Annotated in this window: 50 protein-coding genes and 1 tRNA gene (1 of these 51 running past the window's edge); 41 read left to right on the top strand and 10 right to left on the bottom strand. The window is 40.6% G+C overall.

The annotated features are described in order from the left end of the window. From uvrA to RBATCC27255_RS10450, 4 genes are all read left to right on the top strand, one after another. A protein-coding gene (uvrA, locus tag RBATCC27255_RS05255) for an excinuclease ABC subunit UvrA (protein ID WP_101029046.1) crosses the window boundary here: on the top strand, positions 1-120 show its 3' end. The gene continues 2,700 nt to the left of window position 1, outside the view; the window shows 120 of its 2,820 coding nt (coding positions 2,701-2,820); its start codon lies off the left edge, out of view; the stop codon is at positions 118-120. 115 nt (positions 121-235) lie between these two features. Then, a complete protein-coding gene (locus RBATCC27255_RS05250; RefSeq protein ID WP_021883346.1) occupies positions 236-493 on the top strand; it encodes a hypothetical protein in 258 nt (85 codons plus the stop codon). Between the two features lie 4 nt (positions 494-497). After that, positions 498-734 (top strand): hypothetical protein, encoded by a 237-nt coding sequence (locus RBATCC27255_RS05245; protein WP_101029045.1) that lies wholly within the window; start codon positions 498-500, stop codon positions 732-734. Continuing rightward, positions 727-1,506 (top strand): N-acetylmuramoyl-L-alanine amidase, encoded by a 780-nt coding sequence (locus RBATCC27255_RS10450; RefSeq protein WP_101029044.1) that lies wholly within the window; start codon positions 727-729, stop codon positions 1,504-1,506. Before RBATCC27255_RS05245 ends, RBATCC27255_RS10450 begins: the two co-directional genes overlap by 8 nt. Before the next feature lie 414 nt (positions 1,507-1,920). Here the strand turns inward: RBATCC27255_RS10450 and RBATCC27255_RS05235 are convergent, their stop codons facing one another. Continuing rightward, on the bottom strand, positions 1,921-3,318 hold the full coding sequence (locus tag RBATCC27255_RS05235) for an MATE family efflux transporter (protein WP_169923264.1): 1,398 nt from the start codon (positions 3,316-3,318) through the stop codon (positions 1,921-1,923). Between the two features lie 363 nt (positions 3,319-3,681). On the opposite strand from RBATCC27255_RS05235, the gene RBATCC27255_RS05230 reads away from it, so the two are divergent. Together RBATCC27255_RS05230 and RBATCC27255_RS05225 are read left to right on the top strand one after the other, a co-directional pair. After that, on the top strand, positions 3,682-3,888 hold the full coding sequence (locus tag RBATCC27255_RS05230) for a hypothetical protein (protein WP_101029043.1): 207 nt from the start codon (positions 3,682-3,684) through the stop codon (positions 3,886-3,888). A gap of 4 nt (positions 3,889-3,892) precedes the next feature. Beyond that, a complete protein-coding gene (locus RBATCC27255_RS05225; RefSeq protein WP_101029042.1) occupies positions 3,893-4,189 on the top strand; it encodes a sigma-70 family RNA polymerase sigma factor in 297 nt (98 codons plus the stop codon). On the opposite strand, the gene RBATCC27255_RS05220 is transcribed toward RBATCC27255_RS05225, so the two are convergent. Then, positions 4,186-4,794 (bottom strand): hypothetical protein, encoded by a 609-nt coding sequence (locus tag RBATCC27255_RS05220; RefSeq protein WP_101029041.1) that lies wholly within the window; start codon positions 4,792-4,794, stop codon positions 4,186-4,188. The genes RBATCC27255_RS05225 and RBATCC27255_RS05220 overlap by 4 nt on opposite strands. Positions 4,795-5,028: 234 nt before the next feature. Here RBATCC27255_RS05220 and RBATCC27255_RS05215 point away from each other — a divergent pair, with 234 nt between their 5' ends. The 8 genes from RBATCC27255_RS05215 (at position 5,029) to RBATCC27255_RS05180 (ending at position 14,034) form a co-directional block, all read left to right on the top strand. After that, the gene (locus RBATCC27255_RS05215) at positions 5,029-6,498 is read left to right on the top strand and encodes a hypothetical protein (RefSeq protein ID WP_101029040.1); all 1,470 of its coding nucleotides are present in this window, start codon (positions 5,029-5,031) and stop codon (positions 6,496-6,498) included. 323 nt (positions 6,499-6,821) lie between these two features. Further along, on the top strand, positions 6,822-8,768 hold the full coding sequence (thrS, locus tag RBATCC27255_RS05210; RefSeq protein WP_101029039.1) for a threonine--tRNA ligase: 1,947 nt from the start codon (positions 6,822-6,824) through the stop codon (positions 8,766-8,768). Positions 8,769-8,796: 28 nt separating this feature from the next. Beyond that, a complete protein-coding gene (locus RBATCC27255_RS05205) occupies positions 8,797-9,606 on the top strand; it encodes a M15 family metallopeptidase (protein ID WP_169923263.1) in 810 nt (269 codons plus the stop codon). 73 nt (positions 9,607-9,679) lie between these two features. Next, a complete protein-coding gene (gene rpmE / locus RBATCC27255_RS05200; RefSeq protein WP_015523645.1) occupies positions 9,680-9,883 on the top strand; it encodes a 50S ribosomal protein L31 in 204 nt (67 codons plus the stop codon). A gap of 103 nt (positions 9,884-9,986) precedes the next feature. Further along, the gene (locus tag RBATCC27255_RS05195) at positions 9,987-10,616 is read left to right on the top strand and encodes a YigZ family protein (protein WP_101029037.1); all 630 of its coding nucleotides are present in this window, start codon (positions 9,987-9,989) and stop codon (positions 10,614-10,616) included. Positions 10,617-10,757: 141 nt separating this feature from the next. Next, positions 10,758-12,524, top strand: coding sequence for a DNA primase (gene dnaG / locus RBATCC27255_RS05190; protein WP_101029036.1), 1,767 nt, complete (start codon positions 10,758-10,760; stop codon positions 12,522-12,524). Between the two features lie 15 nt (positions 12,525-12,539). Then, positions 12,540-13,649 (top strand): RNA polymerase sigma factor RpoD, encoded by a 1,110-nt coding sequence (gene rpoD / locus RBATCC27255_RS05185; RefSeq protein ID WP_437127556.1) that lies wholly within the window; start codon positions 12,540-12,542, stop codon positions 13,647-13,649. A gap of 13 nt (positions 13,650-13,662) precedes the next feature. Next, positions 13,663-14,034, top strand: a complete 372-nt coding sequence (locus RBATCC27255_RS05180; RefSeq protein ID WP_101029034.1) for a metallopeptidase family protein — start codon at positions 13,663-13,665, stop codon at positions 14,032-14,034. A 51-nt stretch (positions 14,035-14,085) separates the two neighbouring features. Here RBATCC27255_RS05180 and RBATCC27255_RS05175 read toward each other — a convergent pair whose 3' ends face one another. Continuing rightward, positions 14,086-14,391: a LysM peptidoglycan-binding domain-containing protein gene (locus tag RBATCC27255_RS05175; RefSeq protein WP_101029033.1), complete on the bottom strand. Its 306-nt coding sequence runs from the start codon at positions 14,389-14,391 to the stop codon at positions 14,086-14,088. Positions 14,392-14,569: 178 nt separating this feature from the next. Here RBATCC27255_RS05175 and eno point away from each other — a divergent pair, with 178 nt between their 5' ends. From eno to pulA (RBATCC27255_RS05160), 3 genes are all read left to right on the top strand, one after another. Then, the gene (gene eno / locus RBATCC27255_RS05170) at positions 14,570-15,826 is read left to right on the top strand and encodes a phosphopyruvate hydratase (protein ID WP_101029032.1); all 1,257 of its coding nucleotides are present in this window, start codon (positions 14,570-14,572) and stop codon (positions 15,824-15,826) included. Positions 15,827-16,180: 354 nt separating this feature from the next. Beyond that, the gene (gene pulA / locus RBATCC27255_RS05165; RefSeq protein WP_147639965.1) at positions 16,181-19,042 is read left to right on the top strand and encodes a type I pullulanase; all 2,862 of its coding nucleotides are present in this window, start codon (positions 16,181-16,183) and stop codon (positions 19,040-19,042) included. Positions 19,043-19,108: 66 nt separating this feature from the next. Then, positions 19,109-22,288 (top strand): type I pullulanase, encoded by a 3,180-nt coding sequence (gene pulA, locus RBATCC27255_RS05160; protein ID WP_101029030.1) that lies wholly within the window; start codon positions 19,109-19,111, stop codon positions 22,286-22,288. Between the two features lie 139 nt (positions 22,289-22,427). On the opposite strand, the gene RBATCC27255_RS05155 is transcribed toward pulA (RBATCC27255_RS05160), so the two are convergent. The 3 genes from RBATCC27255_RS05155 to RBATCC27255_RS05145 are packed head-to-tail and all read right to left on the bottom strand — an operon-like array spanning position 22,428 to position 26,230. Beyond that, a complete protein-coding gene (locus RBATCC27255_RS05155) occupies positions 22,428-23,060 on the bottom strand; it encodes a redox-sensing transcriptional repressor Rex (protein ID WP_101029029.1) in 633 nt (210 codons plus the stop codon). Positions 23,061-23,088: 28 nt separating this feature from the next. Further along, positions 23,089-24,297 (bottom strand): NADP-dependent isocitrate dehydrogenase, encoded by a 1,209-nt coding sequence (locus tag RBATCC27255_RS05150; protein WP_021883331.1) that lies wholly within the window; start codon positions 24,295-24,297, stop codon positions 23,089-23,091. Position 24,298: 1 nt separating this feature from the next. Next, positions 24,299-26,230 carry an aconitate hydratase gene (locus RBATCC27255_RS05145; RefSeq protein WP_101029028.1) on the bottom strand — a complete coding sequence of 644 codons (1,932 nt, stop codon included), beginning with the start codon at positions 26,228-26,230 and terminating at the stop codon, positions 24,299-24,301. Positions 26,231-26,535: 305 nt separating this feature from the next. Between RBATCC27255_RS05145 and typA the strand changes: the two genes are divergently transcribed. The 4 genes from typA (at position 26,536) to RBATCC27255_RS05125 (ending at position 31,734) form a co-directional block, all read left to right on the top strand. After that, positions 26,536-28,356 carry a translational GTPase TypA gene (typA, locus tag RBATCC27255_RS05140; protein ID WP_101029027.1) on the top strand — a complete coding sequence of 607 codons (1,821 nt, stop codon included), beginning with the start codon at positions 26,536-26,538 and terminating at the stop codon, positions 28,354-28,356. Positions 28,357-28,364: 8 nt separating this feature from the next. After that, positions 28,365-29,255, top strand: coding sequence for a 3'-5' exonuclease (locus RBATCC27255_RS05135; protein ID WP_101029026.1), 891 nt, complete (start codon positions 28,365-28,367; stop codon positions 29,253-29,255). Positions 29,256-29,282: 27 nt separating this feature from the next. Continuing rightward, complete coding sequence (locus tag RBATCC27255_RS05130; protein ID WP_101029025.1) at positions 29,283-29,759, top strand: hypothetical protein; 477 nt, start codon at positions 29,283-29,285, stop codon at positions 29,757-29,759. A gap of 271 nt (positions 29,760-30,030) precedes the next feature. After that, the gene (locus RBATCC27255_RS05125; protein WP_101029024.1) at positions 30,031-31,734 is read left to right on the top strand and encodes a S1C family serine protease; all 1,704 of its coding nucleotides are present in this window, start codon (positions 30,031-30,033) and stop codon (positions 31,732-31,734) included. A gap of 113 nt (positions 31,735-31,847) precedes the next feature. On the opposite strand, the gene RBATCC27255_RS05120 is transcribed toward RBATCC27255_RS05125, so the two are convergent. Then, positions 31,848-32,564: a LytR/AlgR family response regulator transcription factor gene (locus RBATCC27255_RS05120; RefSeq protein ID WP_101029023.1), complete on the bottom strand. Its 717-nt coding sequence runs from the start codon at positions 32,562-32,564 to the stop codon at positions 31,848-31,850. Beyond that, positions 32,565-34,502: an ATP-binding protein gene (locus tag RBATCC27255_RS05115; protein WP_169923262.1), complete on the bottom strand. Its 1,938-nt coding sequence runs from the start codon at positions 34,500-34,502 to the stop codon at positions 32,565-32,567. A 210-nt stretch (positions 34,503-34,712) separates the two neighbouring features. Between RBATCC27255_RS05115 and RBATCC27255_RS05110 the strand changes: the two genes are divergently transcribed. Beyond that, positions 34,713-35,834, top strand: coding sequence for a hypothetical protein (locus RBATCC27255_RS05110; protein WP_101029021.1), 1,122 nt, complete (start codon positions 34,713-34,715; stop codon positions 35,832-35,834). A gap of 121 nt (positions 35,835-35,955) precedes the next feature. On the opposite strand, the gene murC is transcribed toward RBATCC27255_RS05110, so the two are convergent. Then, positions 35,956-37,356, bottom strand: a complete 1,401-nt coding sequence (gene murC, locus RBATCC27255_RS05105) for a UDP-N-acetylmuramate--L-alanine ligase (RefSeq protein WP_242958578.1) — start codon at positions 37,354-37,356, stop codon at positions 35,956-35,958. A gap of 285 nt (positions 37,357-37,641) precedes the next feature. Here murC and rlmD point away from each other — a divergent pair, with 285 nt between their 5' ends. The 11 genes from rlmD (at position 37,642) to RBATCC27255_RS05050 (ending at position 48,530) form a co-directional block, all read left to right on the top strand. Next, a complete protein-coding gene (gene rlmD / locus RBATCC27255_RS05100; protein WP_101029020.1) occupies positions 37,642-39,006 on the top strand; it encodes a 23S rRNA (uracil(1939)-C(5))-methyltransferase RlmD in 1,365 nt (454 codons plus the stop codon). 65 nt (positions 39,007-39,071) lie between these two features. Next, the gene (locus RBATCC27255_RS05095) at positions 39,072-39,683 is read left to right on the top strand and encodes a hypothetical protein (protein WP_169923261.1); all 612 of its coding nucleotides are present in this window, start codon (positions 39,072-39,074) and stop codon (positions 39,681-39,683) included. A 50-nt stretch (positions 39,684-39,733) separates the two neighbouring features. Further along, complete coding sequence (locus RBATCC27255_RS05090; RefSeq protein ID WP_101029018.1) at positions 39,734-40,378, top strand: class I SAM-dependent methyltransferase; 645 nt, start codon at positions 39,734-39,736, stop codon at positions 40,376-40,378. Continuing rightward, positions 40,378-41,145 carry an SDR family NAD(P)-dependent oxidoreductase gene (locus RBATCC27255_RS05085; RefSeq protein ID WP_101029017.1) on the top strand — a complete coding sequence of 256 codons (768 nt, stop codon included), beginning with the start codon at positions 40,378-40,380 and terminating at the stop codon, positions 41,143-41,145. Before RBATCC27255_RS05090 ends, RBATCC27255_RS05085 begins: the two co-directional genes overlap by 1 nt. A gap of 30 nt (positions 41,146-41,175) precedes the next feature. Further along, positions 41,176-42,141 (top strand): YihY/virulence factor BrkB family protein, encoded by a 966-nt coding sequence (locus RBATCC27255_RS05080; RefSeq protein WP_101029016.1) that lies wholly within the window; start codon positions 41,176-41,178, stop codon positions 42,139-42,141. Between the two features lie 52 nt (positions 42,142-42,193). After that, positions 42,194-42,919 (top strand): hypothetical protein, encoded by a 726-nt coding sequence (locus RBATCC27255_RS05075; RefSeq protein WP_101029015.1) that lies wholly within the window; start codon positions 42,194-42,196, stop codon positions 42,917-42,919. A gap of 223 nt (positions 42,920-43,142) precedes the next feature. Continuing rightward, entirely contained in the window at positions 43,143-43,625 is a 483-nt protein-coding gene (locus RBATCC27255_RS05070; RefSeq protein WP_015523669.1) for a MarR family winged helix-turn-helix transcriptional regulator, read from the top strand. Positions 43,626-43,642: 17 nt separating this feature from the next. After that, entirely contained in the window at positions 43,643-45,391 is a 1,749-nt protein-coding gene (locus tag RBATCC27255_RS05065) for an ABC transporter ATP-binding protein (RefSeq protein ID WP_101029014.1), read from the top strand. A gap of 2 nt (positions 45,392-45,393) precedes the next feature. Next, the gene (locus RBATCC27255_RS05060; protein WP_101029013.1) at positions 45,394-47,292 is read left to right on the top strand and encodes an ABC transporter ATP-binding protein; all 1,899 of its coding nucleotides are present in this window, start codon (positions 45,394-45,396) and stop codon (positions 47,290-47,292) included. Between the two features lie 93 nt (positions 47,293-47,385). Next, positions 47,386-48,309 (top strand): ComEC/Rec2 family competence protein, encoded by a 924-nt coding sequence (locus RBATCC27255_RS05055; RefSeq protein WP_169923260.1) that lies wholly within the window; start codon positions 47,386-47,388, stop codon positions 48,307-48,309. A gap of 2 nt (positions 48,310-48,311) precedes the next feature. Further along, positions 48,312-48,530, top strand: coding sequence for a DUF3006 domain-containing protein (locus RBATCC27255_RS05050; protein ID WP_021883312.1), 219 nt, complete (start codon positions 48,312-48,314; stop codon positions 48,528-48,530). Positions 48,531-48,602: 72 nt separating this feature from the next. Here the strand turns inward: RBATCC27255_RS05050 and RBATCC27255_RS05045 are convergent, their stop codons facing one another. Further along, positions 48,603-49,085: a DUF2798 domain-containing protein gene (locus RBATCC27255_RS05045; protein ID WP_101029010.1), complete on the bottom strand. Its 483-nt coding sequence runs from the start codon at positions 49,083-49,085 to the stop codon at positions 48,603-48,605. A 231-nt stretch (positions 49,086-49,316) separates the two neighbouring features. Between RBATCC27255_RS05045 and RBATCC27255_RS05040 the strand changes: the two genes are divergently transcribed. From RBATCC27255_RS05040 to RBATCC27255_RS05005, 8 genes are all read left to right on the top strand, one after another. Further along, complete coding sequence (locus RBATCC27255_RS05040; protein ID WP_242958577.1) at positions 49,317-50,105, top strand: response regulator transcription factor; 789 nt, start codon at positions 49,317-49,319, stop codon at positions 50,103-50,105. Beyond that, positions 50,102-51,436, top strand: coding sequence for a sensor histidine kinase (locus tag RBATCC27255_RS05035; RefSeq protein ID WP_101029009.1), 1,335 nt, complete (start codon positions 50,102-50,104; stop codon positions 51,434-51,436). The genes RBATCC27255_RS05040 and RBATCC27255_RS05035 overlap by 4 nt, the downstream gene beginning before the upstream one ends. A gap of 176 nt (positions 51,437-51,612) precedes the next feature. Next, on the top strand, positions 51,613-53,133 hold the full coding sequence (locus tag RBATCC27255_RS05030) for an amino acid adenylation domain-containing protein (RefSeq protein ID WP_101029008.1): 1,521 nt from the start codon (positions 51,613-51,615) through the stop codon (positions 53,131-53,133). Beyond that, positions 53,130-54,308: a diaminopimelate decarboxylase family protein gene (locus RBATCC27255_RS05025; protein WP_101029007.1), complete on the top strand. Its 1,179-nt coding sequence runs from the start codon at positions 53,130-53,132 to the stop codon at positions 54,306-54,308. Before RBATCC27255_RS05030 ends, RBATCC27255_RS05025 begins: the two co-directional genes overlap by 4 nt. 1 nt (position 54,309) lies before the next feature. After that, positions 54,310-54,540 (top strand): phosphopantetheine-binding protein, encoded by a 231-nt coding sequence (locus RBATCC27255_RS05020; RefSeq protein ID WP_015523676.1) that lies wholly within the window; start codon positions 54,310-54,312, stop codon positions 54,538-54,540. A gap of 1 nt (position 54,541) precedes the next feature. Then, entirely contained in the window at positions 54,542-56,176 is a 1,635-nt protein-coding gene (locus tag RBATCC27255_RS05015; protein ID WP_101029006.1) for an MBOAT family O-acyltransferase, read from the top strand. Positions 56,177-56,188: 12 nt separating this feature from the next. Then, positions 56,189-57,160 (top strand): hypothetical protein, encoded by a 972-nt coding sequence (locus RBATCC27255_RS05010; RefSeq protein WP_101029005.1) that lies wholly within the window; start codon positions 56,189-56,191, stop codon positions 57,158-57,160. Positions 57,161-57,312: 152 nt separating this feature from the next. Further along, positions 57,313-57,397: transfer RNA gene (locus tag RBATCC27255_RS05005), tRNA-Leu, on the top strand. Positions 57,398-57,671 lie beyond the last annotated feature (274 nt).

Here is a 57,671-nt window from a genome sequence, read left to right as displayed (position 1 = left end):
ATCGACCTCGGTCCCGAGGGCGGTGACGGCGGTGGTACAATCGTTGCCAAAGGCACTCCCGAACAGGTTGCAAAGGTTGAAAAATCATTTACGGGACAGTATCTTAAACCGTTGTTATAATTCTTATAGAGAAAAATAATCGTTTTAAAAAATAAATATAAAGAAATTTAGGAGAAATTGCATTGTTTAGTGCAATTTCTCCTTTTTTTGAGCCTGTAAGTGGGAGGTGATTTTTTTGACAGACCAAATTCTTATAGCGTTGATTTCATTTGCAGGAACTCTTGCAGGCTCTCTTGCGGGTATTTTCACAGCGTCAAGATTATCAAATTACCGCATTGAACAGCTCGAAAAAAAGGTTGACAAGCATAATAATCTTGTTGAGCGTGTATATCTTATTGAGCAGCACGAGGCAGTTAATGACAACAAAATCAAAACAGCGGAACACAGAATAGCGGATTTGGAAAACGAACAAAACAAGGAAAGGAAAATATAATATAATGAGTAAAATGAAAATATGCTTAAAAAAGCCGTGTTTAAAAAGAGCGTTCAGAACATTTATTCAGACTGCTCTCGGTTATGTTATTACCAATGTAACTCTCGCATTGGGAGGTCTTGATTTTAACGACGGTGATGTTGTAAAGAACGCTCTCATCGGTCTTGCTGTTGCGGCTGTTGCGGCAGGTGCATCGGCAGTAATGAATTTAAAAGAGGGAGAAGATAAAGACAATGAGTAAAAAAATATATCTCAGTCCATCAAACCAAAACGGCAACACCTATGCAACAGGTGGTACAAATGAAATGGCTCAGTGCGACAAAATTGCCGCCGCAGCAGCCAAAGCACTCAAGCGTTGCGGATTTAATGTTATGGTCGCAAAGTCGGGTACGCTTATGCAGACACGCTGTCCCGAGTCGGATAAGTTTGGAGCAGACATTCATATGCCGATCCACACTAATGCGTTTAACGGCAAATATACGGGCGGTACAAGAGTGTTTTGTCTGAACTCAAACGGCAGAAAGGCTGCCGAGGCGGTAAAGTCTGCCCTCGGAGCAATCTCGCCCGGCAAGGACGATTCAGTCAGCTACAAAACCGACCTCTACGAAATCAATGTGCCGAAGGCATTAACCGTGTATGTTGAATGCGAGTTTCACGACACCGTGACAGGCTCGGATTGGATACGCAAGAATACAGTTGCAATCGGAGAGGCAATCTGCAAGGGTATGTGCAATTATTTTGATGTGAAATACAAAACTGACTCTGCAGGCTCAGACAGTTCAAAAGCGGGTTCGGATAAAGCTTTCAGGCGTTATATCGTGAGAATAACCTCGTCAAACGGCGTGAATATCCGTAAAGGTCCGGGTACAAATTACGATGTGAACGGTGCTGTTCCAAAGGGCGGAGCGTACACGATAGTCGATGAAAAGTCGGGTGCAGGTGCAGCCAAGTGGGGCAAACTCAAAAGCGGTGCCGGTTGGATAGCACTTGATTATACTGAAAAAATAAGATAAAGCAAAAAAGGAGTCGTGATTTTTCACGGCTCTGATTTTTATGCAGAAATTATGTAATTATGAATTTTTCTCAAACGCAAAAAAGACCGTCAAATGACAGTCTTTTTCGCGATTGTGTGTTTTATGAAAATGAATGTTTCAATAAAGAAGCAAACATTTTTGCCGAATATTAAGTGAACTTTTTCTCCGCTCACTGCTATATATTATACAGATTTTTAGGGGTAAATTCAAGGCGAGAGGGTGCAATTCTAATATTCATACAGTCGAAAAGACAAACTGTACAAAAAATCAAGAAGATGTTTGTGCAGTATTTTTTTTAGAATCTTAAATTACCCGACAAAAATGATGATTTGAAAAATTGGCTCTATACAAAATAAACAAAAAGTAAATCAATAAGAAATATTGTTTTTACTGTTAAACACCATTTTTAATTGGATTAATCTTTTTTCTGCGGATATTTGCCATAAAAATAAGTGCAACGATAAAGGCTACAGCTTCGCCGATCGGGAATGCAATCCAGATTATTGAAGATGCAAAATCAAAGCATGAAAAGATGTATGCAAGGGGCAGAGGAACAACAATAAGTCGTACAAGCGAAAGTATCAGCGAATGCACACCGTTGCCGAGTGCCTGAAAAATTCCCTGATACGCAATGTTAGCACCGACAAATATAAATCCGGGTGTGATGATTCTAATTGCAAGCATTGCAAGTTCGGTTGTCGATTCTGTAAGCGAGAATATTCCGAGTATCTGTTTTGCAAAAATTTGAAGAATTATAATTCCTGCACAAAGAATTGATACCGTGTAAATAAGTCCGTATTTAATGCTGTCGTTTACTCGCTTTTTATCCTGTTTGCCGTAGTTGAACGCTATAATCGGAATCATCGCATTGTTCATGCCGAATGCGGCAAAAAATACAAACTGCTGAATTTTGTAGTAAATACCGTAAGCCGTAACCGCGTCCGTTGAAACTCTTACAAAAATAACATTAATGCTGTATGTCAAAATCGACATAAGTGCCTGCATAATAATAGCGGGGATACCAACCTGATAAATCTGCCTGATAATCCTGCCTTCGGGTTTCATATATTTTAATGATGTGTTGAAATGCTTTGAATTGCATCTGAAATAGAAATATGCGTCAATAAAGAATGAAATGAACTGACCTATAACCGTTGCGATAGCCGCACCGTCAATACCGAGCTTCGGGCAACCGCACCAACCGAAAATCATAATCGGATCGAGTATCATGTTCACAACCGCACCGACAATCTGCGCAACTGTTGTCTGCATTGTATATCCCGTTGCCTGTAACAGCTTTTCAAAAATCATGTACATACTAACGCCCAGTGAACTGTAGGTGCAGATTTTCAGATATGAAACAGCCATTGATGTGATAATCGGATCGCTTGTTTGTGAGGCTATGTATGCGTCAACTCCGAAAATTCCGAAAAGAACAAATACAACACAGGTGCAAAGTGCAAGAAAAATTGAGTTGCCCGAAATTTTACTGCACTTTTCTTTGTTACCCTCACCAAGACTTCTTGACAAAATCGAGTTGATGCCGACTCCCGTACCGACTCCGACCGCAACCATAAGCATCTGAACAGGAAATGCCAACGTGAGTGCATTTACCGCATAATCACCGAGTGCGGGTATATTCGGATCTTTCATACAGCTTACAAAGTAGCTGTCAACGATATTGTACACAGCCTGTACAACCATTGAAATTATCATCGGAACACCCATAGTAAGCAAAAGCCTGCTTATTTTTTCAGTTCCCATTTTATTCATTTTTTGCGTTTTTTCCATTATATAACCTCCGATGTTTTTGACACAAAAAATGCGCAGCATTGAAAATCCGGACTTATGCCATTCAATGCTGCACGATTACTCTTATTATACACTTTTTATTATGCTTTTGTAATTGATTTACACACCAAAATTTTAGTGAAAACGCAAAATCTTTTTGTTGATTATCCGAATTATATGTCATAAACGAAGAAATTTTGGAAAAACAGAGCATAGTCCGTACAAAGGGACAGTGAATGTATGTCACTTAACATATCGAACAAATGTTCTTGAATTTGTTCGATATGTTCTATATAATGAAATTAGAAGGTTAAAAGCCCCGTCATACCTTCGGAATGAATAAAGCGGAGAAAGGACATATACATGATAGATTATTTTGAATGGTCAAACGAATATAAGAACACTGCAAATAACATTGCAGATGTTATTGACAGGCTCAAATCTGAAAAAAGAGGTAAATCGAATTTTTCAAAAAAAGAACTCGATGTAAAAATCGCAAAATACAAAATTTATTACAATGAGTGCATACACATTTCAAATTTACTTTTAGGAAGATATTACGGAGAATGATTGAATGAAAAACATAATTCATATTACGGACAACAACAAGCACAAAATTATGGCTGATTCGGGTTTTATCCAAGGCAGTACCAACGAAAGCTCTCGTGAAAGGATGAAAAAAATTCTTTCAATGGCTGTTCTGAATGAACTGACCGAAAGACAGAGAATCTGTATCATTGATTACTATTTCAACGGAAAAAAGCAAAAGGAGATTGCCGAAAATCTGGGGATTGATTCGTCAACGGTTTCACGCCATATTATTAAGGCAAGGGACAAGCTAAGGCACATTGCTTCATATTATGTAAATTAGTCGGTTTGAATTTCAAAATCGGGGAGATACCACAAAAGAGCTTCTTCGGCACTGCAGCCGTTTTTGCAAAGATAATCAATTCCCGAAAGGCTCACACCCACACATTCGGCATTTTCATCATAATTTTCTGCGTAGCAATCCCAAGGCGAGGCTACGCTGTGAAGATATTTGTAATTCACATTTTTATATGTAGTGCCGTTTGAGGTTTCGGAAAAGGGAATAAACAACACTTCGCTTTTTTTGCGGAGTGTTTTGTTTTTTACGCTTTCAGCCGCTTTCCTTATCTCCGAATAAACATCCTTCATATTCCCCGAAGCGTTTTCCTCATACAAAAAATCGTTTGCCTCAAATGAGTCGGGCTTTGCCCTGTAATCGGTGTTCATAAGGATGGCTGTTGCCTTTACTGTTTCGGCAGAGTAGCTGTTTTTATAAAGTCCTGCTGTCAGAGCACAGAGAATTTCATCTGAAGATTTTGAATTTTCAGGCGTGTCCGCTGTTGATACAGCTTGACTTGCACGGTTTTTTGCCGAACACCTTGAAGCTGCCATCGGAAGCACGGCGGTAAGAATTAACAGAACTAAAACTGTACATATTTTCCCTCTCATTATATTGCTCCTTTATTTCGCACAAAAAAATAAATAATACTAATCTATTTTGTGACTTATTTTTTCTTGACATAACGGTTATGTTGGCTTAAAATAATATATGATTGAACTGAAATAATAATTACCTGCAATTCAATTTGCATTAACAGCGCTGTTTTACTGCGTCTTATAATAATCGTGTAACACTGTTGCTTTTGGAAATCGGCATGTTACGGTACAGAAACGGAGAATTATATGAAAACAAAATATTCGATTATACCATTTATACCGGCTGTTATCGCAGCGGTCGGTCTCAAAATAATGAGTATGTTTGCCATGGACGGAAACGGTCTTTTGTTCGGAATGAATAAGTCATCAATCAACTATTGCGTAATCGGAATTTCACTCGGACTTTTTGCGTTGTGTGTGCTGATTAACCTTTTTGACAGAAGAACCGCACCGGTCTGTCCCGTAAAGAGAAATGTTGTTTCGGGTACACTCGCAATTTTGTCGGGTGTTGCAATTGTTGGTTCATCGTTTCTTACTCTGCTCAATACAACCGCCGGCAACAGTGAAGGCTATCTTTTGAGCATTCTTGTTGCGTTGTTCTCAATCCCTGCAGCCATCGCAATGGTTATGATAAGTAAGGTGCATTTTACAGGCAAGACAATTGTTTCAAATGCGTCTATGTTTTTTGTTTTCCCTGCGCTTTGGGGCTGCTGCGGACTTGTATCCGAATTTATTGCCGCTACAAAGGTTTCAATTTCAGCAAGCGATATGACACCGCTTTTCTGTTATATCTTTATCACGCTTTACCTTTTCTCAAGCTCAATGGTTGTTTCAAGAGTAAAGGGCAAAAATCCTGTAAAGGCCTGCTTTATCTACGGTCTGCCTGCCGCAACTGTTTCACTTGCATACGGCGTAGGGGCTGTTCTTACCTCTTCTGTTGAAAACACAGGTGTCAGCGCTCTTGTGAATGGTATTATGTTCATTATTCTTGCTGCGTATATTGTTTCGTTCACTGTAGAAATGTTTACGAACTGCCTTACAAAAGCAGAGGTTGAAATTATTGACAGCCTTCCCGAAGATGAAGATACATACGAAAACAGCTACATCAGCTCGGGCGGTTACGATGAGCTTGTTGTATCCGACAAAAATGATGAGGATGTTCCTCTGAGCGATGACAGCTACGAGACTGTTGCACAGGGTCTTTCTGATTTCGTAATGGGTTATGATGACGATAACTATGATGAGTCAACTATCAAAGACGCTAATATAAATGACGGTCTTGTCCTCGGTTACGGTGAAGAACCTCAAACTCAGTATGCAGAGAATACTGCCGCTGAGCCTGAGAAGGAGAAGACTGCAGAGCCTGTTAAAGAAAATCCCGTAAAGCCTGTTGAAAAAAATACAGCGAAGCCTGTTAAAGAGAGTCCTGCAAAGTCTGTTAAAAAAATTACGGCAAAGCCTGTTAAAGAGAGTCCTGCAAAGTCTGTTGAAAAAATTACAGCAAAGCCTGCTGAAGAAAATTCTGCAAGGTCAGTAAAAAATATTTCGGCAGAGCCTGAAATTCACGAGGAATTTAAGAATGCAAGGCGTATCAATACTCCCGAGAAAAAGCCGGAACCCATAAAGGCAGAAGCTCCTGTTGAAAATTTTGAAGTTACAAGCGACAGAATGAGCGAAATTGACAGACTTCTCAAGGAACTCGAAGATAAAAAATAATTAAGAACATCGAATTAGGTGTTGACATTCAGGTTTTAAAGTGGTACCATACAAATGAAAAGAAAATTGATTTTTGATGAGGACACGATTTGCAGTCCTGCTTTTTCCAGAGAGCGAAATTATTTGCTGTGATATTTCGCAAAAAGCATTGCAAGTTACCACCTTTAAGACTGTGCAGGAAATGGCACGGCGTTTGGTTGCGTTAAAACCGTCAAGAGGGCTTTAAGCCGAACTTGGGTGGAACCACGATTTATTCGTCCCAATATTCCGTTTTGGAATATTGGGATTTTTTGTTTTCATCACATATTAAAAGGAGAATGGTTATGATTAATGTTGAATTAAAAGGCGGAGCAGTCAAGGAATTTGAAAACGGTACAACTCCTGCCGAAATTGCAAAATCAATCGGTGCAGGCTTGTACAAGTCTGTTTGCTGTGCAAAGGTTGACGGCGACCTTTGTGACCTCAGAACACCGCTTGAAAAAGATTGTAAGGTTGAACTTCTCACATTCGATAATGTTGACGGTCAGAAAACTTTCTGGCACACAGCATCTCATGTTCTTGCTCAGGCAGTAAAAAGACTTTATCCGAATGCAAAGTGTGCAATCGGTCCTGCCGTTGACAACGGTTTTTACTATGATTTTGATGTTGAAAAGCCTTTCTCACCCGAAGACCTTGAAAAAATCAAGGCTGAGATGAAGAAAATCGTAAAATCAGGTCTTGAGCTTGAAAGAGTTGAGCTTTCTCCCGAGGAGGCAGAAAAGAAGCTTGAAGAGATGAACGAGCCTTACAAGGTTGAACTTGTTAAGGAACATTCCGACAAGGGCGAGCATATCACATTCTACAAACAGGGTGAGTTTATCGACCTCTGCGCAGGTCCTCACCTCATGAGTGTTGCACCGATCAAGGCTATTGAACTCACTGCCTGCACAGGCGCTTACTGGAGAGGTGACGCAAACAACGCACAGCTTTGTCGTGTTTACGGTGTAGCTTTCCCAAAGGCGTCAATGCTTGAAGAACACCTCAAAAAGCTTGAAGAAGCAAAGCTTCGTGACCACAACAAGCTCGGTCGTGAACTTGAATACTTTACAACTGTTGACTATGTTGGTCAGGGACTTCCTATTCTTCTTCCAAAGGGTGCAAGAGTTGTTCAGCTTTTACAGAGATGGGTTGAAGATGTTGAGCAGTCAAAGGGCTGTCTTCTTACAAAAACTCCTCTTCTTGCAAAGAGAGATCTTTATAAAATTTCAGGTCACTGGGATCATTACCTTGACGGTATGTTTGTACTCGGCGATCCGGATGACGAAGAAAAGGAATGCTTCGCACTTCGTCCTATGACTTGCCCGTTCCAGTATCAGGTTTATCTTAACAAACAGCGTTCATATCGTGACCTTCCGATGCGTCTTACGGAAACATCAACACTTTTCCGTAACGAGGCAAGCGGTGAGATGCACGGTCTTATCCGTGTTCGTCAGTTCACAATTTCAGAAGGACACTACATTCTCCGTCCCGATCAGCTTGAACAGGAATTCAAGGGTTGTCTTGAGCTTGCTAAATATTTCCTTGACACGGTAGGACTTCTTGAAAACTGTACTTTCAGATTCTCACAGTGGGATCCTGAAAACAAGAATAATAAGTATGAGGGTACAAAGGAACAGTGGGAAGAGTCACAGGCTGTTATGAAAACTATTCTTGATGACCTTGATGTTGACTATGAGGTTGGTATTGACGAGGCCGCATTCTACGGTCCGAAGCTTGATATTCAGTACAAGAATGTGTTTGGTAAAGAAGACACAATTGTTACAATCCAGATTGATATGCTCCTTGCCGAAAAATTCGGTATGTACTACATCGACAAGGACGGTCAGAAGAAGCTTCCGTATATTATTCACAGAACTTCACTCGGCTGCTTTGAAAGAACTCTTGCATATATGATTGAAAGATTTGCCGGTGTAATGCCTCTTTGGCTTGCTCCCGAACAGATCAGGCTTCTTCCGATAAAAGATGGCAATGTTGAGTATGCACAGGGCATTGCAGACAAACTTACTTCACTTGGTATGAGGGTTACTGTTGACAGCAGAGATGAAAACATCGGTCCTAAAATCAAGGCTGCAAGACTTGAAAGAATCCCGTACATCCTTGTAATCGGCGACAACGAGATGAATTCATCAACGGTTACGGTTCGTTCAAGAAAAAGAGGAGAAATCCCGAATATGCCTGTTGACGAATTTGTTGCTCTTGTTAAGAACGAAGTAGACACAAAAGAAAAATAATTCTTTAATTTTTTTCGGAGGGATGCTGATGTCCGGAGGATTCACTCCGTTTGATAAAAACAGCTACAAGGAATCGAAACGCAGACGAAAACAGGCACTTATTGAGGAAAAAACAGGAAGGATTCTTCCTGTTTCCAATCCTCGCCGAAGGTACATTGCGATAATTTCCGTCGGTGTGATTCTTGCCGCAGCGATTGTGTTCGGAATCTTTGCAATTCTAAAAAGCAATCAGAAAAGTAATTCCGAAACTCCCGAACAGCTTCAGACCGAAAGCGAAATGCTGCTGACGGTTGTTGACAGTGCAAATCCGCTTGATAAGGATTATGTGCCTGATCTTGAAACCGTGAACGGATTCAGAGTGAACAGTGACGCACTGAAACCGCTTGAAAATCTTTTGAAAGCGTCAAAAGTAAACGGTACCGAACTTAAAATCAAAACTGCCTATGTTAGCTATGACGAACAGGAAGAAAAGTTTCAGTCCGAACTTCAAAAACTGGTGAAGTCATCCAAATACACAACTGTCAGGGCAGAGGCTGAGGTTTTGAAAAGCACACCTCACGGCGGACAGTCGGAATTACAGACAGGGCTGTTGATTGAATTTGACTTTTCCGCAGAGGGCTCAAGGGCTTTTCTCGAACGGAGCTGCGTTGAATACGGCTTTATACAAAGGTATCCAGAGAACAAAACCGAAGTAACCCGAATGAATCCGTCAGACTCGCTGTACAGGTATGTCGGTTCGGAAAATGCAAAGGCTATGAGATCATACGGAATGTGCCTTGAAGAGTATAACAGCTACCTTCAAAAGCAAAAAAGTCAAAATAATTTAAAAAAATCTTAAAAACACTTGCATTTTGCAATATTGTGATGTATAATTGATTCGTTAATTGTGTAATGTCAGGTAGGTGAAAACGATGAAAGAGAATATCCATCCTAAGTATGAGAAAACAACAATTACTTGTGCTTGCGGTAATGTTATTGAAACAGGTTCAACAAAGAAAGATATTCGTGTTGAAATTTGTTCAAAATGCCACCCATTCTTTACAGGAAAGCAGAAATTAGTTGATACCGGCGGACGCGTTGACAGATTCAAAAAGCGTTTCGGTATGGATAAATAATTTATTATGTAATTGTTTAGGCGGCACATTTGTGCCGCCTTGTTTACTTTACAGATATTTTGTATAAGCTTGTGCAAGGTGTCTGTATAATTGAGGTATTATTATGGCGAAGGATTACAAAACCGTTCTGAGTAACGCAAAAGACGAATTTGTTGAAAAGCGTTCACGCTTTATCGGCTATTGCAAACCCGTAACCTGTGAGCAGGAGGCTGTTGATTTTATCAACGAAAAACGCAGTGAGCATTGGAACGCAACTCACAATGTTTACGCCTATTCTCTGCGTGAGGGCAACATAAAGCGTTACAGCGATGACGGCGAACCCTCGGGGACAGCCGGTATGCCTTGCCTTGATGTAATTGTGAAAAATGAAATTTATGATGTATGCGTTGTCGTTACCCGCTATTTCGGAGGTGTTCTGCTCGGCACGGGAGGACTTGTGAGAGCATATTCTCACGGTACAAAAATTGCCCTTGACGCCGCAAAAATCGTTAAAATGCAAAACTGCCTTGTGTGTTCGGCTCGCTGTACATACAATCAGTACGGAAAAGTTTCAGCGCTTGTAACGGATAACGGCGGTGCGGTTGACGATACTGTCTATGAAGGCGATGTGCTTATCAAATTTCACATTTCGCCCGACTTGATCTCACAACTCAATAAAAGGCTTGCCGACGCAACGTCGGGTGAGGTTCAGGCAGTTTCCGATGAAGAAAAATATTACGCTGTTGAGGTTTAAAATTCTTTTCTGACAAATTGTCTTTTATTTTGACCTCGAAAAACGGCAAAATAAAAAATTCTTTGAAATTTTTGAAATAATTAAAGGAATATTCAAAAAAATTTCGTAAAAAGCTAATAGGTAGGAGAGAGGAGGAGTTTTATGGCTTTCCCTGAAAGCTTCTTGCAGGATTTAAAAATGCGAAACGATATTACGGATGTTGTTTCGGGTTATGTCAATCTCAAAAGACAGGGAAGAAATATGGTCGGCCTTTGTCCGTTCCACGGTGAAAAAACTCCTTCCTTTAATGTATATTCCGAAAGCGGTTCGTTCTATTGCTTTGGCTGCGGAGTAGGCGGAGATGTCGTTTCTTTCATTATGAGAATTGAAAATCTCGACTATGTAGATGCGATAAAGTACCTTGCACAGCGTGCAGGACTTGATATGCCCGAAAACAACTACGATGACAGTATGGGTCGTCTTAGAAACAGGGTGCTTGAGGCCAACCGTGAGGCGGCAAAATTTTATTACAATACTCTGTGTTCTCCGCAGGGCAGAAAGGGTCTTGATTATTTTCATTCAAGAGCCTTGTCCGACAGAACAATCCGACATTTCGGACTCGGTTATGCCGATGATAACTGGTCGTCACTCTGCACTCACCTCAAATCAAAGGGCTTTAAGGACAGCGAGCTTGTTGCCGCAAATCTTGCTGTCAATCGAAAAAACGGCGGCGGTATTTATGACAGATTCACCGACCGTGTAATGTTTCCGATTATCAATCCGAGGGGAAATGTTATTGCATTCGGCGGCAGGATTATGTCGGATGCAAAGCCGAAATATCTTAACACCTCCGATACGCCGGTGTTTAAAAAGAGTGCAAATCTGTTTTCGCTCAATAACGCAAAAAATTCGGGCAAGCGAACTCTCATTCTCTGTGAGGGTTATATGGATGTTATTGCTGTTAATCAGGCAGGCTTTACAAATGCCGTTGCAACTCTGGGAACGGCTCTTACAGGCGAACAGGCTGTTTTGATGAAACGGTATGCCGATGAGGTAATTATCTGTTACGATGCCGATGAGGCAGGTCAAAAGGCTACCGCAAGGGCAATTCCGATACTCAGAAATTCGGGACTTAATGTAAAGGTTCTGACAATTCCAAGCGGTAAGGACCCCGATGAGTTTATCAAATCAAAGGGTAATGACGGTCCTGCGGCATTTAAGGTATTGCTCGACAAATGCGGAAACGATGTTGAATATCGCTTGCAAAAGCTGAAAAATGCACACAATATTCAGCTGACGGAGGGCAAGGTTGCTTTTCTTGAGGAGGCGGCAAAGCTGATTGCAACTATCGGCAGTCCGATTGAACGGGATGTCTATTCTTCAAAGGTTGCATCCGAACTCGGAGTTGACAAAAATGCATTCAAACAGCAGGTGACAAGGGCTTCACGCAGAGGTGAAAGGGCAGAAGAAAAGAAACAGGCCCGTCAAATTCAGCTTGAACTCAGCCGAAGAAACGATAAAATCAATCCCGAGCATTTTCAAAAGCCACGCAGCTCAAGTGCAGAGGAGGCTCTCTTGGTATATTTGCTCAATAATCCGGATGCGTATGAAGTGATTTCTGCAAGGGTAAAACCCGAACAGTTCCAAAACAGTCTTATACGAAGGTTTTTTGAATATTTCGGCAGTCGCATAGAAAAGGGAAAAGATCCTCTTACAAATGTGGCGGCTGATTTTACACAGGATGAAGTTTCAAAGCTCTATCAGCTGATGTCACAGTCAATTTCAGGTGTGTCAACCGAAGAGGCAATGAACGAATACATAAATGTTATCAACGAGGAAAGCTCAAAGCTCAATTCCGGCGATTTAGCCGAGGTTTCAAATGAGGAGCTTATGGCATATCTCGATAAAATAAGGAAAAAGAAACAGTAAGCACAGGAAAGGAAAATGAGTATGGCAGCTACACCCGATAAGAAAACGGTAGTAAGGGATCTTATGGAACTCGGTAAGCAGAAAGGTCAGCTTACCAATCAGGAAATTCTCGACGCAATCGGAGAAATTGACTTTGATCCCGAACAGCTTGAAAAGCTTTACGATTCCCTTGCACAGCTTGGCATTGAAATTGTTGAGGATTCAGGCGACATTAAAATTGATGACATTGACCTTGGCTTTGATGAAAACAAAGACGGCGACTCACACACACCTGTTGCAGAAACCGGCAGTGTTTCCGTTGATGACCCTGTAAAGGTTTATCTTAAAGAAATCGGACGGGTTCCGCTCCTTTCTTCTGACGAAGAAATCAACCTTGCAATTAGAATTGCCGATGGAGATGTTGCCGCAAAACAGCGACTTTCGGAAGCAAACCTTCGTCTTGTTGTTTCCATTGCAAAGCGTTATCTCGGCAGGGGAATGCAGTTTCTCGACCTTATTCAGGAGGGCAACCTCGGTCTTATCAAAGCTGTGGAGAAGTTTGACTATACAAAGGGCTTTAAGTTCTCAACATATGCAACATGGTGGATCAGACAGGCTATAACCCGTGCCATTGCCGATCAGGCTCGTACAATTCGTATTCCTGTCCATATGGTTGAAACTATCAACAAGGTTAAAAAGGTTCAGAGCCAGCTTCTTCACCAGAACGGTCACGAGCCGTCTGCCGATGAAATTGCCGCTGAAATTGATATGCCTGTTGACAAGGTTCGTGAAATTATGCGTGTCGCTCAGGAGCCTGTTTCGCTTGAAACCCCTATCGGTGAGGAGGAAGACAGCCATCTTGGCGACTTTATTCCCGATAACGACGCTCCCGCACCGGCTGACGCTGCGTCACACACAATGCTCCGTGAACAGCTTTCGGATGTTCTTTCAACCCTCACTCCCCGTGAGGCAAAGGTTCTCAAACTTCGTTTCGGTCTTGAGGACGGCAGAAGCAGAACGCTTGAAGAGGTTGGCAAGGAGTTCAATGTAACCCGTGAGCGTATCCGTCAGATTGAAGCAAAGGCTCTCCGCAAGCTCCGCCATCCGTCAAGGAGCAGAAAGCTTAAGGATTATCTTGATTACTGATTGTTAAACGCTTATGATTACCTTCGATGAGTGCGGCGCAATGCTTGACGAGATTGCGGACTCAATGCCTTATGAATTATACAGAGATTTAAACGGAGGAATTTCGCTTCTTCCGCAGTCAAAGGTTCATCCGAAAGCTCTTCACAATGATTTGTTCATTTTGGGTGAGTACATACGCAATTCTCTGGGCAACGCCATTGTGTTTTACTACGGTTCAATCAACAGGGTTTACGGCACTCTTGATAAAGAGGAATACCGAAATAAGCTTGTTGAAATACTTCATCACGAGGTTCGCCATCATAACGAATATCTTGCAGGCTGCGATGACCTCGGAATTTATGACAAAAATCAGATTGATGATTACCTTAGAAAACACGGAAAATAATCAAATGAAATTTTAAAAGGACAGCTTTTAATCCGAAGCTGTCCTTTTTTGTCATCTAACCTTTATAATCTGTCCCGGATAAATCACATTCGGATTTGAAAGTCCGTTAAGCCGTGAAAGATTGTCAACGGTTGTTCCGTGCATTTGTGCAATTATCCACAGCGAATCACCCGGACGGGCAACATGATACTGCGTTTCCGCACTACCGGCGGGAACCGTAAGAACCTGACCTACAAAAATAGCGTCAGGAGTTTGAATGTTGTTGTATTTTAATATATCATTCACCGTTGTCTGAAAGAACTGCGCAATGCCAAAAAGCGTATTGCCGGGACGAACGGTGTACTGAACCATTTCCATATCTGTCCTCCTTGCTTTTCATAGTAACAATATATGCCTGTGACAAAAATGCGTTACTCCTGCATAAAATAAACCGTGTACGGAAAAATAACAATGCAGACGAAACACAGCGTTGCTCAGATTAAAAATATCTGAAAAAGGTTTATGTTTTAAAATTTCAATACGAGAGGGCATATAAATGGAAATAAAAATAGACAGAATAATCGGCAGAGAAATAATAGATTCAAGAGGAAATCCCACGGTTGAGGCGGAGGTTGGACTTTCTGACGGAACCTTTGCAAAAGCGTCTGTCCCTTCGGGTGCTTCAACAGGCGAATTTGAGGCGGTTGAACTTCGTGACGGTGAAAAACGCTATCTCGGCAAAGGTGTGCAGAGAGCCGTTGAAAATATCAACAGCATAATTTCGCCTAATCTTTGTTGCGACTCACCTTTTGACCAGTGCGCAATCGACAGCAAAATGATTGAACTTGACGGCACGGAAAATAAGGAGCTTCTCGGTGCAAACGCTATTCTTGCCGTATCGCTTGCCTGTGCAAAGGCAGCGGCAAAGAATCTCAGACTGCCGTTATTCCGTTATATCGGCGGAACATATGCGGTCAGAATGCCTGTTCCAATGATGAATATTCTCAACGGCGGCGCTCATGCGTCAAACAATATTGATATTCAGGAGTTTATGATAATGCCTGTAGGCGCAAGATGCTTTTCAGAGGGACTTATGCAGTGCTGTGAAATCTACCATACACTCGGTAAAATTCTAAAAGAGAATAATATGTCAACAGGTGTAGGTGATGAGGGCGGTTATGCACCGAGCCTTGACAGCGACAGGGAAGCAATTGAATATATCATAGAGGCAATTGAGAAATCCGGTTATACTACTGATGAAATTAAAATTGCGCTTGATGCCGCATCTTCCGAATGGTATTCCGACGGAAAATATATTCTTCCAAAGAGAGGCGATTCACTTTCAAGTGACGAACTTATAAATTATTTTAACAAGCTCTGTTCTGATTATCCGATTATCTCGCTTGAAGATCCGCTTTCCGAACACGACTGGGACGGTTGGCAGAATATTACTTCAAAAATCGGCAACAAAGTTCAGCTTGTCGGCGATGATTTGTTTGTTACAAATACAAAAAGACTTAAAAAAGGCATAGAGCTCGGAGCAGGCAACGCGATTTTGATTAAGATAAATCAGATTGGCACTCTAACGGAAACGCTTGATGCAATTGACACGGCTCACAAGGCAGGTTATCGCACGATTATTTCACACAGAAGCGGTGAAACGGAGGACACAACCATTGCGGATATTGCCGTTGCGGTTAATTCGGGACAGATAAAAACAGGTGCTCCGTGCAGAACCGACAGAGTTGCAAAATATAACAGACTTCTTCGGATTGAGAGTGCAATTGTCAACACTTCAACCTACGGAATATAACAGATTTCACCCCGACCGAGGTTGGGGTGTTTGTCTTTTAAGAACAAAATTTTATTACTATGTAAATTTAATTGCCAAATTGTATTTTTTTGACAGATTTTTCTTTGCTTAATATAAATTTAAAAATAAACTTTTAGAAATTCAGCATATTGCATATATTTGTCAAAGAAAATTCTACAACAATAAAGCCTTTATCAATTGCTATATTCTTAATCGGAATTAAAATATATTGCCTTATATGATAAAATTAACTAATGAAATGCTAACATTGGAATTCGTACGGACTATTGTAAAACAGTGCTGATTGTAACCTTTGTTTTGCTCATATCCGAATAAGTCAGGAGGCATTTTTGATTGTTTCTAAAAAGATTATTGGCAGGAGTAATGACAGCTATGATGATTACGGGAATGTGTGCGGCTAATGTTTCGGCAGCGGAAAAGAAAACTGTAACAGATTATCAGGCATATGCTGCAAATCTGGATAAGTCGGCATATTCAGGTAATGATTTGGGAGCTTCTTACTCAAAAAAGGCAACGACCTTCAAGGTATGGTCGCCTAATGCGGCGTCTGTTCGTGTGAATATTTTTGAACACGGCAGTGATAATGAGGGAGATGCAGGTTCTATAATGTCAAGAGCTATGACGCTTGACAAAACAACAGGCGTGTGGTCTGTTACAATTAACGGTGACCTGCTTAACAAATATTACACATATTCCGTTACACACGGAAAAACAACTAAAGAAACAGCCGATGTTTATGCAAAGGCTTGCGGTGTGAACGGTCAACGCTCAATGGTTGTCGATTTAAGTACAACCAATCCCGATGGTTGGGAAAACGATAAGCATGTGCTTGTTCAAAACCAGACCGATGCGTCTGTGTGGGAGATCTCTGTAGCCGACTTTTCTTCATCGGAATCAAGCGGTGTCAGTGAAGCCAATCGGGGAAAATTTCTCGCCTTTACCGAAGGAGGCACAACAGTCAACGGTGTTCAGGGAGCGTCTTCAACCTGCATTGACTATCTTAAAAAGCTCGGTGTAAAGTATGTTCAGATTATGCCGTTCTATGATTTCGGTTCGGTTGATGAGAGCAAGAACATTATGGACCAGTACAACTGGGGCTATGATCCCGTCAACTACAACTGTCCCGAGGGTTCTTATTCTACAAATCCAAAAAAAGGCGAAGTGAGAATCAAGGAATGTAAGCAGATGATTCAGGCACTTCATAATGCCGGAATCGGCGTAATTATGGATGTTGTCTATAACCACACCTACACCTCTGATTCTTGGCTTCAGAGAACAGTTCCGAATTATTACTACAGAATGAACAATGACGGAACATTCTCGAACGGCTCGGGCTGTTCAAACGATACAGCAAGCGAACATCTTATGTTCAGAAAGTATATGATTGATTCCGTTACATATTGGGCAAGCGAATATCACATTGACGGTTTCCGCTTTGACCTTATGGGACTTCATGATGTAACAACTATGAATTCAATTCGTACCGCTCTCGACAATCTTTATGCAGACGGCAGCGGCAGGCAGATTCTTATGTACGGTGAAGCGTGGGATATGGCAACCAATTGTGACGAAGGCACATTATTGGCAAGTCAGAAAAATCTCAAGCAGTTGAGCGACCGCATCGGTGCGTTTGACGATACAATCCGTGATGCAATCAAGGGCAGCACAGGAGGTACGGACGGTGCATTTATTCAGAACGGTTCTAACAGAGCTAATCTTAAAATAGGCATTGCAGGTCAGAGTGACACAACAACCGGCTGGGCAAATGCTCCGTCACAGTGCGTAACATATGCGTCGTGTCACGATAACCTTTGCCTTTACGATAAGCTTGTCGGTTCGGTTTACGGTGCCGACGGTAAATATCGCAGGAGATATGAAGATCTTGTTGCAATGAACAAGCTTTCTGCGGCAATTGTTATGACTTCTCAGGGCATTCCGTTCTCACTCGGCGGTGAGGAGTTTTGTCGCAGTAAAGACGGTGATGAAAACAGCTATGCGTCAAGCAGAAAGGAAAATCAGCTTGACTGGGAGAATATTGATCTCTATTCCGATGTAATTGAATATTACAGAGGACTTTATAAAATCCGTGACGCTTTTGCGGCATTCTCGGATTCTACTGCTGCGACAGCCAACAGCCTTGCATACCTTTCCGATGTTCCTAAGGGTGTTACAGGTTATACAATCAATAACACAGAGAGCGGAAAATGGAATAAGATGTGCGTAATATTCAACGGCTCGGATTCTGCACAGAATGTAAACGCAAAAGGCGACTGGGTTGTCCTTGCAGATAACAAGACAGCGGGACTTCGCAACATAAAGAATGTTACAAACAGCGTAAAGGTTGAGGCTCATTCAGCCGTTATTATGGTTGACACAAAAAGCTACGATTCTGCCGGAATTATGGATGATGAGGGCGCAGTTGTAATTGATTATTATGACAACAAAACCGAAAAGCTCATAAAGTCGCAGACGCTCACGGGCGAGCTCGGAACAAGCTACGATATAACAAATCTTGCGTCTACTCTAAGCTATGATGTAAAGAAAACCGAGGGCGAAAGCAAGGGAGTGTTTACCGACCAGATTGGTCACGCAAAGGTTTATGTTGAAGAATATGACGGCGAGATGTCAACGGTTACGGTAAAGTTTGTTGATGAAACAAATAATACGGAAATTGAAGATTCTTATCTTGTGAGAAACAGAAGGGGAGAGCAGTACTATACTCCCGACCTTCCTTCCATCAAGAATTACAAGCTTGTTCTTGACGACCTTCCGACAAACGGTGCAGGCAAGCTTGATTCCGCAAGCAAGACCGTTACATACAAATATACCCGTGTTACAGATGATGAGGACAAGACAGTTTGCAGAGTCAACGCCATTTATATGGATGATTCGGGCAAGATTCTTGATACGAAGACAATCACAGGTGTTGAAGGACAGGCTTATTCACTCTCTCAAAATACATATGAGGAAAAAGAGCTTGTAAGCGTTCCGGAAAAGGCAAACGGAACATTCAAATCGGGTGAAATAAATGTGGTGTTCAGCTATTCGTCAAATCCCGATCCGCTCAAGCAAATGCTTCCGTTTGTATATGTCGGCACAGGACTTATAATTGCACTTTGTGCCGCATCAACGGTTTACTCTTCTGTTAAGCGCAAAAAGCGTCTTATGGCTGATCTTGACATTGAAGAGGACTGATTAGGGTAGTTATTTCCGTTTGCTGACGGAATAGATTATAAGAATTAATAAGGAGGAATATTATCTATGAGAACTACGAAGAAAATTGTTTCTGCAGTTCTTGCAGCGTGCATGCTTGCCTCAACAGCGGTTGTGTCAAGCTTTGCCGCAACAGCCGATGACAGTTCGGCAGTTTCAAGCGACTACGCAAGAGACAATTCTTACACAAAGGCTGCTGAAGATATTGACGCTCAGTATGCTTATTCCGGCAATGATCTTGGTGTTACTTACACAAAAGGTGCTACAACATTCAAGGTTTGGTCACCGACAGCAACCGGTGTTAAGCTCAATATCTTTACAAAAGGTTCGGATGACGAGCAGGGTGCATCTAAAGTTGCCAGCTACACACTTGAAAAAATGCTCGTTGAAGGTGAGTGGAACGGTGTTTGGACGATTACACTCACCGGCGAATGGAAGGATTATTATTACACATACTCAGTCACAACAACAGACACAACACACATCGGTTCAGATGCAACAAAGACTTATGAAACACAGGATGTATACTCAACGGCAACAGGCGTAAACGGCAAGCGCTCAATGATTGTTGATCTTGACGATACAGATCCTGAGGGCTGGTCAAACGATAACCATGTTCTTCTTGACAAATCAACAAAGTCATCAGTATGGGAACTCCATATCAAGGACTTTTCTTATGACAAGGCTTCGGGCGTAAGCGATGCTAACAGAGGCAAGTACCTTGCTTTCACAGAATCAGGTACAACTCTTAACGGCGAGGGCAAGGTTTCAACCTGTATTGATTACCTCAAGGAACTTGGTGTAACAACAGTACAGCTTAACCCGTTCTATGACTTCCAGTCAGTAAATGAGGCAGGCGATGATTCTCAGTTTAACTGGGGTTATGATCCGACAAACTACAATGTTCCGGAGGGCTCGTATTCTTCAAATCCGTATGACGGTAAAGTAAGAATCAAAGAATGCAAGGAAATGATTAAGGCTCTCCATGACGCCGGCATTTCTGTTGTAATGGATGTTGTTTACAACCATACTTATTCAACTGATTCATGCTTCCAGTACACAGTTCCTAACTACTACTACAGAATGAAAACAACAGGTAAATTCTCAGACGGTTCGGGTTGCGGCAACGAAGGTGCAACAGAGCGTGCAATGTACAGAAAGTATGTTATTGATTCACTCAAGTATTGGGTAAACGAATATCATGTTGACGGCTTCCGTTTTGACCTTATGGGTCTTATGGATGTTGAAACAATGAATATGGCAAGAGAAGCGCTTGACCAAATTGACCCACGAATCACAATGTGGGGTGAAGGCTGGGCCGGCGGTGACTCCTACCACCCGACTAACACTTGCTCAGGCACAAAATTCTATCCTGCAACACAGGCTAATGCGTCAAGACTCAGCGACAGAATAGCTATCTTCAATGACGGCATCCGTGACGGTATAAAGGGCAGTGCAATGGAAATCAACAATGTTGGTTTTATACAGGGCTCAAAGTCATCCGCAAAGGGTGTAAGCTACGGTGTTCGTGCTAACAGCTCAGGTACATACAAGTGGAAGGCTCAGGCTCCTTCACAGTGCGTAACCTATGATTCGTGTCATGATAATGCAACACTTTACGATCAGATTATTGCGTCAACAGGTCTGGCAGACTACGGAGAGAGAAATTCCGAGGCTGTTAAGATGAACAGGCTTGCAAGTGCAATTATCTACACATCACAGGGTATTTCATTCACACTTGCCGGTGAAGAAATGGCTCGTTCAAAAGACGGTGACACAAACAGCTACAAGTCGGCAGCCGACCTTAATATGATTAAATGGCAGAATGTTGTTGACTATGCCGATGTAGTTTCTTACTACAAGGGTATGATGCAGATTAAGTCAGCATTCTCGCCTCTCACAGCTATGGATAATTCATATGCTGACAAATACACATTCACAAAAAAGGTTTCTGCTTCAACAAATCAGATTTCATTCACAATTCAGAACGATGTTGAGGGTGAATGGAACAAGATGGCTGTTATTTATAACAGTGCAACCACAGCTGCAGATGTAACACTTTCGGATACATCCGTAACAGATTGGGTTGTTATCGCTAACGGTGAAACAGCAGGTCTTGACTCACTCGGCGAGGTGACAGGCTCAACATTCACAGTTCCTGCTCGTTCGGCTATCGTAGCTGTTGACAAGGCAGGCTATGAGTCGGCAGGCATCAAATCTTCAAACGGTAAGGTTAAGGTCAACTATGTTTACGAAGCAACAGGCAAAAAGCTTGAAGATTCTGTAATCCTTCAGGGCACTGTAGGTTCAGGTTATGTAACAGTTCCAAGCGCAGTTGTTCCCGATACATACACCGTAAGCCGTATTGAAGGAAATGCAGAGGGCAATTATACTTCTGATATGCAGGAGGTTACATACTACTACGCAGACTATGTTCCCGAGTCTATCATAAATGCTGACTTTAACGGTGACGGCAAAGTTAATGTAATGGATGCTACACTTCTTCAGAAGTATATCCTTAAGATTGAAACTCCTACAGTTGATCAGTCGGCACTTGACCTCAACTATGACAACAAAGTAAGCGTTGAAGATACAACAATGCTTATGAAGTTTATCGTTGGCATACCTGTTTCTTCGGGTAAGGTAACAGCAAATTACTATTACACGGACGCTGACGGAAAACAGCAGAAGCTTACCGATTCAATCGTATTCTCAGGCAAAGTAGGCAGCACATATGATTCAAAGGCATTCAAGGTTGTCGGCTACGCTGTTGATCCTGACAGAATGCCGGAAAATCAGTCGGGCTTAATTCCTTACGGTGATGCTGAGGTAAACTATTACTACATCGCTTCAAGCCTTGACATCACACTTCACGTAAAGCACAACGGTTCACTTACATGGACGCCATATCTCTGGATATGGGGTTCAGACCTCAAGGGCGCAGACTCAGGCAACTTTATGACAGAGTGGCCGGGCGATCCTATGACTGAAGGTGAAAACGGTTGGTTTGATTACAGCTTCACATATAAGGGCGCAGGCACATATAATGTAATTGTATCCGATAACGCTACTAACCAAACAATTGACTACAAGGGCTTTGTAGATAACGAAATGTGGATTGTAATTGATGACTCTGCTGTTACGGGCGGTACATACCTTACATTCTACACAGATAACCCTGACACTAACCCCAACGCTCCAATCGCTGAGCAGGTTACACTCGGTTAATCTGAAATCACAAACACAAATTGCAAAAGAGGGCTGACCTTAAACGGTCAGCCCTTTTAATCGCTAAAAAAGGTTATTATTGCTCTGTAACGAAAAACTCCCCGACAGCTTATAAAACTGTCGGGGAGTCATTGGTTTATCAGTTGTTGTTCATTCTGTAGCAGAGAGTCATAAGGCTGTCGCTGAGATGAACATTCTCTACCATAGTATCATTATAACGAGCATTTATATCATAGTGGCTGAAATTCCAGTAATTCTTGATTCCGTGTGAATAAAGCTTATCGAGAACATTTTCAACACAAACACGGGGAATGCACAAAAACGCTGTGTCAATATGATTTTTATTGCAAAAATCGTCAAGCTCACTTTCGTTTTTAACTGTAATTCCGTTGAGCTTTGAACCGACTTTCTGTTCGTTGTTGTCGAAACAGGCGATAAGCTCAAAACCGAGTTTTTCAAAATTCATGTGCATTGCAACGGCTTTACCAAGATTACCCGCACCGATAAGAATGGCCTTGTAATCGTTGTTAAGACCGAGAATGTTCTTGATTTCCTCTTTCAGCTGACTTACGCTGTAACCGTAACCTTGCTGACCGAAACCGCCGAAGCAGTTAAGATCCTGCCTCACCTGTGAGGCTGTCACATTCATAATTTGTGCAAGCTTAGTTGAAGAAATTTTGTCAATGTTCTGGTCATTCAGTTCTGATAAAAAGCGGTAATATCTTGGCAAACGCCTGATAACCGACATTGAAATACTGTCATTCTTAGACATTACTCACTATGCTCCTTTAACTTTAAAATCAGAGAGATGCTGCAAGACGCTCGTCAATAGCCTTGAGAAATTCTTCTGTGTTTACTTTCTTTTTGTTCTCAAGTGTCGAGATAGCGTAGAGATCGCCTGTCATAACGCCGTCCTCAATTGTCTTGATTGTTGCTGCCTCAAGCTTGTCTGCAAACTTCATAAGGTCGTCAAGACCGTCAAGTTCGCCTCTCTTGCGAAGTGCGCCTGTCCATGCAAACAAAGTTGCAACAGAGTTTGTAGAAGTTTCTTCACCCTTGAGATACTTGTAGTAGTGGCGCTGAACTGTGCCGTGAGCAGCCTCGTATTCATAGATGCCGTCGGGAGAAACAAGCACACTTGTCATCATTGCAAGCGAACCGAATGCAGTTGCAATCATATCACTCATAACATCACCGTCATAGTTCTTGCAAGCCCACATATAGCCGCCTTCACTTCTGATAACTCTTGCAACAGCGTCATCAATAAGTGTATAGAAGTATGTAATACCTGCGTTCTCAAACTTCTCTTTGTACTCATTCTCAAAGATTTCGTTGAAAATGTCCTTGAATCTGTGGTCATAAATCTTGCTGATTGTATCCTTTGTAGCAAACCAAACATCAAGCTTCTGATCAAGTGCATAGTTAAAGCATGAACGGGCAAATGATGAGATACTCTTGTCAATGTTGTGCATACCCTGAATAATACCGTCAGTCTTGAAGTCAAAGATTGTGCTTCTCTCCTCGGTACCGTCAGGCTTTGTGACGCAAAGCTCTGCCTTGCTTCCTGCCTCAACCTTCATCTCTGTGTTCTTATAAACATCACCGTATGCGTGACGGGCAATGCAGATTGGCTTTTTCCATGTAGGAATGTAGGGAACAATGCCCTTGACAAGAATCGGGCTTCTGAATACCGTACCGTCAAGGATAGCACGAATCGTACCGTTAGGTGATTTCCACATACTCTTGAGGTTGTACTCTGTCATTCTTGCGGCATTAGGTGTGATTGTGGCACACTTAACAGCAACACCGTATTTCTTTGTTGCGTTGGCGCTGTCAACTGTAACCTGATCGTCTGTTTCGTTTCTGTGCTCAAGACCGAGGTCATAGTATTCTGTTTTGAGGTCAACATAAGGTGTGATGAGAATGTCTTTAATCTGTTTCCAGATGACTCTTGTCATCTCGTCGCCGTCCATCTCTACGAGAGGAGTGACCATTTTAATTTTTTCCATATCAGCTGTTCTCCTTTGTGTAGTCAAGCAGACCGCCTGCAATGATAATGTTTCTTGTTCTGTCTGAAAGCTCACAGTCAGCAACAATTGTGTCGCCTGTTGTTTTGTTTACAACAGTAACCTGCTTGCCGTTTGCAATTTCGTCCTTAACATTCGGAAGTTCAAGCATATCGCCAAGTTTGATTTTATCATAATCTTCTGCGTTTACGAATGTAAGCGGAAGAATGCCTGCATTGATAAGGTTGCTCTTGTGAATTCTTGCAAAGCTCTTTACGAGTACAGCCTTAACACCGAGGAAAAGGGGAGCGAGAGCTGCATGCTCACGGGATGAACCCTGACCGTAGTTTTCACCGCCGACAATAATGCTTTTGCCGAGTGTCTTTGCACGGGTTGGGAATTCCTTGTCGCATACTGTAAAGCAATGCTCTGAAATTTTCGGGATATTTGAACGGAGCGGAAGAATCTTTGCGCCTGCAGGCATAATATGGTCAGTTGTAATGTTGTCGCCGACCTTGAGTGAACATGACGCCTCGATAGAATCTGTGAGCGGATGAGTTTCGGGATAGCTCTTGATGTTAGGACCACGGAGAATTTCTACGCTGTCCATTTCTTCAACAGGAGCGGGATCAATAACCATATTGTCATTGATGAGGAATTTTTCGGGCATTTCAATCTCAGCAGCCGCACCAAGACATCTCGGGTCTGTAAATACGCCGTTGATTGCAGAAACAGCCGCAGTTTCCGGAGATACAAGATAAATCTGACCGTCTGCCGTTCCGCTTCTGCCCTCAAAGTTACGGTTGAATGTTCTGAGTGAGATACCGCCGCTGTTAGGTGACTGTCCCATACCGATACAAGGACCGCAGGCACTTTCAAGGATTCTTGCACCTGCTGCAATCATGTCGCCGAGTGCGCCGTTGAGAGCGAGCATATTGAATACCTGCTTTGAACCCGGAGCAATTGCGAGCGATACATTGTCTGCAACCTTTTTGCCCTTGAGAATGTGAGCAACTCTCATAAGGTCAAGGTAGCTTGAGTTTGTACATGAACCGATACAAACCTGATCAATCTTCTTGCCCTCAAGCTCTTTGATTGGCTTAACATTGTCGGGTGAATGCGGACAGGCTGCAAGCGGTTCAAGCTCTGAAAGGTTGATTTCGATAACTTCGTCATAAACAGCGTCATCATCAGCCTTAAGCTCTGTATAATCTTCCTCACGACCCTGAGCCTTGAGGAACTTTCTTGTTGTTTCATCAGACGGGAATACAGAAGTTGTAGCACCAAGCTCTGCACCCATATTTGTGATTGTTGCTCTTTCGGGAACCGTAAGTGTGGCAACACCTTCTCCGCCGTACTCAACAATCTTGCCAACGCCGCCCTTAACGCTCATAACACGAAGAACTGCGAGAATAATATCTTTTGCAGAAACCCACGGACTGAGTTTGCCCGTAAGATTAACTCTTACCATTTTCGGCATAGTAATATAGTATGCACCGCCACCCATTGCAACAGCAACATCAAGACCGCCTGCACCGATTGCAAGCATACCGATACCGCCGCCTGTCGGAGTGTGGCTGTCAGAACCGATTAAAGTCTTTCCCGGTTTACCGAATCTTTCAAGGTGAACCTGGTGACAAATGCCGTTGCCGGGTCTTGAAAAATAGATACCGTGCTTTTTACAAACAGACTGAATAAATCTGTGGTCATCGGCGTTCTCAAAACCTGTCTGAAGTGTGTTGTGATCAATGTAAGCAACGCTTTTTTCTGTTTTTACTCTCGGAATGCCCATAGCCTCATATTCGATATAAGCCATAGTGCCTGTTGCATCCTGAGTAAGAGTCTGGTCGATTTTAAGACCGATATCACTGCCAACGGTCATTTCTCCGCAGACAAGATGATTCTTGATGATTTTCTGCGCAATCGTGTAGCCCATAATATTACCTCCTAAAAATTAATGCCTATCATAATTCAGTCCTGCAAAAAAATGCAAAACACTATGTTAATTATATAACAATCTTGAGATATTGTAAAGAAAAATTCACGCAAAATGAGTGAAAATCGTTATTTTTTCACTAAAAAATATTTTTTGCGGTTTTCTATCGGAAAAATGTTCAAAAAGTGTCGGATATTAGCATAAAAGGTGATGAAAAATATAAATTGAATTTTAGCTTTTATAGTGTTATAATGCTTGATGTATGCAATAAGATTTATGTGATTTTAGCAAAACGAGGTATTTTTATGGATGTAAGAGAGAATTTAAGAAATATTGCAATTATCGCCCATGTTGACCACGGCAAAACTACTCTGGTTGACCAGCTTTTGAAGCAGAGCGGTGTTTTCAGAGCAAATGAAAATGTAGAAGAAAGAGTAATGGACTCTAATGACCTTGAGCGTGAAAGAGGTATCACAATCCTTTCGAAGCCGACAGCCGTAATGTACAACGGCATCAAAATTAACATTGTTGACACCCCCGGTCATGCCGATTTCGGCGGTGAGGTTGAGCGTATTCTCCAGATGGTTGACGGTGTTGTATTGCTTGTTGACGCATTTGAGGGTTGTATGCCGCAGACAAGATTTGTTCTTAAAAAGGCACTCGGCCTCGGCAAAAAGCCGCTTGTTGTTCTTAACAAAATCGACCGTCCCGGTGCAAGACCCGAGGAGGTTGTTGACGAGGTTCTCGACCTCTTCATCGAACTCGGCGCCGATGAAGATCAGCTTGAGTTTCCTGTAATTTATGCGTCTGCCCGTGACGGCTATGCATCAGAGGATTATCATGAACCCGGTACGGATATGAAACCTCTCTTTGACGCAATTGTAAAAGAAATCCCTGCTCCTCAGGGTGATATGAACGGAGAACTCCAGCTCCTTATTTCAAACATTGACTCCGATAAGTTTGTCGGCAGAATCGGTGTAGGCCGTGTTGAAAGAGGTACTGCAAAGAACGGACAGGCTGCCGTTCTCTGTCACACAGACGGTACAACTCAGAATGTAAGAATTGCAAAGCTGTATCAGTTTGAAGGACTTAAAAGAGTTGAATGTGACACTGCAACAGTCGGCGACATCGTTTGCGTAAGCGGTGTTCAGGATATCAATATCGGTGAAACAATCTGTTCAAATGATTGTGTTGAGCCGCTCCCATTCGTAAAGATTGACGAGCCTACGGTTTCAATGAACTTTATCGTAAACAACTCACCGTTTGCAGGCAGAGAGGGTAAGTATGTAACCTCCCGTAACCTTCGTGACAGACTTTTCAAGGAAATTGAAACAAATGTTGCCCTTCGTGTTGAAGAAACAGACAGCGCCGATACATTCAAGGTATCGGGCAGAGGTGAACTCCACCTTTCAATCCTTATCGAAACAATGCGCCGTCAGAATTATGAATTTCAGGTTTCCCGTCCGCAGGTTATTACAAAGATGATTGACGGCAAGCTTCATGAGCCTATGGAGTTTCTTATCATTGAAGTTCCCGACACATATGTTGGTCCTGTAATGGAAAAGCTCGGTTCAAGAAAAGGTGAGCTTATCAATATGGGTACTCGTGAAGGCGGTGTTACTCACATTGAATTCAGAATCCCGTCAAGAGGTCTTATGGGTTATCGCCCCGAATTCCTTACAGATACAAACGGTAACGGTATTATGAACCATGTATTTGACGGTTATGAGCCATACAAGGGTGAAATCGTAACCCGCCATCAGGGTTCACTTATCGCTTTTGAAACAGGCGAAACTGTAACCTACGGTCTTTATGCCGCTCAGGAAAGAGGCAGACTCTTTATCGGACCCGGTGTTCCTGTTTACGAGGGTATGATTGTAGGCGCAAGTCCTAAGTCTGAGGATATCACAGTTAATGTCTGCAAGAAAAAGCACATCACAAACACCCGTGCATCGGGTTCTGATGACGCTCTCAAGCTTACACCTCCGACAATTATGTCGCTTGAACAGTGCCTTGAATTCATCGCTGATGATGAGCTTGTTGAGGTTACTCCCGAAAATATCCGTATGCGTAAGCGTATTCTTTCAAAAGAACAGCGTATGAAACAGGCATTCCGTAAGAAATAATTAAAATAATGAGTTATGTAATTCTTGACCTTGAATGGAACGGTTCATACAGCAAGATTCTGCACAAATTTGTCAATGAAATAATTGAAATCGGTGCGGTTAAGCTTGATGATGAACTGAATGTATGCGACACCTTTACAATGCTTGTTGCTCCGAAAATCGGCAAAAAGCTATGCAGTAAGGTAAAACAGCTTACTAAAATAACAAATGAAGAGTTGAAGGACGATGGCGTCAGCTTTATCAGAGCAATCAGCCTGTTCTCGGATTTTCTGGGTGACGGTGTGCTTATGACATGGAGCGACTCCGACCTTCATGCTCTTATCGAAAACTACAGCTACTACACGGGCAGAACCAGACTTCCGTTTCTCTCACGCTATTGCAATCTGCAAAGCTATTGTGAAGATTGTCTTGATTTGCACGATTCATCCTGTCAGCTGGGACTCGGTGCCTGTGCCGAAATGGCAGGTGTTGATTTTTCGGAAGATGATCAGCACAGGGCTCTTGCCGATGTGTACCTGACATTGGAATGTATGAAGGCTTTTTACGGTAAGTATCCGTTAAAGCCGTACATTAAAGATGCTGTTTGTGACGAATTCTATGACAGACTGCTGTTCAAAAATCATTTTGTTACAGATATCAACAGTCCCGATGTTGACAAAAGCGTTATGTTTTTCGATTGTGAAGATTGCGGAAAACCGCTTGTTCAGCTTTCAAAGTGGCGACTTCACAACAAAAGCTTTACCGCCGAATTTTCATGCAAATATTGCAGAAAGAAGTTCAACGGCAGAGTATCCTTCAAAAAGAAGTTTGACGAAGTTTCTGTAAAGAAAAAGCTCAACGAAAAGGTTGAAAAGAAGCCCCAAACAAAAGAACAGGTGAACACCGTTTCGGCAAACTGAGTACCTTTTGTATATGGAGTTATTTCTATGATTATAAAATTCTTTGATAAACTTCATTATAAACTTTCTTTATCCGAAGAACACATAAATGATATAATTAAAAGTAATTCTAAGTATGGTGCTGACATTAAGAGAGAGGATTACTCCTATGATGTAAAATTTACGGATAAGGGCTTTAAAATGAAATTTGTACCGGCTAAAAATTACGGTGGAATTTATAGCCTGAGTCCGATTTTTTCAGGTAAGATAGAGGAAGATTGTGGATATTCTGATTTAACTGTCAGAATGTTTCCAAATCCAATAATGGCTGTTGGTTTAGCAATCTTTTTGTACTTCTTCTTGATCGGTATTCATTTTATTTCGGTTGCAGGAATTTTGGGATTTCCAACTATAATTGTAGCTATTCTGACTTTATTCCTTTGCGTAATCATAAAAATCACAAATACTCAATTTAAAAATATGAAAAGTATTCTTGATGAGTTATTTCGTTATTATCAAATTTAGGATAACTGATATTTAAAATTGTTATTATCTTAAACATTATATAGGGCAGAGCGTTTTGTTCTGCCCTTTTTTCGTGAATACAGATGATTGTGTCGTACTCCTCACAACGCACACCGAATTTTCACATACTATTTTCTTGCTTTCAACATTAATTCAGCCGTATTTCATATACTTTTCACTTTGGGGCTTTATTATATCTACAACATCAAAAAACAACACCGACATTCGATGAAGTCTTTTGAAAATATAACTTTTAATCGGAGGCACAGTTATGAACGATAACTTTGAAAACAATAACAACGGTTATGATGGTTATTCGTCAGATAATAATACTGCTGACAACAACTATCAGGATATTCATTCATCATCAGATTCACAGTCTGCATCAACTGCAGAAAACACAGAAAGCTCTTATGAGTGGAACACAAATTCAACATCAGGCGTAAATTCGGGTGAGTACCGCCATTCGTATATAAACGGTAACAATGAGAATGCGTCACACAACCCTAATCGTTATGAAAACGCTTATTCTTCAAACACAGCATCGGGTACATCTTCACAGAACTACTCATCGGATTCATACGGTTCACAGTATTCTTCAAACCCATATTCTTCACAGCAGACTAACAACTATTCATACGGCAATCCGTCACAGAATCCATACGGCTCACAGTCGGGTTCACCGTATGCAAATCAACAGTATTCCGCACCAAAGGCTAAGAAAGTAAAAGTTAAAAAGCCTAAAAAGCCGAAGAAACCAGCATCAAAGGGTTTTGTAGCCGCAATGCTTGTAGCTGCAATTATTCTCGGCGGCGGTGCAGGATTCGGTGGCAGTATGCTTGCATCATCACTTAACAACAACTCATCTTCAAGTGTAAACATCAAGCAGGCATCCGCAAACAGCACATCAACCACAAGCAATGCCGCTCTCAGCGGAACAACTTCCCAAATTGTTAAGAAAACAGCCGACAGCGTAGTTGAAATTGCTACCGAAAGCGTTGTAACAGGCGGATTTGCTCAGCAGTATGTTCAGCAGGGTGCAGGTTCAGGTGTTATCATTTCTGAGGACGGTTACATCATCACAAACCACCATGTAATCGAAGGTGCGGAGAATATCACGGTAACACTCCGTGACGGTGCAACTTCATACAAGGCTAAGTTAATCGGCAGTGATGAGGACAACGATATCGCACTTCTTAAAATAGATGCAACAGGTCTTTCAGCCGCAACAATGGGCAACAGCTCAGATCTTGCAGTAGGCGACTATGTTGTTGCAATCGGTAATCCGCTCGGACAGCTCGGCGGTACAGTAACAGACGGTATTATCAGCGCACTTGCCCGTCAGGTAACGGTTGAGGGTAAGAGTATGACGCTTCTCCAGCACAACGCTCAGATCAGCCCCGGTAACTCAGGCGGCGGACTCTTTAACTCAAACGGTGAGCTTATTGGTATTGTAAACGCAAAGGACAGTGCAACAGAGGTTGAAGGTATTGCATTTGCTATTCCGATTAACAATGTTCTTGATATAATTGACGATCTCAAAACATACGGTTATGTAAAGGGCAAGGTTGACCTCGGTATGGAGCTTACAGATATCACATCCGACGATTCCGCATTCTACTACGGACTCAGCAACACAGGCTGTTATGTTCTTTCCGTAACAAGCGGTTCTAATGCAGAAAAAGCAGGATTTATGAGAGGTGATATGATTACCGCAGTAAACGGTACAAGTGTTTCTTCAAAATCAGACATTGAAACAGCCCTCAAGGATTCAAAGGTGGGAGATACAGTAACTTTTACCGTTACAAGAAGCGGTAAGACTGCAAATCTCAAGCTCACTCTTGCAGAATATTCACCGAGCGGCAGTTCTTCAACAGGCAATTCAAACACACAGAATAAGTCGTCACAATCACAGGGCAAAAGTTCCGATAATAGTGACAGCGACTCAATTTGGAACTATATGTTCGGTCAATAACAGCCAACAAGCTTTTTAGCTTTTTATATAAATATTCATACAGCCAAAGCTGTAGACAAAAAACTCTCTCTTAACGAACAAAGCTCCGTAATCGCACGGAGCTTTGTTCATTTTTATATATTTTTTTCCGCAGCGCTTTCAATTAAAGCTTTTTGCACATCAGTATATCTTAATTTGCTTACAGGAATTTTCATTCCTCCGCTTAAAAGAATTTGATATCTTGTGATTGATTCAATTTCATTAAGTGCAACCAAAAAGCTTCTGTGACATTGAATAAAATCATCCTTTGGCAGGAGCTTTATAATCTCTGAAAGCGTTTTTGTAAGCTCTAAAATTTTGTTATCTTTCAAATGGAAGGTGAGAGTTTTACCGTAAATTTCAACATACAAAATACTTTTTAAATTGATAGAATGGCTTTTTCCGTTTTCCTTAATTATAAGGCTTTGCGATTTGTAATTTTGAAATGCCCTCAAAAAAGCTCTTTTCAACTTGGCTTCATTCAGAGGCTTAATAAGGAATCCCGAGGGTTCCGCTTCATAACCGTCAATTGCATATTCGGAATATGAGGTCATAAATATAAATTTAATGTCCGTGAAATTCTGCTTGATTTTGCATGCAATGTTAATTCCGTTTTTGTTTCCGATGATTATATCAAACAAAACAAGGTCAAAATATTTATTTCCGTTTTCAAGGTCGTTTAATAATATGTCGGCATTCAAATACGATTCAACTGAAATATCAATTCCGTTTTTCAGTGCAATGTTTTCAAGCAAGACTTGAGCTGATTCGTTAAAAATTTTTTCATCATCGCAAATTGCAATTCTGTACATTTACTCACCCTCCGAGCTTATTATGCTCATATTTGTTTTTACCGTAAAGACATTATCAGTACAATCAATTATCAAAATGCTGTTATATTTTTCTGAAATTGAATTCATCGCAATAATTCCGTACCCGTGATTGTTTTTGTCGCTTTTGCCTGAAATGGGAAAATGGTTTTTGTCAAATACAAGATTTTCAAAACAGCAGTTTGAACAGGAGATAAACAGAAAATTTTTATTTGCTTTAATATCTGTTTTTATAAATCTGTGTTCTGTATCGGTTTTTAAACAAGCCTCAATTGCATTGTCAAACATGTTTTCAAGAAACACACACAAATCTTCATCGGCAATGCTGATTTGTTCCGGAACATTTGCACTACATTCAAATTTAATGCAGTTATCGTTAGCTATTTCTGCATATATACCTGTAATTGAGTTTATCAGAATATTGTCGCAGTATTTAATTTTCGGAAGTTTGCTAAGCTTGTCAGTGACTTTTTCTATGTACTCTTTGGCTCTCTGAGTGTCATTATTATCAAGCATAGCCGAAATTGCAACCATATGATGATTCATTTCGTGGCGAGCAGCTTTGGTTTCTTTTTCGCCGTTTTTTAACATCTGATAGCTCTGCAAAGCATATCTTGCACGCTCATTTACTATAAAAATTCTTTTCTTATACTCCGTATAATCGTCAATAAATTCTTTGATAATTATCAATACAGAAATAATTGCCGTAACTGTGCAGAACATAGTATTGAGGGGTGCGAATTCGCCAAATTCAAAAATGCTGCCCAAAATATTATTTCCGTAACTTAGAAAGTCAGAGTCGCTTGTACATGCCGCCAAAGTGTAACCGCAAAAAATGCAGATTATAAACAGCAGAATATATTTTGAACTTTTGTATTTTTTATACTTCTGCCCATCAAAAATAAAATCTAAAACAAGCATTATAACGGTTATCAAAAAGTACAGCGAGAGTGAAACTTCAGTAAAATTGATAAACTCAATGGATTCACTGAAAAATCCGTAGCAGATGCAGTATGTCCCGAGCAGGATAAAAGATGATACAAGAAGAATGAATTTTCTCCAGTTAGTGAACATAAACGCTACGAAGAATACAATCGGTATAACATATATTCGTGATAGTATCGAAAAGTCGAATGATGAAAGAACCTTTGAACTCATTTGCAACTGTGAAGATGAGTAACACACACATCTTAAAGCAAACAGTATTAAAAACAATATCATGAGTAGGATTTTGTAATTTTTATGTCCGTTTTTTGTTCTTACAAAGAAGATTAGACATAATGCGATTGCCGCAATAAAACTTAGAGTTGATAAAATAACGGCACCGACAGATCCCACAACAGCATCTGTGGATTTTTGAAACATATCTGCAAGCGACGGATATTTAGTAAAATAATAAGGATTTTCGTCCGTGTAATATGTGTATATTCTCATTTCATTCCCCGAAAAATCAGGCGATATTGGAATACTTGCGGTGGTATAATATGACGGTCCCGTGAACAGATAATTATCGGGAATTTCAAGAAATCCGTCTTTATTTCTTTTTATGTCATCACCGGTCAAATCAATATTTGAATAGGCAAGATAGTTTTCTATGAACACCTCGGTTGCTACTCCGGATGGAGAAAAATTCAAAAATTTGTCATCGGTTATTTCGGGGAGGGTTATTTTCATACACAAAGCCGAAAAATCAGTATCGTTTACGGTTGCAGTTAATTTATCTTCAAATACAGGATAAACGGAGCTTACTTTTCCGTCCTTTAGAATTTCGTAACTCCATATATTTTCTGTTGGTGTGTCGGCAAGAGTGTCTGGCTTGTTGGGTGAAAAAAGGAGTGCCGTGACAACAAATCCGATTATTGCCAGAGTGATTGCTAATGCCGCAATGGCAGGAAGATACTTTAATTTTTTTGTTTTCATATTCTTTTCTCCGTAAATCATAATTTTATTGCTGTATATACATATATTAAGTGTTTTAACAGCAAAATGCAAGCCGTATTGTGTCATTTTATTTCTGTTCGTGTCGCAATAGTTCCCGTTCGTGAAAATAGCTTGTAATTGTGAAATTTTGCTATTATAATCACATTGAATTGCAAAATGTGCAATAATAAAAATAACGGAGGAATAATTATGAAAAGAATTACAAAGAAAATCGTTTGTCTGCTTACTGTGGCAACTATGCTTTTGGTGGCAACAGTAACAGTCGTAGGTGCAGTTTCAACTCCTGATACTGTTGTTGACGATCAAGAAAACCCTTTCAAAAGCTATTGCATTAACAAAACAACAGGTGACTTGAAGAATACCGAAATGGTATATTCAAATGAGCATTATGATACTGTAACCGCAGTTTATAACAACCTTACTGCAGGAACTTATGAATTCGGAGCAACAGGCAGTCCCTATTTTAACGAGCCTGCAACAACGGAAGTTAAACTTACAAAGGACGGCTCTGTTAGAATTTACTACCATTATGTGACGAATGATATTGAAGCAGTAGTTTATGATGAACCGCTTACCCCCGATGAAAAATATGAGGCTTTAATCACAACCGATGGCGGAGATTTTGTTCAAGGTATTCTTCTTTCAACATCATCAGAACATTATGATTGCATAACAGGTGTTGCTGATAACCTTAAAGCAGGTACTTATAATGTTAATGTTCGTAACGGCAATGATTTTTTAGTTGATAAAGATTTCACCCTTTCTAAAGACGGTTCAGTCAGAATCAACTACTATACTGTAACAAATGAAGTGGATGTTATTGTGTATGAGTCCGAAAAAGCTCCTTATGAAGTACCCTCGGGTTATCTTATGAAAGATGACACCATTGTAGATATGTTCTATTTCCAGCCTTCATCTCACGACGGTGTATATACGCATACTTCCGAAAATCTCCCTGTCGGTACTTATACTGCCGTTATTTCAACAGGTAAAGGTACTGTAATTGAAAAAAGTTTCACTACAACAATTAAAAGTGATGTCCTTTTAACTTATGTTCAGGACAGTGATGAATTTACATTTGTCGAACTTGGCACAATTACACCGGAAAGTAATGATAACACAAATCCGACAACTTCAACTGATGTATCATCTTCAACATCTGATGTTGTGTTAAAGGACAGCACAAACAATAACAATGATAACGGAGTTGTTAAAACAGGTGACTCGCCTGTAGTTTCAATTGCTCTTCTTTCAGCTCTTACATTTGCAGTTGCAGGAATGTTCTTTGCAAAGAGAAGGTTTGACTTCTAATTAAAATTAGTCATATCAATTAAGGAGCCGAGATATTCCGTGACTCCTTTTTTAAAATAATATAATAAAAAAAAAAGAACCGTGCCATAAAAGCACGGTTCTTTTGTTTGTTTAAAAAATCTTATTTATTTTCTTCCATATATTTAAGCTGTTTGTAAATCATATTGGCACACATATACACATTACCACCGCCCATTGTGAGAATGAGGTCACCCTCTTTTGCATTCTTGCAAACATAGTCGGTAATTTCTTCAAATGTGTCAAGACATACAGAACCCGGAACTTTTGCACCGAGGTCAGTAGAATAGATGTTATATGTGTTTGTTTCACGAACAGGTAGAATAGCCGAAATAATTGCCTGATCCGGAATTTTAAGAGCCTCCGCAAAATCGTCAAGGAGCATGGCTGTTCTTGAAAATGTATGCGGCTGGAATATTGCCCAAACCTTGTTAAAGCCCATTTTCATTGCGGCATTGAGTGTTGCGGTAAGTTCTGTGGGATGATGAGCAAAGTCATCGGCAACGGTAATTCCGTCAGGTGTGCCGAGAATTTCAAATCTTCTGTGAACACCGCCGAACTTGTGAAGATTCTCGGAAATTTCCTTCGGAGTAGCGCCAAGATAATGTGCAGTAGCCGCAGCGGCAAGTGCATTATAAATGTTGTGCTTTCCGGGAACGATAAGCTTAATCTGTGTGAGCTTCTCCCCCTTGAAGTAAAGGTCAAACTGCTCGTGAACACCCTTGTCTGCGCTGATGTTTTCAGCTCTGTAATCGCAGTTTTCGCCAAAACCGTAGGTGATTTTCTCAATCTCAACATCCTTTACGGCATCAAGAGTGTTTTCATCGTCACCGTTGATAACAAGCAAGCCTGTTGTCTGATGAGCAAATTTGTTGAATGACTTCTTAATGTTGTCAAGATTCTTGAAGTAGTCAAGATGATCTGCGTCAATATTAAGAATAATCGAAATAAACGGATTGAGCTGTAAAAATGTGTCAACATACTCACAGGCCTCACAAACGATTAAATCGCTGTGACCGACATAGCTGTTACCTCCGATGAACGGAAGTTTTCCGCCGATAATAGCTGACGGATCAAAACCGCTGCCGATAAGCACCTGTGAAAGCATAGCGGTTGTAGTTGTTTTGCCGTGTGTACCCGAAACCGCAATACTTCTTCTGTATCTTCTTGTAACAATACCGAGCATTACGCTTCTTTCAATGCACGGAATACCGAGTTCCTTTGCTGCCTGTCTTTCGGGGTTAGTTTCCTTAACAGCCGCTGAGTAAACAACAAGCTCTGCACCCTTGATATTTTCTGCGGCGTGTCCCATAAATACGGGAATGCCGTAACCCTTAATTCTGTCAAGAGTTTCACCCTCGTTCATATCCGAACCCGAAAGCTCATAACCCTCGTGGTGAAGAATCTCAGCCAGCGGACACATTCCGCTGCCGCCTATACCGATAAAATGTATTCTTTTTATGTTATCCATAAGACTGTCGTAATTCACAATAGTCCACTCCATTCCTGATAAGTATATTTGTCTGTCGGAAAAATCATTCCGCTTTGCCTGTATTTAAGTCGGAACACAGGTTGATTTGCATTCAAAGAGCAATGCCGTGACAGAACTGCAATACTCATATTATAAGACGAATGGACAAAAAAATAAATACCTAATTTGATATTTGTGCAATTTTTGTGTATTGTACGGATACTGTGTTTTAATTGTTGCCAAATTGTAGAGTAAATGCTAAAATAAAGGGGAATAGGATTATAACTAAAAATACACATAAAATGGCAGAGTGATAAAATGACTTTAAAAAAGAACGATATTGTAAACCTTACAATAACTTCGGCAACTGCCGAGGGCAGCGGAGTCGGAAGAACAGATGACGGCATTGCCGTTTTTGTACAGGGTTCTGCAATCGGTGACGAACTCAAGGTGCGTATATTAAAGGTTAAGAAAACCTACGCTTTCGGCAAAATCGAAGAAATTCTCGTTCCGTCCAAGGCGAGAATTACTCCCGACTGCGAAAACTTTATGAAGTGCGGTGGTTGCACATGGCGACATATTTCTTATGAAGAAGAATGCAAAATAAAACAGCAAAGAGTTGAGGATGCCGTAACACGCATCGGCGGTCTTGATAATGTTGTTTTCAAGCCGATAATTTCGTCGGATAATATCACAAGATACCGCAACAAGGCGCAGTATCCTGTCGGTCTTGACCGTGACGGAAATGTTGTGACGGGCTTTTATTCATTCCACAGCCACCGCATAATCAATTGCACCGACTGTATTTTACAGCCCGAAATTTTTGCAAGGGTAATTGAAATCACAAAAGATTTTATCGCAAAAACTAACACGGAAATTTATGATGAAACAACAGGCAAGGGCAGACTTCGCCACATTTATATCAGAATCGGCGAGGTTTCAGGCGAGCTTATGGTGTGCTATGTTGTCAACGCAAACGGTCTTAAACAGGAAGATTTGCTCGTGAAAATGCTCAAATCCGAACTTCCGCAGTTAAAAAGTGTGATTATCAATTCTAACAGAGAAAAAACAAATGTTGTTCTCGGCAGAAAAAACAGAACAATCTACGGAAGTGACTATATTACCGACACACTTTGCGGATTGCAGTTTAAAATTTCACCGTTTTCGTTCTGGCAGATTAACAGAAAACAGGCTGAAAAGCTTTACGGCAAAGCCAAAGAATATGCAAATCTTAAATCTGACGAAATTCTGCTTGATTTATACTGCGGAACGGGTACAATAGGTCTTACAATGGCGGATTCCTGTAAACAGCTTATCGGTGCGGAGATTGTTGAAGATGCCGTGAAAGATGCAAATGAAAATGCAAAAGCAAACGGCATTGAGAACGCACGGTTTATCTGCGGAGATGCCTCAGATGCCGCATTTCAGCTTGAAAAAGAGGGTTTAAAGCCCGACTGCGTAATCCTTGACCCACCGAGAAAAGGTTGCGGCGAAGAGCTTGTAAAGACAATTTCAAGAATGTCGCCGAGCCGTGTAGTCTATGTATCCTGTGACCCCGCAACCCTCGCAAGAGATTTAAAATTCTTCACAGAAAACGGCTACACCCCCAAAGAAATCACCCCCTGCGATATGTTCTCCGGAACCTCCCATGTAGAAAGCGTGGCATTGATTGAAAGAAATTAACAAAATAATATAGAAAAGGATTAAAAATGCAAAATACACTTAAAATAAAACGAACAAAAACAGCTTTGGCATTTAATCTTGCGATTATCGCTTGTGAGATTGCCGCAATAATTATCGTGTTTTTCAAAATAGGCTGCTATCCGCTTGTATATTACACTGAGGACAGCAACCTGTTTGCACTTGTTGCCTGTGCGGTTATGGCAGGCTTTCAGGTGCGATATCTCAAAAGCGGAAAAGAAATTCCGCACTCGGTTCAAATGTTCAAATATATGGCGGCGGCTGTGCTTTCGGTAACATTTATCGTAGTTCTTGCCGTACTTTCCCCGATGCGTGGAGATGGCATAAACGGTTGGCTCTATATGCTTTTTAACAAAGACTTCACCTTTTTACATACTTTGTGTCCGATTCTTACAATTTTATCGTTTGTGCTTTTTGAAAAAGAACCTCACCTTAACACAAAATCAGCTTTCACGGCTACAATCCCTACATTAATATATGCGATTGTGCTTATTATACTTAACATAGTCGGTGCAATTGACGGTCCATACCCGTTTTTGCGTGTGATGAATCAACCGTTGTATATGTCATTTGTTTGGTTCATCGTTATAGTAGGCGGTGCGTTTTTCCTTGCACTCTTACTCCAAAAACTTAATTCAACAGGAAGAAAAAGTAAATAATAGACAACAAGACAGTAAATAGACGAAAATTTCAGATTGGAGTGATTTTTATGAAATACCGCAAGTTGGTGGAGAATGCTAAAAAGCCAAACGGCTTTTGGGGCAAAATGATGATTAAGGCTATGAATAAAGGACATTCAAGCCTCACCTCATGGGGACTTGAACATATGAATATCGAACGCACCGCAACTGTACTTGACATAGGCTGCGGCGGCGGAAAAACCGTTGACCGACTTTGCTCAATTGTTGCCAACGGCAAGGTTTACGGAATCGACTATTCCGAACTCTCGGTAAAATCCTCCGAAAAACTCAATTCAAAAAATATACTCTGCAACAAAGCGAAAATTCTTCAGGCATCAGTATCCGATATGCCTTTTGATGACAATACATTCGACAATATCACGGCAGTTGAAACCTACTACTTCTGGCCTGATAAGGAAAATGATGTAAAAGAAGTTTTTCGTGTTCTCAAAAAGGGCGGAACGGTTATGCTGCTTTTTGAAATGCTCAGAACAGACGATGATCCGTTCAAGTGGGAAAAGGTTGAAAATATGCTGAATATCAAGTCGGTAACTCCGCAGGAAATCAGAGCCGTACTTGAATCTGCAGGCTTTCAAAACATAAACACATACACTAAGGAAGGTACAACATGGCTTTGTGCCACAGCACAAAAACCGAAGGATGATGAAAACTAATGAAGGCTTTGATTACAGGTGCAAGTTCGGGCATAGGAAAAGAAATTGCCCGATATCTTGCAGAACTCGGTTATGACCTTATTCTTGTATCACGCTCAACAGATAAGCTCAATAAGCTGAAAGAGGAACTTTCAAATGTGAATGTCAGGGTAATTACGCTTGATTTTTCACGAGAAAGTGACAGCCTGGATTTGTATGAGCATATTAAGAATGAAAATGAACAGATTGATTTTCTTGTCAACAACGCAGGCTTTGGAGCATACGGAAAATTTTTGGATGTTCCGCTTGAAAGAGAGCTTGAACTCATTCACACAAATGTTTCAACGGTTCACATTCTCACAAAGCTTTTTCTTAAAGATATGGCGGAGAGAAACAGCGGATATATTCTCAATGTAGGTTCTGCCGCAGGATTTCTTGCAGGACCGACATTTGCAAGCTACTATGCGTCAAAGAATTATGTTGTCCGTCTTACTCAGGCAATTCATGAAGAAATGCGTAGGGATAATAAAAATGTCAAGGTTTCCGTACTTTGCCCGGGTCCCGTAAAAACCAACTTCAATAATGTTGCGGATGTAAAATTCTGCATAAGAGGACTTGACCCGAAGTTTGTTGCAAGGTATGCCGTTGACATGACCATGAAGGGCAAAATGATTATCACACCCGGCTTTGAAATGAAAGCGGTGTCCTTCTTCAGACATTTTGCACCCGAAAAACTTCTCACAAGAATTTCTTATAATGTTCAGATGAAGAAAAACGGTATAAAATAATTATCATATAGAAATAGGGGAGGTGACACATTGAGGATAAAATTCGTTGACAAGGCGATAAAACTTTACAAAAGAATAACAGGCAGATTTGAACCGATAACAAGCAAATGCATTCACGATAATATTTTTGCAATTGCCGGACAGTCGGCATTCTTCATCATATTATCGGCTGTGCCGCTCTCAATGTTCTTTGTGTCACTTTTGCAGAACCTGCACATTCCGATTGATTTTGTTTATCACGGACTCAGCAGTGTGTTTTCGTCAAAAATTGCCGATGATTTAACATACTTTCTGACCTCTGCCTATGAAAGTGCTGTGGGAATTTCTCTTGTAACGCTTGTAGTCACTCTGTGGTCGGCGGCACAGGGAATCCACGCAATCACAAACGGTCTTAACAGAATTTATGATGCTTACGAAAACAGAAACTGGTTCTTTTTAAGAATAAGAGCAATGTTCTACACAATTGCATTGTTTGTAATTTTGCTTGCGTCACTTGTACTTATTGTCCTCGGTTCAACAATTAACGATTTCCTTTCACCGCATCTAAAATCATTGCCTGACATAATCGGAATAATCTATCATCTCAGATATATACTTATCTTTATGTTTCTCACGGTATTGTTTGCGCTGATTTACAGGAACTTTCCGAACATCTCACGCAGTGAGCATAAGGAATACGGCTTTAAGTCGCAGCTGCCGGGTGCGTTTCTCTGCACGGTTTCGTGGTATGTGCTTTCGTTCGGTATTTCGGTTTATGTGTCGGATTTCAACGGATTTTCCGTGTACGGAGGTCTTACAAGAATTGCCGTTATTATGATTTGGTTCTACTTTCTTATGGTTTGTCTTATGGTTTGTGCGGAAATCAATTATGTCTATCATGACAGGATAAAGGTATTCACAGTCGCAAAATTTAAAAGAAAGGTAAAAATCAAGGGTTCAGAGCTTAATCAAATAAGAAAAGAAAGAAAAAATAATAAGTCAAATAAAAGTAAATAAATCAAAATAAAACACTTCCGTTCGGTGATACTACCAATGGAGGTGTTTTTTTGTGAAAAGAAAATTTTCTAAAAAGGTGATTTCAATATTGCTCGTATTTGCAATGCTCATTGGCGGAGCGTGTCTTTCATGCACAAGTGCAGCGGCATTTGACCTTGACTATATCAGCGAGGACGGAATGAAGCTCGGTTACAGTATAATCAAGGGCTATTCAAAAATGTCGATGAAAAAAGGTCAGTACAAGGACGGGAAAATTGCCGTTTACTGCGGACTTGATGTGAATAATCTATATGTTATGGGTTCGCTCGGTTGGTTCTATATGACAAACGGTGTTGATCTCGACCGTGCAATGACGGATAACGATTACGCAATGGAGATGATTGCAAAGCTTGATTCGCATCTTCAAGGTGCAGGCATAACAAATGACAGGGCAAAAGAAAAGAAAGCCGAGATTTTAAAGGATGCAAAGTATGTTTATCAATGCTTTGACACATTGGGACTTTACATTGTTGATGTTGACAAAAACAGAGCCGATGAACTCATGAACGACAGCGGTATTGATTTTGTGCTTGACGGCGGTTGCGTTCCCAAAAATATGAAAGACCTCAACATTGACGGAAAAACAGATGAAAAGGACGCTGAGCTTATTCAGAAGTATCTTATCAAAGACCTGACCTTTGACGATTATGACGAAAATCAGTATGCTCTTTTTGTTTGCGATATCAACGGTGACAAAACTCCCGATATTCGTGATGCGACAGAAATCTTAAAAAAGTGACAATTGTCATAATTTGTGCAAAGTGAATATGATTTTAACTGCGACAGCTGTAATTTTAGCTGTCGCTTTTGATTTGTGACAGCAATGTGAAACTTTGAATAATTATTTGTAATTTCTCTTGACATTCAAAATGAAGGTGCTATAATTACTGATACAAATTGTTTTGTATCGAACTATTCTATATAGAACAATATCTCATAAGTGTGATTTCGGAGGTGAAATAATGTGTGATGACAAAAGCGTAAAAAGCTGTAAGTGCAACAAACGCTTTAATGATTCAATCGGTCACGAAATCAAGGTGCTTAATCAGGTTTTGCAGAGAAAGTTAATCTATTCCGCCAAGGATAAGGGAGTGGATAAGCTGACTCTTATGCACGGCTGGATTATTGCATATCTTTATGATCATTGTGATGAAGATGTTTACCAAAAAGATATTGAAAACGCATTTTCAATTGCCCGTTCAACCGTTACAAGTATTCTTAAACTTATGGAAAAGAAAAATTACATAACGAGGGAGAGCGTTGAAAGTGACGCAAGGCTCAAAAAACTTGTCTTGACCGAAACAGGTATTGAACTTCATTACAAAATCGAAAATATGATAACCAAAAACGAAACTTTGCTTGACAGTCTGCTGACAAAAGAAGAAAAGAAACAATTTCTTTTTCTTATAAATAAAATTCTCAGCGGACTTGAAAATGCAAATTAAAACGGAAGGAGATAAGTATGATAAAAACTTTGGCAAAAAATATCAAAGGTTTCGTCAAAGAGTCTGTTCTTACACCGTTCTTTATGATACTCGAAGTTGTTGTTGAAACAATTATCCCATTTCTTATGTCATCAATGATTGATGACGGTATCAACAAGGGCGATATGCAGCACATACTCATAACGGGCGGTTATATGGGCGCACTTGCGCTCACAGGCTTGTTTGCAGGTATGATGGGCGGTATCTACGGTGCAAAAGCTTCGGCCGGCTTTGCAAGAAACCTTAGACGCTCAATGTTTGCGAATATCCAGTCATTCTCGTTTGCCAACATTGATCGTTACTCAACCGCAGGACTTGTTACCCGTATGACAACGGATGTAACAAACCTTCAAAATGCATATCAGATGCTTTTAAGAATGTGTTTCAGAGCGCCTGTATCGCTCATCTGTGCAATGACAATGACATTCATCATCAATGCAAGGCTTGCCTGTATTTATTTCATTGCAACAATTTTACTTTCTGTTGTTCTTGCCTTTATTATGAAGGCAACATACAAGTATTTCAGTCAGGTTTTTGAAAAGTACGATGAACTCAACGCAAGCGTTCAGGAAAATGTAACTTCAATCAGAGTCGTAAAGGCTTTTGTTCGTGAAAAACATGAAGTCGGCAAGTTCCGTAAGGCAGCCGACAATGTTTACAGACTCTTTGTTAAGGCTGAAAATGCAATGGTAACAGTATCACCGATTATGATGGTTACTTCATACGCATCAATCATTCTTGTAAGCTGGTTTGGCGCAAATATGATCGTAAGCAGTGAGCTTACAACAGGTGAACTTACAAGTATGCTCACATATTGTATGAACATTCTTATGAATCTCCTTATGGTGGCAATGGTGTTTGTAATGCTCACAATGAGCATTGCAAGCGGTAAGCGTGTTGCAGGTGTGCTTAATGAAAAATCAACGCTTGCAAATCCCGAAAACCCTGTTTACGAGGTTAAGGACGGAAGCATTGAGTTTGACAATGTTTCATTCTCATACAACACAAAAGCCGAAAAACCGATTCTCAACGATATCAACCTAAAAATCAAATCAGGCGAAACAATCGGTATTATCGGCGGTACGGGTTCTTCAAAAACAAGCCTTGTAAACCTTATTGCAAGACTTTATGATGTAACCGAAGGTTCTGTTAAGGTCGGTGGAAAAGATGTTCGTGACTATGATATCGAAACTCTGCGTGACAAGGTTTCGGTTGTACTCCAGTCGAATGTTCTTTTCAGCGGTACAATCCTTGACAACCTCAGATGGGGCAACGAAAATGCTACAGAGGAAGAATGCGTCAATGCCTGCAAGCTTGCCTGTGCAGATGCGTTTATCGAAAGCTTCCCCGATAAGTACAACACAAAAATCGAACAGGGCGGTACTAATGTTTCGGGCGGTCAGAAACAGCGTCTTTGCATTGCAAGAGCTTTGCTGAAAAATCCAAAAATTCTTATTCTTGATGATTCGACAAGTGCAGTTGATACCGCAACAGACGCAAGTATCCGCAAGGCATTCAGCGAGAATATCCCCGATACTACAAAGCTGATTATTTCACAGCGTGTATCAAGCGTTTCACACGCAGACAAGATTATTGTAATGGATGACGGTGAGATAAGCGCAGTGGGTACTCACGAAGAGCTTATCAAAAACAGTCCGATTTACAATGAAATTTATGTTGCCCAGACAAGCGGCAACGGTGATTTTGATGCGAAAGGAGAGCTGTAATTATGCCGGGACCAATGGGAAGAAGAAACCGAGGACCTGCACAAAAGGTTGAAAATTCAGGTCAGGTTCTTAAAAGACTATTCGGTATTATCTTCAAAAAATATAAATTTCAGATGATTATTGTTTTCGTCTGCATCCTCATCAGCGTACTTGCAAATGTTCAGGGTTCATTGTTTATTCAGAATCTTATTGACGATTACATCACTCCGATGATTCAGAGCGGCAGCCGTGACTTCGGACCGATGCTCGGAGCAATTTTAAGAGTTGCAATCTTCTATGCAATCGGTGCGGCGTCGGCGTTTATCTACGCCAAAATTATGGTTTATGTAACACAGGGTACAATGCGTGATTTGCGTTGTCAGATATTTGAACATATGGAAAGCCTTCCGATAAAATACTTTGACACACACCCTCACGGCGATATCATGAGTGTTTACACAAACGATATTGACACCCTCCGTCAGATGATCAGCCAGAGTATTCCTCAGCTTTTCAACAGCGGAATTACAATCATAGCCGTTCTTGTCAGTATGTTTACACTCAGTATTCCTCTTACAATTCTTACACTTGTAATGGTTGGTGTAATGCTTTTTGTAACAAAACAGCTTGCGTCAAGAAGCGGAAGGTTTTTTGCAAAACAGCAGGCAGACCTCGGTGCGACTAACGGTTACATTGAGGAAATGATGAACGGTCAGAAGGTTGTAAAAGTATTTAACCATGAAAAAAAGAGCATTGAAGAATTCAATGAGCTTAATGACAGGCTTTTCAACAGTTCATACAACGCAAATAAGTTTGCAAATATCCTTATGCCGATTAACGCACAAATCGGTAACATCAGCTATGTACTTTGTGCAATCGTAGGTTGTATCTTTGCTCTCAACAACTTCCTCGGATTTACAATCGGCAAGCTTGTAAGCTTCCTCACATTCAACAAGAGCTTTACCCAGCCTATCAATCAGGTCAGCCAGCAGTTTAACTCAATTGTTATGGCGCTTGCAGGTGCGGACCGTATATTCAAACTTCTTGACGAAGAGCCTGAGGTTGATGACGGATATGTAACACTTGTCAATGTCCGCAAAGAGGGCGAAAAGCTTGTTGAAACAGAGGAAAAAACAGGTATGTGGGCTTGGAAGCATACCCACAGTGAAACAGGCAAAACAGAGTACCGTGAACTCAAGGGTGCGCTTGTTATGGACGATGTTGACTTTGGCTACACGGATGATAAAATCGTTCTTCACAATATTGATTTGTACGCAGAACCCGGTCAGAAGATTGCGTTTGTCGGTTCAACAGGTGCAGGCAAAACAACAATCACAAACCTTATTAACCGATTCTACGATATTCAGGACGGTAAAATCCGTTATGACGGAATCAATATCAACAAAATCAAAAAAGGCGACCTTCGCCGTTCACTCGGTATAGTTTTACAGGATACGCACCTGTTCACGGATACCGTAATGGAAAATATCCGCTACGGCAGACTTGACGCAACAGACGAGGAGGTTATCGCAGCGGCAAAGCTTGCCAATGCAGACAGCTTTATCAGAAAACTTCCTGACGGCTACAACACCCTGCTCAAAGGTGACGGCGGCAACCTCAGTCAGGGACAGCGCCAGATGCTTGCAATTGCAAGAGCCGCTGTTGCAGATCCGCCCGCACTTATCCTTGACGAGGCTACAAGCTCAATTGATACCCGTACCGAAAAGATGGTTCAGGACAGTATGGACAGGCTTATGAGCGGCAGAACAACCTTTGTTATTGCCCACAGACTTTCTACAATCAAAAATTCAGACTGTATTATGGTTCTTGAAAACGGCAGAATCATCGAGCGTGGTTCACACGAACGGCTTCTTGAACAAAAGGGCAGATACTATCAGCTTTATACAGGCAAAACCGCATAATGATAATCGAAAGGGGAGAGTCGCAAAGGCTCTCCTTTTTCTGTTCTTGAAATATTGACTTGTTTATTGTACAATAATATTCGGAATTGTGAGGTGTTAAAAATTAAAATTAATTCAAAATTAATATTAATATTAAAGCTTACTGCATTGTTTGCGGTAATCTGTCTTGCACTTTGTTCGTGTTCAATCAATATCAATGTGAACGGTTCCGATTTTGAAAGCAAAACAACTGTTTCGGAAATCGGAACTTTATCGGTTCATTACCTTGATGTCGGGCAGGGCGACAGCATATTCATTGAACTGCCGAATCAAAAGTGTATGCTGATTGACGCAGGCGAGAATATGTACGGCAAAAGTATTACCGAATATATCAATAATCTCGGATACACAAGGATTGATTATCTCGTAGCAACTCACCCTCACGCAGACCATATCGGTTCAATGGCTTATGTTGTAAAGCATAATAATATCGGCGAAATCTATATGCCTAAGGTTACAACCACAACCAAGACCTATGAGAATCTGCTCACGGCAATTGCAGACAAGGGACTTAAAGTCAAGTCAGCCAAAGCAGGTATGAATATTATTGATGACAACGATTTCAACATAAATATTCTTGCTCCCGTAAAGATTGACGAGGATAATCTGAACAATTGCTCGATAATTCTTAAAATGAATTATAAAAATGACAGTTTTCTGTTTCTCGGAGATGCCGAAAAGAAAGAGCTTGAAACCGTTACGGCAGATATGAGTGCAGAAGTTCTTAAAGTAGGTCATCACGGAAGCAGAACATCAACAACAAAAGCGTTGCTTGAAAAGGTAAATCCTAAATATGCGGTTATTTCACTCGGAAAGGACAACAGCTACGGACATCCGCACAAAAGCACATTAAAACTGCTTGATAAATTCGGAGTTGAAACATACAGAACCGATGAAAACGGAACAGTTGTTATTTCAACCGAGGGTTCAGGTGTGACAATCAAAACGGGACAAACTTCAATGAAAAGGGATGAATAAGCTTGAAAAAATTTATTGTTGACAGAATAGAAGGCGACAAGGCTGTTCTCGAATGTGAAAACGGCGATATGGTGAATCTTGAACTTAAAGCCCTGCCGAAAAATATCAAAGAAGGCGATGTAATCAACTTTCAGGAAAACAGTTATTTTCTGAACAGCGATGAAACAAAAGCCAGAAAAGAAAAAATTAAAAATCTGATGAATTCGCTTTTTGAAGATTAAAAATCATGCAAAAACAAAAATGCTCTGTACCAAATCAAACGGTACAGAGCATTTTTATTTGTAATTGTGTAATCAATGTGTGTTGTCTGCTGTAAGTGACCTTCTGAAAATATGTCTGAAAATGAATCTGACAATCGGGCCTGCAAAAAACAACTGCCAGCAAAGTGCCATAGGGAAGTTGAGTGCGGTAGTTTCAAGCCATACCGAAATAACCTCAACACCCGCATTTTTGAAAATAAGAGTGGCAGCAAGGCTCATAAGAGGACACATAAAGACAACTGAAATTGCAGAAATTGCGAGTACAAGGAAGAAAGGATTATCCTTTGCAGGGTTTACAATCTTAAAAGCAAGCTTTTTGGCAATGTGACCGATAATGAAAAAATCAAGAATAAATGCAATCGGTCCCATAAAAGAAAGTTCTTTGAAGGCGGAAAGAAAAACTTCGTTTTTCATTTCGCCGATATTAAGAGCTGTGTTGTAGCAAATCATGGCATAAACCATAAAGAACACCATGATAATCGTAAAAATAACTTCCTGAAATTTAGTTTTTGGCATAAAAAATCTCCTTTATAAAAATGATAACTTAGTAAACATATAAGTGTTGTTCGTTATCATTTCCTTAAGGAGAAATGTGCGTTTCCAATTAAACCATTATATATTTCAGAGATTATACTATAATTTTTTTATTTTGTCAACTTCAAAAAAATTTCATTGCAATTACTCTGTTTAATACATTTTGTGACACTTTTATTACAATTCAGATTCATTTCTCGGTGGATTTTTACTTTGAAATTTGGTATAATACATATGATTGTGATGAAAATTATACTTAAACTTGCGGTTCTGTTCAGAAAGGGTATTTTTACTATGGGTGCATCAATTTATATTGCGGATGATGAAAAGAACATTCGTGACCTTATTACAAAGTTTCTTGAGAGTGACGGTTACAGCGTTACCGCATTTGAAACGGGTGACGAGCTTATGGCGGAATTTCTTAAAAACCCGTGTGAACTTGTAATTCTTGATATAATGATGCCCGGAACAGACGGCTTGACAATATGCCGTCAGCTGAGAACGGTAACTGATGTTCCTATAATTATGCTCACGGCAAAGGATTCCGAATATGACTATGTAAGAGGCATAACCCTCGGCAGTGACGATTATCTTACAAAGCCGTTCAGACTTACAACCCTTTTAATGAGAGTAAAATCCCTTTTAAGACGAATGGATATGAACACCAAAAAGGTGACAGGTCAGGAGCTTTCGGATATTGAGGCAGGCAACCTTAGATTTTCAGCACAGGAAAACTGCCTTTATTGCAAGGGCAAGCCTGTTGCTTTGAGCAAGACAGAGCTTAAAATGCTCACATATATGTTAAAAGACCCGAAAAAGGCATTTCCAAGAGAAGAAATTCTTGATGGTGTGTGGGGATTCGATACCGAAGTTGAAACCCGTGTAACAGATGAAACCTTGCGAAGAATACGCAGAAAATTAAGCCTTGCCGGCAGTAATGTCAGCATAGGCACAATATGGGGCTTCGGTTACAGAATAAGCATTGCGGAGGATAAAAAGTGAAACACATAAAATTCCGTATATTGATTATTGTATGGTCGTCAATGATTTTACTTTTTTTCGCATTTGCAGGAATTTTAAATATAGTTTTGCCGTCCCACTTCGTAAGTGAGGCAGAAGACGCTCTGGAATACGAAATTGATTATCGGTATTATATTTCTAACAGCAACGATGAGAGTGAAGATGATTCTTCGGATTATTATGAAGAAGATTCCAATGAAGAATCAACTGAAGAATCAACTCTTCAAAAAAAGTTTGAGAGCGGTTATCAGGATTCGTATTTTACCTCGGATATTTACTATATTGATGTAACAGATGCTCTTAATGATAAAAATACCTCCGAGGGCAACAGCCTTGTCGGCTCAAATTCAACTTCATTAAAAAGTACATACGAACTCACTGAATGGGTTAAGAATCACAATATATCCGAAGAACAAATATATACACTTCAAACAGACAACGGCTATTATATATTTACCGTTTATGAAGAACCGCAGAATTATGATTATTGGGACGACGCAGAATCCGATGAAAACGATTCGCCCGTGTATTTAATGTACATAAATATCGACCATATCGTAAAATATACCCGTTCGCTCAATTGGCTTATTTCGGCAATTTTTCTTTGCGCAATTGTTGTGATGAGCATAATCGGTTACAGACTCGGCGTTAAAATCGAGGAATCACAGAAAACTCAGCGCAGATTCTTTCAAAACTCTTCTCACGAACTCAAAACTCCTCTTATGGCAATTCAAGGCTATGCCGAGGGTATTGAAATGGATGTTGTAGATCCGCAGAATGCCGCAGGCATAATTATGCAGGAAACCGAGAGAATGACAGGTCTTGTTGAGGAAATTCTTTCAATTTCAAAAATTGATTCACGACATTTTAAGCTTGACCTTGTAAAGATTGACATAAAAGAGGTTCTCTATGATTGCTTCCGCTCACTCGATGCGGTTCAGCAGATGAACGGTGTAAGCATTGTTCCTGAATTTCCCGATGAGGTAATCACGGTAAAATGTGATGAATATCTGATGGCAAGAGCATTTCGTAATATCATTGTGAACGGTCTGAAATATTCAAAAAAGAAAATTACAGTGATTATTGAAACTAATCCAAAGTATGTTTATATCAGGTTCAAGGATGACGGCAAAGGTATTGACCGTGACGATATTGAACATATTTTTGACAGGTTTTATAAAGGTAGTGACGGCGGAACGGGTATTGGACTTTCACTTGCAAAGGAGATTATTCATCTGCACAAGGGCAACGTAACAGCGTATAACTACCTTGACGGTGCTGTATTTGAAGTGAAACTGCCGATTGTTGACTGATTATTTGTGCAAATTGCTGAAAATATAAATAATTACTTACTTGTGACATTTTTGTGATACTTTTTGACGAATTTTGTGGTATCATATTAGTGCGTTTGCAATATGCAATATATAATATTTGGTTAACGAATTTATAATTTGATAATTAATATACAAATATATAATGAGGTGCAGCTATGAACAGCAGTGTGCTGGCTTATCTTGAAAACTCTGCCGACTGTTTTCCCGACAAATGTGCGGTAACTGACGAAAAGATTTCCTATACATATTCTGAACTTGTAAAACTCAGCTCTTCTGTCGGAACCGCCCTTTCTGAACTTATCGCATCGGGAGATGCAGTAGGCGTATATATGGAAAAATGTGCTGATGCGGTAGCGGCATTTTTTGCTGCCGTGTACGCAGGCGGATTTTATTCTGTTCTCAACACGGAGCTTCCGCAGAACAGACTTCAGACCACAGTTTCCGTACTCAATCCAAGGGTGATTGTAACTTCTGAAAGCTTGCTTGAAACAGCAAAAGAATATTTTTCTGAAAGAAAAATTGTGACCTTTGAAGATTTGGCAAAATCGGAACCTGATTATGCAAAGCTTGGCGAAATCCGCAGCCATAAAATTGACACAGATCCGCTCTACATCAACTTTACTTCGGGTTCAACAGGCACTCCAAAGGGAATTGTTGTGTGTCACAGAAGTGTAATTGACTTTATTGACCATTTTACCGAAATATTCGGCATTGATAATAACGATGTAATAGCAAATCAAGCACCGTTTGATTTTGATGTGTCCGTCAAGGATATCTATTCGGCTGTTAAAACAGGCGCAACTCTTGTTGTTGTGCCGAGGAGAATGTTCTCCGCTCCTGCCGAACTCATTGACTTCATATGTGACCGCAGGGTTACTGTTATGATATGGGCTGTTTCGGCTCTCTGCCTTATCAGCACATTCCATGCGCTTGACTACAGAACTCCCGAAACTGTTAATAAGATTCTTTTCAGCGGTGAGGTTATGCCGCTCAAGGCGCTTAAAAATTTCCGTTCACATCTTCCAAATGCGAAGTATGTCAACCTTTACGGCCCGACGGAAATCACCTGCAACTGCACATACCATATTCTCGACAACGATTGCGACTATGCAGACGGTATTCCGATAGGCAAACCGTTCCCCAATGAAGATGTTATTCTTCTTGATGAGAATAATAACAGAATTTCAGAGGTTGGCAAAGTCGGTGAAATCTGCGTGAGAGGTACTGCTCTTGCACTCGGTTACTACTCAAATCCCGAACAGAATGCAAAGGCTTTTGTTCAGAATCCCCTTAATCCGCATTATCCCGAACTGATTTACAGAACAGGCGACCTTGCAAGATACAACGAAAACGGCGAACTTGTTTTCAGCGGAAGAAAGGATTTTCAGATTAAATATATGGGACATCGCATAGAGCTTGAGGAAATCGAGCGTGAGATGTCGGCTGTTGACGGTGTTGAGCAATGCTGTTGTATTTTTGATGAGAAAAAATCAAGGCTCAAGGGCTTTTTCGTAGGCTCAATTGAAAAGGACGAGCTTGCCACATCAATGTCAAGGGATTTGCCTGCGTTTATGATTCCGGGCGTTATCCGCAAGGTTGATGAAATGCCGCTAACAAAGAACGGCAAAATTGACCGTAAAAAGCTTGCTGAAATTGCAGGGGGCAGAAGAAAATGAACGAAATATTAAAGCAGAACAAAACTGCATTCTATGTTTTTGATGTAAAAACTCTCAAAGACAGAGTAGCATATCTCAGAAAAATGCTTCCCGAAAATGTTGCAGTCTGCTATGCAATCAAGGCGAACACATTCATTACGGCAGAACTTGAAAATGATGTTGACCGCTTTGAAATCTGCTCACCCGGTGAGGCTGAAATCTGCGATTTACTTGATATTCCCGATGAAATGATGGTGATTTCGGGTGTGTACAAAACTCCCGAAGTTATGGAAAATATGGTTGCAAACGGAAAATGCGACAGAATATTCACCGTAGAGTCACTTACACAGTTTAATCTTTTCAAAGAATTGTCCGAAAAATATAAAAAGAAAATTTCTTTGCTTTTAAGACTTACAAACGGAAGTCAGTTCGGAATCAATTCCGATGAAATCGAAGAAATTATCTCAAAAAGAAATGAATTTGAATATCTCGACATACTCGGTATTCAGTTCTTTTCAGGAACACAGAAAACTTCTCTTAAAAAACTTAAGAGAGAAATTGACAAACTTGACAATCTTCTTATTCTTCTCAAAGAGAAATATGATTATACCGCAGAAGAGCTTGAATACGGCACGGGATTCCCTGCAGCCTATTTCAAGGAAGATAATATAAATGAGGACGAGCTTATCGGCGGATTTGCACAGCTTTTGAATGAGATGACTTCAAAGCCTAAAATCACGCTTGAACTCGGACGAAGCATTGCCGCAGCCTGCGGTAAATATTACACGCATATCGTTGACAAAAAATGCAACAAAGGAGAGAACTACCTCCTTGTTGACGGCGGAATGAACCATATTGTGTACTACGGTCAGCATATGGCTATGAAACAGCCGTACCTTTCGGTTTGCGGAAAAGAAACCGAGCCGTGTACCGAATCGTGGAACATCTGCGGTTCACTTTGTTCAATGAATGATATAATCGCAAAACAGATTTCTTTGCCTGATATTGAAATCGGTGATGTAATTTGTTTTGAAAATACAGGCGCTTATTGTATGACAGAGGGAATTTCTTTGTTTTTAAGTCGTGATATTCCCTCGGTTTATATAAAAAAGGAGGACGGAACATATCTTTGCGTCCGTGATTCCTTTGAAACATTTAATTTAAACAAACCCAATTACAGAAAGGAAACGAATTAAAATGGATGAACTTATTGAGATTTTAGAGGACATTAAACCCGATGTAGATTACGAAGGCTGCGAAAACCTTATTGACGGTCACTATCTTGACTCTCTTTCAATTATTTCTCTTATTGCCGAGATTGAGGACGCTTTTGATGTGACAGTTCCTGCAGTGGAGGTTGTTCCCGCAAACTTTAATTCAGTAAAGGCAATGTGGAGTATGATTGAAAGACTCCAAGAGGAGGAATAAGATGGATCTTCCATCATTACTGATGGCGGGCAGTCTTGACACGCTTACCTCATATTTTTCGGTAGCGTTTCTTGTTATGTTTCTGCCTGTTTCAGTTGTTGTGTATGCTGTTATACCGCAGAGAGCGAGAAGGTATTTTCTGCTTATTGCAAGCTTTGCGTTCTTCTGGCTCATAAGCGGAGAGTTAATCGCCTATCTGATTTTGATAATAATGGGCGTTCATTATTTCGGCTTATGGCTTGACAGAATACAAACTCAAAAAAGTGCGGCGCTCAAGACTGTGCCTAAAGAGGAGAAAAAAGCTCTTAAAAAGGTTTATCTCCACCGCAGTCGCAGAGTTCTGCTCTTTGCCGCCGTACTTATGATTGGCGGTTTGTTAGTGATAAAATACTCACCGTTTTTCACAACAAATATAAATTCGCTGTTGTCGCTTTTAAATATTCCGATTCAGTTTGATATTCCGAGTTATATAATGCCGATTGGTATTTCATTCTTTACTTTGCAGGCTGTATCGTACCTATTTGATGTTTACAGAGGACTTATTAAAGCCGATGACAACATATTAAGACTTGCATTGTTTATGTCTTTCTTTCCGCAGATTGTAGAAGGTCCTATCTGCCGTTACGGTCAGACAGCCGACCAGCTGTGGAATGTAAAGCAAATTGAGTTTGAAAACCTAAAACTCGGTGCAGTCCGTATTCTTTTCGGCCTTATGAAAAAACTCGTAATCGCCGACAGACTTAATCCTATGATTAAGCAGATTTTCAGCCATTACGATGACTATCAGGGCGGAATAATCGCTCTCGGAGCAATTGCCTATACAATCCAGCTATATTGCGATTTCTCCGGTACAATGGACGCAGTAATGGGTGTTGCTCAGATTTTCGGAATTACAATGCCCGAAAACTTTGAAAGACCTTTCTTTTCAAAATCAATTTCAGAATTTTGGAAAAGGTGGCATATTACACTCGGCACATGGTTCAAGGATTATATCTTCTATCCCGTCACCATGTCAAAGCCGATGAAAAATCTTACATCTTCCGCACGCAAAAAGCTCGGCAACCACTTTGGCCCGTTGCTTGCAGGAAGTATAGCGTTGTTCTGTGTTTGGTTCTGCAACGGACTGTGGCACGGTTCTGCGTGGGGCTACATATTCTTCGGTATGTACCACTTTGTGCTTATCCTGTCGGGCAATATCATTGCGCCTGCGGTTACCGCATTCAATAAAAAGCTTCATATCAATTCCGAATGCTTTGCATACAGAGTGTTCCAGATAGTTCGTACAGGAATACTTGTTGTTATCGGCGAAATGTTTTTCAGAGCAGAAAGACTTACAACAGGTCTTTCAATGTTCGGAAAAATGGTGACCGATTTCAGCTTTTCAAGTCTTAACTATGAGCTTATGAAAAAGCTTAAAATTGATATGCATGATGTTATGATCGTACTTATTGCGCTTGCATTTATTTTTGTAATAAGCGTTCTCAATGAAAAGGGAATATGTGTGCGTGGCGCAATTGCAAAGAGAAATGTTGTTATAAGATGGGCGGCTGTTTACGCTCTTATTATGTTCATCATAATCTTCGGTGCTTACGGCAAGGGCTATGTTGCCGTTGATCCGATTTATGCGAACTTCTAAGGAGGTCTGATTATGAAGAAAATAATTAAGAGAATTGTCAGCTGTGTCCTGTTTGTTGCAATACTTCTCGGATTACTTCAGGTGTCCTCACTCATATTTCAGCCAAAGTCAAATGACAAGGCGGCAGGTATCCATTATCCGAGAGCAAACGGTATTTTCAGCGAACCTAAAGACAGTATTGATACTGTATTTATCGGTGACAGTGAGGTGTATCATTCGTTCATTCCGCTCTATATCTGGAGAGATTACGGAATTACCTCGTATGATGTTTCTTCTCCGGCTCAAAAGCTTGTGTACTCAATGGAATTTTTGAAAAAAACTTTTGAAAAACAAAGTCCGAAGATTGTGTTCCTTGAAACCAATGCGATTTTCAGAAAATCTTATTTTGAGGATGAAATCACATATAAGGCAGAGCAGATTTTCCCTGTGTTCAGATATCATGACCGCTGGAAGAATCTTCAGCTCAAGGATTTTTCGGCTACAGTTGAATATACTGCGAACGAGAATAACAAAGGTTATTACTTTACTAAAAAGTCTAAGCCTGCGACAGATAAGGCTATCAAGAAATATATGAAGTATTCCGATGTTTCTGCACCGATACTTTCTACCAACAAAAAGTATCTCAAAGAAATTGCAAAATTCTGTAAAAAGCACGGTACAAAACTTGTGCTGATAAGTACCCCAAGCACAAAAAACTGGAACTACCAGCGACATAACACTATGGAAGCAATTTCAAAGGATCTCGGTGTTGATTATATCGATACCAATCTTCTCCGTGACGATATCCCGATTGATTGGAAAAAGGATACAAAGGATAAGGGCGATCACCTTAACTACAAAGGTGCTGTGAAGGTGACAAATTATATCGGAAAGTATCTTGACGATACAAAGCTCTTTAAAGATAAGCGTAACGATCCGTCATACGATAACTGGAATACCTGTCTTGATAAATTTGAAAAGCAGGTAAAAAAGGGTACAAGTTAGGAAAACTGATCTATTTAGAATCTAAAATCTTTCCCCTGTGTTGCAATTCAATGCAGGGGAAAGAAATATTAAAAAACTTTTAAAAAAGTATTGACAAAATTACAGTTTTACCGTATAATCAATACTGCTCACGAAAAAAGTGAGAGATAAATGCGAGTGTGCTGGAATAGGCAGACAGGCACGTTTGAGGGGCGTGTGTTTCACGACGTACGGGTTCAAGTCCCGTCACTCGCACCATAGAAAAGACTTGATACCTTGCGTATCAAGTCTTTTCTATTTTATGCAAGCAAGCGATGCCGGGACTTGAAGGCGACCGTTAAGAAAACAGTCCTGTGGACTGTTTTTAGGGAGAGCGTTGATGAAAGTATGATGATGAACAAGCCGCATTGGCGAGGACGGAAGTTTGACAAATAGCAATCACCGTCACTCGCAGTTACCGCTATAACAAATTGCAATAGGAAAAATGATAGGACTTGAGGTAGCCTTGCGACCGCCGCCTGTGGCGGAAAAA

This window comes from Ruminococcus bromii (assembly GCF_002834225.1).
In the GTDB taxonomy this organism is placed as follows: Bacteria; Bacillota; Clostridia; order Oscillospirales; family Acutalibacteraceae; genus Ruminococcoides; species Ruminococcoides bromii.
This window is presented reverse-complemented; position numbering and strand designations above follow the sequence as displayed.

Bases quoted from the DNA above. Each gene is read 5' to 3' on its own strand.
- RBATCC27255_RS05245 (WP_101029045.1), top strand. From the start codon at position 498: ATGAGTAAAATGAAAATATGCTTAAAAAAGCCGTGTTTAAAAAGAGCG.
- RBATCC27255_RS10450 (WP_101029044.1), top strand. From the start codon at position 727: ATGAGTAAAAAAATATATCTCAGTCCATCAAACCAAAACGGCAACACC.
- RBATCC27255_RS05235 (WP_169923264.1), bottom strand. From the start codon at position 3,318: ATGGAAAAAACGCAAAAAATGAATAAAATGGGAACTGAAAAAATAAGC.
- RBATCC27255_RS05230 (WP_101029043.1), top strand. From the start codon at position 3,682: ATGATAGATTATTTTGAATGGTCAAACGAATATAAGAACACTGCAAAT.
- RBATCC27255_RS05225 (WP_101029042.1), top strand. From the start codon at position 3,893: ATGAAAAACATAATTCATATTACGGACAACAACAAGCACAAAATTATG.
- RBATCC27255_RS05220 (WP_101029041.1), bottom strand. From the start codon at position 4,794: ATGAGAGGGAAAATATGTACAGTTTTAGTTCTGTTAATTCTTACCGCC.
- RBATCC27255_RS05215 (WP_101029040.1), top strand. From the start codon at position 5,029: ATGAAAACAAAATATTCGATTATACCATTTATACCGGCTGTTATCGCA.
- thrS (WP_101029039.1), top strand. From the start codon at position 6,822: ATGATTAATGTTGAATTAAAAGGCGGAGCAGTCAAGGAATTTGAAAAC.
- RBATCC27255_RS05205 (WP_169923263.1), top strand. From the start codon at position 8,797: ATGTCCGGAGGATTCACTCCGTTTGATAAAAACAGCTACAAGGAATCG.
- rpmE (WP_015523645.1), top strand. From the start codon at position 9,680: ATGAAAGAGAATATCCATCCTAAGTATGAGAAAACAACAATTACTTGT.
- RBATCC27255_RS05195 (WP_101029037.1), top strand. From the start codon at position 9,987: ATGGCGAAGGATTACAAAACCGTTCTGAGTAACGCAAAAGACGAATTT.
- dnaG (WP_101029036.1), top strand. From the start codon at position 10,758: ATGGCTTTCCCTGAAAGCTTCTTGCAGGATTTAAAAATGCGAAACGAT.
- rpoD (WP_437127556.1), top strand. From the start codon at position 12,540: ATGAGTATGGCAGCTACACCCGATAAGAAAACGGTAGTAAGGGATCTT.
- RBATCC27255_RS05180 (WP_101029034.1), top strand. From the start codon at position 13,663: ATGATTACCTTCGATGAGTGCGGCGCAATGCTTGACGAGATTGCGGAC.
- RBATCC27255_RS05175 (WP_101029033.1), bottom strand. From the start codon at position 14,391: ATGGAAATGGTTCAGTACACCGTTCGTCCCGGCAATACGCTTTTTGGC.
- eno (WP_101029032.1), top strand. From the start codon at position 14,570: ATGGAAATAAAAATAGACAGAATAATCGGCAGAGAAATAATAGATTCA.
- pulA (WP_101029030.1), top strand. From the start codon at position 19,109: ATGAGAACTACGAAGAAAATTGTTTCTGCAGTTCTTGCAGCGTGCATG.
- RBATCC27255_RS05155 (WP_101029029.1), bottom strand. From the start codon at position 23,060: ATGTCTAAGAATGACAGTATTTCAATGTCGGTTATCAGGCGTTTGCCA.
- RBATCC27255_RS05150 (WP_021883331.1), bottom strand. From the start codon at position 24,297: ATGGAAAAAATTAAAATGGTCACTCCTCTCGTAGAGATGGACGGCGAC.
- RBATCC27255_RS05145 (WP_101029028.1), bottom strand. From the start codon at position 26,230: ATGGGCTACACGATTGCGCAGAAAATCATCAAGAATCATCTTGTCTGC.
- typA (WP_101029027.1), top strand. From the start codon at position 26,536: ATGGATGTAAGAGAGAATTTAAGAAATATTGCAATTATCGCCCATGTT.
- RBATCC27255_RS05135 (WP_101029026.1), top strand. From the start codon at position 28,365: ATGAGTTATGTAATTCTTGACCTTGAATGGAACGGTTCATACAGCAAG.
- RBATCC27255_RS05130 (WP_101029025.1), top strand. From the start codon at position 29,283: ATGATTATAAAATTCTTTGATAAACTTCATTATAAACTTTCTTTATCC.
- RBATCC27255_RS05125 (WP_101029024.1), top strand. From the start codon at position 30,031: ATGAACGATAACTTTGAAAACAATAACAACGGTTATGATGGTTATTCG.
- RBATCC27255_RS05120 (WP_101029023.1), bottom strand. From the start codon at position 32,564: ATGTACAGAATTGCAATTTGCGATGATGAAAAAATTTTTAACGAATCA.
- RBATCC27255_RS05115 (WP_169923262.1), bottom strand. From the start codon at position 34,502: ATGAAAACAAAAAAATTAAAGTATCTTCCTGCCATTGCGGCATTAGCA.
- RBATCC27255_RS05110 (WP_101029021.1), top strand. From the start codon at position 34,713: ATGAAAAGAATTACAAAGAAAATCGTTTGTCTGCTTACTGTGGCAACT.
- murC (WP_242958578.1), bottom strand. From the start codon at position 37,356: ATGGAGTGGACTATTGTGAATTACGACAGTCTTATGGATAACATAAAA.
- rlmD (WP_101029020.1), top strand. From the start codon at position 37,642: ATGACTTTAAAAAAGAACGATATTGTAAACCTTACAATAACTTCGGCA.
- RBATCC27255_RS05090 (WP_101029018.1), top strand. From the start codon at position 39,734: ATGAAATACCGCAAGTTGGTGGAGAATGCTAAAAAGCCAAACGGCTTT.
- RBATCC27255_RS05085 (WP_101029017.1), top strand. From the start codon at position 40,378: ATGAAGGCTTTGATTACAGGTGCAAGTTCGGGCATAGGAAAAGAAATT.
- RBATCC27255_RS05070 (WP_015523669.1), top strand. From the start codon at position 43,143: ATGTGTGATGACAAAAGCGTAAAAAGCTGTAAGTGCAACAAACGCTTT.
- RBATCC27255_RS05065 (WP_101029014.1), top strand. From the start codon at position 43,643: ATGATAAAAACTTTGGCAAAAAATATCAAAGGTTTCGTCAAAGAGTCT.
- RBATCC27255_RS05060 (WP_101029013.1), top strand. From the start codon at position 45,394: ATGCCGGGACCAATGGGAAGAAGAAACCGAGGACCTGCACAAAAGGTT.
- RBATCC27255_RS05045 (WP_101029010.1), bottom strand. From the start codon at position 49,085: ATGCCAAAAACTAAATTTCAGGAAGTTATTTTTACGATTATCATGGTG.
- RBATCC27255_RS05030 (WP_101029008.1), top strand. From the start codon at position 51,613: ATGAACAGCAGTGTGCTGGCTTATCTTGAAAACTCTGCCGACTGTTTT.
- RBATCC27255_RS05025 (WP_101029007.1), top strand. From the start codon at position 53,130: ATGAACGAAATATTAAAGCAGAACAAAACTGCATTCTATGTTTTTGAT.
- RBATCC27255_RS05020 (WP_015523676.1), top strand. From the start codon at position 54,310: ATGGATGAACTTATTGAGATTTTAGAGGACATTAAACCCGATGTAGAT.
- RBATCC27255_RS05015 (WP_101029006.1), top strand. From the start codon at position 54,542: ATGGATCTTCCATCATTACTGATGGCGGGCAGTCTTGACACGCTTACC.
- RBATCC27255_RS05010 (WP_101029005.1), top strand. From the start codon at position 56,189: ATGAAGAAAATAATTAAGAGAATTGTCAGCTGTGTCCTGTTTGTTGCA.